This is a genomic window from Bradyrhizobium sp. SZCCHNS3052 (assembly GCF_032484495.1).
Taxonomy (GTDB): Bacteria; Pseudomonadota; Alphaproteobacteria; order Rhizobiales; family Xanthobacteraceae; genus Bradyrhizobium.
Window position 1 is genome coordinate 1 of the sequence record NZ_JAUETB010000008.1, and the last position, 56,391, is coordinate 56,391.

Annotated in this window: 54 protein-coding genes and 1 pseudogene (1 of these 55 only partly in view); 27 read left to right on the top strand and 28 right to left on the bottom strand. The window is 66.4% G+C overall.

Features of this window, described 5'->3' with window-relative positions:
- Positions 1-239: 239 nt before the first annotated feature.
- Both QX073_RS22740 and QX073_RS22745 read right to left on the bottom strand, forming a co-directional pair.
- Positions 240-1,166, bottom strand: a complete 927-nt coding sequence (locus tag QX073_RS22740; protein ID WP_316226396.1) for an N-carbamoyl-D-amino-acid hydrolase — start codon at positions 1,164-1,166, stop codon at positions 240-242.
- Between the two features lie 143 nt (positions 1,167-1,309).
- A complete protein-coding gene (locus QX073_RS22745) occupies positions 1,310-2,539 on the bottom strand; it encodes an amidohydrolase family protein (protein WP_316226397.1) in 1,230 nt (409 codons plus the stop codon).
- Between the two features lie 256 nt (positions 2,540-2,795).
- Between QX073_RS22745 and QX073_RS22750 the strand changes: the two genes are divergently transcribed.
- The 3 genes from QX073_RS22750 to upp all read left to right on the top strand — a co-directional run bounded on the left by QX073_RS22750 (position 2,796) and on the right by upp (position 6,191).
- Positions 2,796-4,052: a GTP cyclohydrolase II gene (locus QX073_RS22750; protein WP_315827063.1), complete on the top strand. Its 1,257-nt coding sequence runs from the start codon at positions 2,796-2,798 to the stop codon at positions 4,050-4,052.
- Positions 4,053-4,066: 14 nt separating this feature from the next.
- A complete protein-coding gene (locus QX073_RS22755) occupies positions 4,067-5,290 on the top strand; it encodes a URC4/urg3 family protein (RefSeq protein ID WP_316226398.1) in 1,224 nt (407 codons plus the stop codon).
- Positions 5,291-5,561: 271 nt separating this feature from the next.
- Entirely contained in the window at positions 5,562-6,191 is a 630-nt protein-coding gene (gene upp, locus QX073_RS22760) for a uracil phosphoribosyltransferase (protein WP_231327004.1), read from the top strand.
- A 6-nt stretch (positions 6,192-6,197) separates the two neighbouring features.
- Here the strand turns inward: upp and QX073_RS22765 are convergent, their stop codons facing one another.
- The 7 genes from QX073_RS22765 to QX073_RS22795 are packed head-to-tail and all read right to left on the bottom strand — an operon-like array spanning position 6,198 to position 12,681.
- Positions 6,198-7,571 carry an amidohydrolase family protein gene (locus QX073_RS22765; RefSeq protein ID WP_315750306.1) on the bottom strand — a complete coding sequence of 458 codons (1,374 nt, stop codon included), beginning with the start codon at positions 7,569-7,571 and terminating at the stop codon, positions 6,198-6,200.
- On the bottom strand, positions 7,568-8,461 hold the full coding sequence (locus QX073_RS22770; protein WP_315750305.1) for a polysaccharide deacetylase: 894 nt from the start codon (positions 8,459-8,461) through the stop codon (positions 7,568-7,570). Before QX073_RS22770 ends, QX073_RS22765 begins: the two co-directional genes overlap by 4 nt.
- A complete protein-coding gene (locus tag QX073_RS22775) occupies positions 8,448-9,266 on the bottom strand; it encodes an ABC transporter substrate-binding protein (protein WP_315717750.1) in 819 nt (272 codons plus the stop codon). Before QX073_RS22775 ends, QX073_RS22770 begins: the two co-directional genes overlap by 14 nt.
- Positions 9,267-9,270: 4 nt before the next feature.
- Positions 9,271-10,035, bottom strand: a complete 765-nt coding sequence (locus QX073_RS22780; protein ID WP_410051902.1) for an amino acid ABC transporter ATP-binding protein — start codon at positions 10,033-10,035, stop codon at positions 9,271-9,273.
- Positions 10,035-10,889, bottom strand: coding sequence for an amino acid ABC transporter permease (locus tag QX073_RS22785; protein ID WP_315717751.1), 855 nt, complete (start codon positions 10,887-10,889; stop codon positions 10,035-10,037). Before QX073_RS22785 ends, QX073_RS22780 begins: the two co-directional genes overlap by 1 nt.
- Positions 10,886-11,707, bottom strand: a complete 822-nt coding sequence (locus QX073_RS22790; protein WP_315717752.1) for an ABC transporter substrate-binding protein — start codon at positions 11,705-11,707, stop codon at positions 10,886-10,888. Before QX073_RS22790 ends, QX073_RS22785 begins: the two co-directional genes overlap by 4 nt.
- A 23-nt stretch (positions 11,708-11,730) precedes the next feature.
- Positions 11,731-12,681, bottom strand: a complete 951-nt coding sequence (locus QX073_RS22795; protein ID WP_315717753.1) for an N-carbamoyl-D-amino-acid hydrolase — start codon at positions 12,679-12,681, stop codon at positions 11,731-11,733.
- A gap of 179 nt (positions 12,682-12,860) precedes the next feature.
- Here QX073_RS22795 and QX073_RS22800 point away from each other — a divergent pair, with 179 nt between their 5' ends.
- Entirely contained in the window at positions 12,861-13,799 is a 939-nt protein-coding gene (locus tag QX073_RS22800; protein WP_315717754.1) for a LysR family transcriptional regulator, read from the top strand.
- Between the two features lie 103 nt (positions 13,800-13,902).
- Here the strand turns inward: QX073_RS22800 and QX073_RS22805 are convergent, their stop codons facing one another.
- The gene (locus QX073_RS22805) at positions 13,903-14,697 is read right to left on the bottom strand and encodes a creatininase family protein (RefSeq protein WP_316201164.1); all 795 of its coding nucleotides are present in this window, start codon (positions 14,695-14,697) and stop codon (positions 13,903-13,905) included.
- Between the two features lie 303 nt (positions 14,698-15,000).
- Positions 15,001-15,243, bottom strand: a complete 243-nt coding sequence (locus tag QX073_RS22810) for a hypothetical protein (RefSeq protein WP_315717756.1) — start codon at positions 15,241-15,243, stop codon at positions 15,001-15,003.
- Between the two features lie 1,278 nt (positions 15,244-16,521).
- Here QX073_RS22810 and QX073_RS22815 point away from each other — a divergent pair.
- Positions 16,522-16,956, top strand: coding sequence for a DUF2267 domain-containing protein (locus QX073_RS22815; protein WP_315750299.1), 435 nt, complete (start codon positions 16,522-16,524; stop codon positions 16,954-16,956).
- Positions 16,957-17,023: 67 nt separating this feature from the next.
- On the opposite strand, the gene QX073_RS22820 is transcribed toward QX073_RS22815, so the two are convergent.
- From QX073_RS22820 to QX073_RS22845, 6 genes are all read right to left on the bottom strand, one after another.
- The gene (locus tag QX073_RS22820) at positions 17,024-18,937 is read right to left on the bottom strand and encodes a nitric oxide reductase activation protein NorD (protein ID WP_316226399.1); all 1,914 of its coding nucleotides are present in this window, start codon (positions 18,935-18,937) and stop codon (positions 17,024-17,026) included.
- A 3-nt stretch (positions 18,938-18,940) separates the two neighbouring features.
- The gene (locus QX073_RS22825) at positions 18,941-19,750 is read right to left on the bottom strand and encodes a CbbQ/NirQ/NorQ/GpvN family protein (RefSeq protein WP_315717759.1); all 810 of its coding nucleotides are present in this window, start codon (positions 19,748-19,750) and stop codon (positions 18,941-18,943) included.
- Positions 19,751-19,809: 59 nt separating this feature from the next.
- The gene (locus QX073_RS22830) at positions 19,810-21,156 is read right to left on the bottom strand and encodes a cbb3-type cytochrome c oxidase subunit I (protein ID WP_315717760.1); all 1,347 of its coding nucleotides are present in this window, start codon (positions 21,154-21,156) and stop codon (positions 19,810-19,812) included.
- Positions 21,157-21,192: 36 nt separating this feature from the next.
- Positions 21,193-21,645 carry a cytochrome c gene (locus tag QX073_RS22835; protein ID WP_315717761.1) on the bottom strand — a complete coding sequence of 151 codons (453 nt, stop codon included), beginning with the start codon at positions 21,643-21,645 and terminating at the stop codon, positions 21,193-21,195.
- 101 nt (positions 21,646-21,746) lie between these two features.
- Positions 21,747-22,010 carry a cytochrome C oxidase subunit IV family protein gene (locus tag QX073_RS22840; protein WP_315750297.1) on the bottom strand — a complete coding sequence of 88 codons (264 nt, stop codon included), beginning with the start codon at positions 22,008-22,010 and terminating at the stop codon, positions 21,747-21,749.
- Positions 22,011-22,013: 3 nt separating this feature from the next.
- The gene (locus QX073_RS22845; protein ID WP_316226400.1) at positions 22,014-22,592 is read right to left on the bottom strand and encodes a cytochrome c oxidase subunit 3 family protein; all 579 of its coding nucleotides are present in this window, start codon (positions 22,590-22,592) and stop codon (positions 22,014-22,016) included.
- A gap of 116 nt (positions 22,593-22,708) precedes the next feature.
- Here QX073_RS22845 and QX073_RS22850 point away from each other — a divergent pair, with 116 nt between their 5' ends.
- On the top strand, positions 22,709-22,864 hold the full coding sequence (locus QX073_RS22850) for a hypothetical protein (protein WP_315717764.1): 156 nt from the start codon (positions 22,709-22,711) through the stop codon (positions 22,862-22,864).
- A 53-nt stretch (positions 22,865-22,917) separates the two neighbouring features.
- The gene (locus QX073_RS22855; protein ID WP_172112235.1) at positions 22,918-23,106 is read left to right on the top strand and encodes a hypothetical protein; all 189 of its coding nucleotides are present in this window, start codon (positions 22,918-22,920) and stop codon (positions 23,104-23,106) included.
- A 6-nt stretch (positions 23,107-23,112) separates the two neighbouring features.
- On the opposite strand, the gene QX073_RS22860 is transcribed toward QX073_RS22855, so the two are convergent.
- The gene (locus tag QX073_RS22860; RefSeq protein WP_315717765.1) at positions 23,113-23,358 is read right to left on the bottom strand and encodes a hypothetical protein; all 246 of its coding nucleotides are present in this window, start codon (positions 23,356-23,358) and stop codon (positions 23,113-23,115) included.
- A 299-nt stretch (positions 23,359-23,657) separates the two neighbouring features.
- Between QX073_RS22860 and QX073_RS22865 the strand changes: the two genes are divergently transcribed.
- From QX073_RS22865 to QX073_RS22900, 8 genes are all read left to right on the top strand, one after another.
- On the top strand, positions 23,658-25,076 hold the full coding sequence (locus QX073_RS22865) for a M20 family metallopeptidase (protein WP_315827071.1): 1,419 nt from the start codon (positions 23,658-23,660) through the stop codon (positions 25,074-25,076).
- Between the two features lie 23 nt (positions 25,077-25,099).
- Positions 25,100-26,665, top strand: a complete 1,566-nt coding sequence (locus QX073_RS22870) for an amidase family protein (RefSeq protein WP_315750294.1) — start codon at positions 25,100-25,102, stop codon at positions 26,663-26,665.
- Positions 26,666-26,924: 259 nt separating this feature from the next.
- Positions 26,925-27,692 carry a molybdate ABC transporter substrate-binding protein gene (gene modA, locus QX073_RS22875; protein WP_315750293.1) on the top strand — a complete coding sequence of 256 codons (768 nt, stop codon included), beginning with the start codon at positions 26,925-26,927 and terminating at the stop codon, positions 27,690-27,692.
- 26 nt (positions 27,693-27,718) lie between these two features.
- Entirely contained in the window at positions 27,719-28,408 is a 690-nt protein-coding gene (modB, locus tag QX073_RS22880; protein WP_315750292.1) for a molybdate ABC transporter permease subunit, read from the top strand.
- On the top strand, positions 28,405-29,499 hold the full coding sequence (gene modC, locus QX073_RS22885) for a molybdenum ABC transporter ATP-binding protein (protein ID WP_315750291.1): 1,095 nt from the start codon (positions 28,405-28,407) through the stop codon (positions 29,497-29,499). The genes modB and modC overlap by 4 nt, the downstream gene beginning before the upstream one ends.
- 205 nt (positions 29,500-29,704) lie before the next feature.
- Positions 29,705-30,568: a xanthine dehydrogenase gene (locus tag QX073_RS22890; protein WP_316226401.1), complete on the top strand. Its 864-nt coding sequence runs from the start codon at positions 29,705-29,707 to the stop codon at positions 30,566-30,568.
- Between the two features lie 11 nt (positions 30,569-30,579).
- Positions 30,580-31,170 (top strand): DUF2478 domain-containing protein, encoded by a 591-nt coding sequence (locus tag QX073_RS22895; RefSeq protein ID WP_315827077.1) that lies wholly within the window; start codon positions 30,580-30,582, stop codon positions 31,168-31,170.
- On the top strand, positions 31,167-31,589 hold the full coding sequence (locus tag QX073_RS22900; protein ID WP_316171716.1) for a LysR family transcriptional regulator: 423 nt from the start codon (positions 31,167-31,169) through the stop codon (positions 31,587-31,589). The genes QX073_RS22895 and QX073_RS22900 overlap by 4 nt, the downstream gene beginning before the upstream one ends.
- Here QX073_RS22900 and QX073_RS22905 read toward each other — a convergent pair.
- Complete coding sequence (locus tag QX073_RS22905) at positions 31,498-31,977, bottom strand: TOBE domain-containing protein (RefSeq protein ID WP_315750288.1); 480 nt, start codon at positions 31,975-31,977, stop codon at positions 31,498-31,500. The genes QX073_RS22900 and QX073_RS22905 overlap by 92 nt on opposite strands.
- 21 nt (positions 31,978-31,998) lie before the next feature.
- Entirely contained in the window at positions 31,999-33,246 is a 1,248-nt protein-coding gene (gene serA, locus QX073_RS22910; RefSeq protein WP_315750287.1) for a phosphoglycerate dehydrogenase, read from the bottom strand.
- 289 nt (positions 33,247-33,535) lie between these two features.
- Between serA and QX073_RS22915 the strand changes: the two are divergent.
- A pseudogene (locus QX073_RS22915) lies at positions 33,536-36,191 on the top strand (flavin-containing monooxygenase).
- Here the strand turns inward: QX073_RS22915 and QX073_RS22920 are convergent.
- The 4 genes from QX073_RS22920 to QX073_RS22935 all read right to left on the bottom strand — a co-directional run bounded on the left by QX073_RS22920 (position 36,172) and on the right by QX073_RS22935 (position 38,777).
- Positions 36,172-36,672: a DUF3147 family protein gene (locus tag QX073_RS22920; protein WP_316167619.1), complete on the bottom strand. Its 501-nt coding sequence runs from the start codon at positions 36,670-36,672 to the stop codon at positions 36,172-36,174. The pseudogene QX073_RS22915 and the gene QX073_RS22920 overlap by 20 nt on opposite strands.
- Positions 36,672-37,019 carry a DUF3147 family protein gene (locus QX073_RS22925; RefSeq protein ID WP_315717779.1) on the bottom strand — a complete coding sequence of 116 codons (348 nt, stop codon included), beginning with the start codon at positions 37,017-37,019 and terminating at the stop codon, positions 36,672-36,674. The genes QX073_RS22920 and QX073_RS22925 overlap by 1 nt, the downstream gene beginning before the upstream one ends.
- 181 nt (positions 37,020-37,200) lie before the next feature.
- A complete protein-coding gene (locus QX073_RS22930) occupies positions 37,201-37,842 on the bottom strand; it encodes a 2-dehydro-3-deoxy-6-phosphogalactonate aldolase (protein ID WP_316167618.1) in 642 nt (213 codons plus the stop codon).
- Positions 37,839-38,777 carry a 2-dehydro-3-deoxygalactonokinase gene (locus QX073_RS22935; protein WP_315827080.1) on the bottom strand — a complete coding sequence of 313 codons (939 nt, stop codon included), beginning with the start codon at positions 38,775-38,777 and terminating at the stop codon, positions 37,839-37,841. Before QX073_RS22935 ends, QX073_RS22930 begins: the two co-directional genes overlap by 4 nt.
- A gap of 123 nt (positions 38,778-38,900) precedes the next feature.
- On the opposite strand from QX073_RS22935, the gene QX073_RS22940 reads away from it, so the two are divergent.
- Positions 38,901-39,674, top strand: coding sequence for a DeoR/GlpR family DNA-binding transcription regulator (locus QX073_RS22940; protein WP_316226402.1), 774 nt, complete (start codon positions 38,901-38,903; stop codon positions 39,672-39,674).
- 32 nt (positions 39,675-39,706) lie between these two features.
- A complete protein-coding gene (locus QX073_RS22945; protein ID WP_316226403.1) occupies positions 39,707-40,843 on the top strand; it encodes an MFS transporter in 1,137 nt (378 codons plus the stop codon).
- A gap of 89 nt (positions 40,844-40,932) precedes the next feature.
- On the opposite strand, the gene QX073_RS22950 is transcribed toward QX073_RS22945, so the two are convergent.
- Positions 40,933-41,895, bottom strand: a complete 963-nt coding sequence (locus tag QX073_RS22950) for a cation diffusion facilitator family transporter (RefSeq protein ID WP_315750277.1) — start codon at positions 41,893-41,895, stop codon at positions 40,933-40,935.
- A 128-nt stretch (positions 41,896-42,023) separates the two neighbouring features.
- Between QX073_RS22950 and QX073_RS22955 the strand changes: the two genes are divergently transcribed.
- A complete protein-coding gene (locus QX073_RS22955; RefSeq protein ID WP_316226404.1) occupies positions 42,024-42,545 on the top strand; it encodes a nucleoside deaminase in 522 nt (173 codons plus the stop codon).
- Positions 42,546-42,597: 52 nt separating this feature from the next.
- Here the strand turns inward: QX073_RS22955 and QX073_RS22960 are convergent, their stop codons facing one another.
- Positions 42,598-43,719, bottom strand: a complete 1,122-nt coding sequence (locus QX073_RS22960) for a hypothetical protein (RefSeq protein ID WP_315827085.1) — start codon at positions 43,717-43,719, stop codon at positions 42,598-42,600.
- A gap of 578 nt (positions 43,720-44,297) precedes the next feature.
- Here QX073_RS22960 and QX073_RS22965 point away from each other — a divergent pair.
- From QX073_RS22965 to QX073_RS22980, 4 genes are all read left to right on the top strand, one after another.
- A complete protein-coding gene (locus tag QX073_RS22965) occupies positions 44,298-45,863 on the top strand; it encodes an ABC transporter ATP-binding protein (RefSeq protein WP_316226405.1) in 1,566 nt (521 codons plus the stop codon).
- Positions 45,847-46,938 (top strand): ABC transporter permease, encoded by a 1,092-nt coding sequence (locus QX073_RS22970; RefSeq protein ID WP_316226406.1) that lies wholly within the window; start codon positions 45,847-45,849, stop codon positions 46,936-46,938. The genes QX073_RS22965 and QX073_RS22970 overlap by 17 nt, the downstream gene beginning before the upstream one ends.
- A complete protein-coding gene (locus QX073_RS22975; RefSeq protein WP_316226407.1) occupies positions 46,925-47,842 on the top strand; it encodes an ABC transporter permease in 918 nt (305 codons plus the stop codon). The genes QX073_RS22970 and QX073_RS22975 overlap by 14 nt, the downstream gene beginning before the upstream one ends.
- Positions 47,843-47,923: 81 nt before the next feature.
- The gene (locus QX073_RS22980) at positions 47,924-49,003 is read left to right on the top strand and encodes a BMP family ABC transporter substrate-binding protein (RefSeq protein ID WP_315717790.1); all 1,080 of its coding nucleotides are present in this window, start codon (positions 47,924-47,926) and stop codon (positions 49,001-49,003) included.
- A 75-nt stretch (positions 49,004-49,078) separates the two neighbouring features.
- Here QX073_RS22980 and QX073_RS22985 read toward each other — a convergent pair whose 3' ends face one another.
- The gene (locus QX073_RS22985; protein ID WP_316226408.1) at positions 49,079-50,425 is read right to left on the bottom strand and encodes an 8-oxoguanine deaminase; all 1,347 of its coding nucleotides are present in this window, start codon (positions 50,423-50,425) and stop codon (positions 49,079-49,081) included.
- 140 nt (positions 50,426-50,565) lie between these two features.
- Here QX073_RS22985 and QX073_RS22990 point away from each other — a divergent pair, with 140 nt between their 5' ends.
- Entirely contained in the window at positions 50,566-51,390 is an 825-nt protein-coding gene (locus QX073_RS22990; RefSeq protein WP_316226409.1) for an FAD binding domain-containing protein, read from the top strand.
- Positions 51,387-54,101, top strand: coding sequence for a molybdopterin-dependent oxidoreductase (locus QX073_RS22995; protein WP_316226410.1), 2,715 nt, complete (start codon positions 51,387-51,389; stop codon positions 54,099-54,101). Before QX073_RS22990 ends, QX073_RS22995 begins: the two co-directional genes overlap by 4 nt.
- Before the next feature lie 23 nt (positions 54,102-54,124).
- On the opposite strand, the gene QX073_RS23000 is transcribed toward QX073_RS22995, so the two are convergent.
- The gene (locus tag QX073_RS23000) at positions 54,125-54,427 is read right to left on the bottom strand and encodes a hypothetical protein (RefSeq protein ID WP_316173040.1); all 303 of its coding nucleotides are present in this window, start codon (positions 54,425-54,427) and stop codon (positions 54,125-54,127) included.
- Between the two features lie 199 nt (positions 54,428-54,626).
- Between QX073_RS23000 and QX073_RS23005 the strand changes: the two genes are divergently transcribed.
- Both QX073_RS23005 and QX073_RS23010 read left to right on the top strand, forming a co-directional pair.
- Positions 54,627-55,811 (top strand): urate hydroxylase PuuD, encoded by a 1,185-nt coding sequence (locus QX073_RS23005; RefSeq protein ID WP_316167599.1) that lies wholly within the window; start codon positions 54,627-54,629, stop codon positions 55,809-55,811.
- 434 nt (positions 55,812-56,245) lie between these two features.
- Positions 56,246-56,391, top strand: partial view of a hypothetical protein gene (locus tag QX073_RS23010; protein WP_316226411.1) — the 5' end (the start) only. 154 nt of this gene lie beyond the right edge of the window; 146 of the gene's 300 nt are visible here — the first part of the coding sequence; its start codon is at positions 56,246-56,248; the stop codon falls past the right edge of the window.

Below are 56,391 nucleotides of genomic sequence, written 5' to 3' on the forward strand. Positions count from 1 at the left end.
CGGCGTCTAGCGCCAAGGACCCAACGGCTTCCCGCCCACCATCATCATGGCAGACTTTCCAGACACAGGGACCCATAGCCGCCGGCCGACGTGAGGCAGGCAACTGTCAGCTCCGTTCCTCGATAGCTTCCGCGGTATGGGTCCCGGCGTTCGCCGGGACGACACTGTTTGTGTAGCGGCGCTCGTGCCTGACAATGCAACTGCTGATCAGCGTGGTCAGGCCCACTCTCTCTCCTGCCTCACTCCGGCGGCACCGCGCCGGTGCGGCTGGTGATCAGCCCGTAATGCTCCACGCGGCGATGCCTGGCGAAATCGAAGATCGTCTGCTTGCCGAAGCGCGTCGCATCCATGTCGCACGGCACCACGAGCACCTCGTCGCCTTCGGTCACCGCTTCGGCGACGATCTTGCCGTCGGGATTGACGATCAGGCTGCCACCGATCAGGTGATGACCGTCCTCGACGCCGGCCTTCGCGACCGCGACGACCCAACACGAGTTGTGATAGGCGCCGGCCTGCGCGGAGAGCCGGTTGTGGAACAGGCGCTGCTGCAGTCCCTCGGCCGATTTCAATGAGTTCACCGACGGCGTGTTATAGCCGATCAGCACCAGCTCGACGTCCTGCAGCCCCATGACGCGATAGGTCTCCGGCCAACGGCGATCGTTGCAGATCGCCATGCCGATAATGCCATCGAGACTGCGCCAGACAGGAAAGCCGAGATCGCCCGGCTCAAAATAGCGCTTCTCCAGATGCTGGTGGCTGCGCTCCGGCTCGAACTCCTCGTGGCCGGGCAGATGCACCTTGCGATACTTGCCGACGATGTTGCCGGCGCGGTCGGTGAGAACTGCCGTGTTGTAGTGGTGCCCGTCCGGTGTCAGCTCGGCATAGCCGAGATACATGGCCATCTGATGCAGCGCGGCGCGATCGAACAGCGGCTGCACGGCCGCATTGGGCATCTCGCGCTCGAACCAGCTGTCGACTTCGGCCTGATCCTCCATGTACCAGCGTGGAAAAAACGTGGTCAGCGCCAGCTCCGGATAGACGATCAGGTCGGCGTCCTTGCGCTTGGCCTCGTCCATCAGTGCGATCATGCGCGCGACGACCGCCTCGTGGCTGTCAGCGCGCTGAATCGGTCCCATCTGGGCGGCGGCGACGTTGATCACGCGCATTGCAGAACTCCTATCCGGACTCCGACGTCATTGCGAGCGAAGCGAAGCAATCCAGGGCTACACGAGGACTCTGGATTGCTTCGTCGCTTCGCTCCTAGCAATGACGAATGTGGCGACAGCGTCATGCAACACCCCTCATCGTTTCACCCCGGCCGGTACAGCACCGGCCGCATCCGCGAGAACGACGGCCGGCCGCGCTTGAGGCCCCAGAGCGGCTGCGCCAGGGTCGCCACGGCCTCGGTCGGCGTCGCCGCATCGATGCAGACGAGATCGGCCGGCGCGCCGACCTCGATGCCGTAGTCATCGAGCCGCATCAGCCGCGCCGCGTCGTGCGTGACCATGTCGAGACACCCCGCAAGATGATCCGGCCGCGAGACGTGGCAGACGTTGGCGTAGAGGTTCGCCATCCGGATCAGCGAGCCGTCGCCATAGGGCGTGAACGGGTTCAGCACGTTGTTGGTCGAGAGCGAGCAGGTCACCCCTTGCGCGCGCAGCGGCTCCAGCGGGACCACGCCGCGCGGGATCGCATGATCGTGCCGGCGCCCCATCAGATGCAGGTCGGTCGAGGGCAGCACGGTGACTGCGACGCCGGCATTGGCGAGCTGCGTTGCGATCGCGTCGAAACGCTCCGGCGGCAGCAGCGACAGCTGCGTGACGTGGCCGACCGCGACGCGTCCGCCCCAGCCGTATTCCTCCGTCTTGCGGCAGACATATTCGATCTGCATGTGATCGAGCGTCTCGGCAAGATCGAGATGCATGTCGATGTCGACGTCGTGATCACGCGCGATCGCGAAGATGCGGTCGATCTGCGCCGGCGGGTCGGTGTCGAAATACGGGGCGGCGCCGATGGTGCGTGCGCCGCGGCGCAGGCCCTCGATCAAGAGCTCCTCGGTGCCCGGATAGTTGGTGAGCCCTTCCTGCGGAAACACGCAGATCTCGAGGTCGAGCGCCCAGGCATAGTCGCGCGCGAGCTGCTGGATCGCCTCGAAGCCGATGAAACCGATGCCGGGATCGAGCTCGACATGGGTGCGCATCCGCATCGTGCCGTGGCTGACGCAGCGTTCAACGGTCCGCTTCGCCCTGTCATAGACATCGTCGGCCGTGAAGTTGCGCTTGGCGGCCGCAGTCTCGCGCACCGCCTCTGCCACGGTCCCTTCCCTGATCGTGCAGCGGTCGAGGATGCAGGTCTTGTCGAGATGGATGTGCGTCTCGATGAAGCCGGGCACGACGAGGCAGTTCTCGGCATCGCGCTGTTCGCCGTCGGCCTGCAATGACGGCGCGATCGCCACGATGGTGCCGTCGGAAATTCCGATATCGGCCCGGCGCAGCTCACTGTGCTGCGCCAGCACCGCATTGCGAATGATCAGGTCCATGCCGCCGTTGCCGTCGAGAATTCCAGATGCGCGCCAAGCTGGCGGCGTCGCCTGCAAAAGGCAAGCGCCATGCCAGGGCCTGACGCCGCGGGACCGCCGACCGGGATCCGAAACCATTCGTTTACAAATAACCGGCCACCCGGGACCACTTGTTTGGCGGGGAAAAACTGCTATATTGGTGTATGGAAAACGTGAACGCGTTCTGCTCAGGCCCGTCGTCAAGGCGGGCCGTTGCCGTTTTGGGGGTGGCTGTCCGATGACTCGCTCCAACCGTACGGATCACATCCGCCTGACCTCGCACCCGGTGCCAGGCGCCAAGCATAATTTCCCGCTCCACTGGGGCGCCGAAAGCGCACGCGAGCGCGGACCCGTGATCGGCACGGTATCACGTCCGCAGGACCGCAACGTGATCGGCAGCCATGGCGGTTCCTACACGGTCTACCGCGCGCTCGCGGTATCATCCGGTGCGCTCGATCCGATCCGCCGCCCCGATCTCACCAACACCCATCCCGCCGCCACGATCGGCCCGTTCGCGCAGTGGCGAGATCCGGCGAAGATCGTCGCGCTCGATCCCTGGGGTCATCTGGTGGCCGAGAATTTCGGCGGCGAGATCGCGGAAGGAATCGATATCCGGCCGACGATCGCCGTGACCAAGGCGCGGATCGAGCTTCCTGAGTTGCATGCGGCGCTCGCGGCCAAGCGCCTCGTTCATGACGGCGACGTCGTGCATGCCAATGGCAGCGTCTCCGTGGTGAAGATCGCGATCGACCCGGTGTGGTACCTGCCCGGCGTGGCCGCGCGCTTCGGCACCAGCGAGACCAGTCTACGCCGCGGCCTGTTCGAGCAGACCGGCGGCATGTATCCGGAGCTGGTGACCCGGCCCGACCTGCAGGTATTCCTGCCGCCGATCGGCGGCACCACGGTCTATCTGTTCGGCGACGTCGACAAGCTCAATGACAGCCGGACGAAGATCACATGTCGCGTGCATGACGAGTGCAACGGCTCCGACGTGTTCGGCTCCGACATCTGCACCTGTCGCCCGTATCTGATCCACGGTATCGAAGAATGCGTCGCGGCCGGGCAGAACGGCGGCCTCGGCATCATCGTCTACAACCGCAAGGAAGGCCGCGCGCTCGGCGAAGTGACGAAGTTCCTGGTCTACAATGCGCGCAAGCGCCAGGAGGACGGCGACGCCGCGGCGGCCTATTTCGAGCGCACCGAATGCGTCGCCGGCGTGCAGGATGCGCGCTTCCAGCAGTTGATGCCCGACGTCATCCACTGGCTCGGCGTCAAACGCATCGACCGCTTCATCTCGATGAGCGACATGAAGCATGACGCGCTGGTGGGCCAGGGTGTCGACATCGTCGAGCGCGTGCCGATCCCCGACGAGCTGATCCCGGCGGATGCCCATGTCGAGATCGCGGCCAAGAAGGCCGCCGGCTATTTCTCGCTGGAGCCGCAGAAGCCCGAGGCGCTCGGCGACACCGTCGGCCGACCGCTCGAAAAGTACTAGCGCAGCGGCTGATCATGACCGACGTTTCATATCTCCTGTCCGCCCGCGCAGTGCGCGAGCGGGCGCATCAGCTGCTTGCGCTCGGTCTCGCCGACAAGCTGCCGCACTTCCGCATCGACCTCGCAAAGCTCGATGCGATTGCCGACCTCGTGCTCGACGTGACCCGCAGGGCCTATCCCGGTGGCGAGGTGCCGTTCCACTCGCGCTGGCGGCATTTCGTGGTCGGCGGTGTCGATCGCTGGGCCGCGATCGCCGACAATGTGAATTGGCCGGATGCGGCTTCACGGGCGCGCGCCGAGTTCGATCTCGCCATCACCAGCGTGCTGCTCGACGCCGGCGCCGGCGCGGCGTGGCGCTATCGGGATGCCGTGACCGGCGCGCGCATCGGCCGCTCCGAAGGGTTGGCACTGGCGAGCCTCGACATGTTCGCACGCGGTGCGTTCTCGGCCGATGCAAGCCATCCGCTGCGGGCCGACGCCGCGAAGCTGCAGCACACCATCGTCGCCGATCTCGAACGCGGCTTCCAGGTGAGCGCCGACAATCCGCTGGTCGGACTCGAAGGCCGCGTTGCGCTGCTGCGCCGGCTAGGCGAGGTCACGGCTGCAAAGCCGGATATCTTCGGTCGGAAGGATACCCCACGTCCCGGCGGTCTGTTCGATCAGCTCGCCGCCGGTGCGACCGGCGGCCACCTCCAGGCCGCCGACATTCTGCAGCAGGTGCTGCTGCAGCTCGGCCCGATCTGGCCGTCGCGGCTGACGCTGCAAGGCATCGCGCTCGGCGACTGCTGGCGCCATGCTTCCCTGGTCACCGATGACGCGACCAGCGGTCTCGTCCCATTGCACAAGCTGTCGCAATGGCTGAGCTATTCGCTGATCGAACCGCTGAAGCGCGCCGGCCTCGTGGTCGAGAACATCGACGGCCTTACGGGACTCGCCGAATACCGCAATGGCGGCCTGTTCGTCGACGGCGGCGTGCTGGTGCTGCGCGATCCCGCCGATGCCGCGCGGGCGCATGCCGTTGATTCCCTGCTGGTGGTGGAATGGCGCGCGCTGACCGTCGCCCTGCTCGATCGCCTGGCCGCGCTGATCCGCCAGCGCACCGGCCAGACGGCGGAACAGCTGCCCTTGGCGCGCATCCTCGAAGGCGGCAGCTGGGCCGCCGGCCGCAAGCTCGCCTTCGCCCGCCGCCCGGACGGCTCGCCGCCGCTGACCATCCTCAGCGACGGCACGGTGTTTTAAGAGGTGTTTGGCAGCCTTGCTTCATAACAGCCGACGTCATTGCGAGCGAAGCGACTTGTCCGCCATAGCCCGAAGGGCGACGGCGGAAGCAATCCAGAGCCCGGAAGAAAGTCTGGATTGCTTCGTCGCTTCGCTCCTCGCAATGACGCAATTCATAAGTTGCGCGTAGGGTGGGCAAAGCGCAGCGTGCCCACCATTCCAAGCTGAGCTAGTATCAGGTGGGCACGGCGCTTCGCGCCTTTGCCCACCCTACGCTTCGGAGATGAAAGCCATGGAAGGCGTCACGGTCGTCGATCATCCGCTGGTGCAGCACAAGCTGACCTTGATCCGCGACAAGTCGATCTCGACCAAGTCGTTCCGCGAGCTCTTGAAGGAGATCGGCATGCTCCTGTGCTACGAGGTCACGCGCGACCTGCCGCTCACGGAGGTCGAGATCGAGACGCCGCTGGCGCGAATGCAGTCGGCCAAGATCGCCGGCAAGAAGCTGGTGTTCGTGCCGGTGCTGCGCGCCGGCGTCACCTTCGTCGACGGCATGCTCGATCTGGTGCCGACCGCCCGCGTCGCCCATATCGGCCTGTATCGCGAGCCGCAGACCTTCACCGCCGTCGAGTATTTCTTCAAGGCGCCGTCCGACCTGCACGAGCGCCTCGCCGTCGTGGTCACGCCGGTGCTCGCGACCGGCAACAGCGCAGTCGCCGCGGTCGACCGGCTCAAGGAGCGCGGCGCCAAGGATATCCGCATGGTCTGCATGATCGCGGCGCCCGAGGGCGTCGAGCGCGTCCGCGGCCTGCATCCCGATGTCGCACTGTGGACCGCCGCGATCGACGACGGCCTCGACGACGACGCCTTCATCGTCCCCGGCCTCGGCGACGCCGGCGACCGCGCCTACGGCACGCGGTAGCAGCATTCAGCCGGCGAATGCGGCCTCCGCCTCCGGCAGCGCCCAGATCCTCTCGATCGCGGCAGTCCCTGCGGCGGTGATGGCAGCCTCGTCACCGTGGAGATAGCGGCCGTCGTGGATCAGCAGCCGGCCGTCGATCATCACCTGGTCGATGTTGGCGCGGTTCGCGAGCGCGATCAGGCCGCGGCGCGGGTCGTGTAGCGGCTGAAGATGTGGATGCGTCATGTCGACGACGGTGAGGTCGGCGGTCGCGCCGGGCGCGATGACGCCGAGATCGTCGCGCTTGATCATGGCGGCGGCCGTCGTGGTGACGGCGTCGATCAGTTCCGGCGCGCTCGCCGTCTCGGCGCTTCCCAGCGCGATCTTCGAGATCATCGACGCCGCGTTGAGCTCGCCGAGCAGATCCATGTTGTAGCCGTCGGTGCCGACCGCGGTGCGGACGCCATGCGCGGCGAAGCGGCCGAAGGCGGCGGTGACTCCGGCGCGCGCGAACACCCGCGGGCAGTTCAGCACGCCGGCACCACGCGCCGCCATCAGCGCAAGGTCCGCATCGGTCGACGCGTGGCAATGCGCCGCCAGCAGATCGGGTCCGAGCAGGCCGAGCCAGTCGAGATATTCGGCCGGGGTGCGGCCGCCATGGCGCTGCGCGATCGTCGCGACCTCGCCCGCGCTCTGCGCCATGTGCGTGGTGATGGGAACGCCGAGCTCGCGCGCCCGGCTGGCAGCCGCGCGCAACAGATCCGGTCCGCAGGTATCGGTCGCGTGCGGGCTCATCGCAAGACGAATGCGGCCGTCGCCCTGGCCGTGCCAGCGCTGATGGAGCGCATTCCAGACCGCCATGTCGGCCTCGCCGTCATCGCCGGCGTAAGTCACGACGCCGGAGGCATCCGCCTTGGCATCGCCGGTCGAGAACAGATAGGGCGCGCCATAGAAGCGCAGGCCCATCTCGAGAGCCGCATCGAACAGCTCCGGGATCGTGTTGCGGAACGGCTCCATCACCGTGGTGGCGCCGCCCTTCAGGAGCTGCAACACCCCCATGCGGCCGATCGCCAGCCGCTCCTCCACCGAAAGGATCTCGGCCCCGCGCTTGGACAGCGGCAGCAGCACGGTGTAGACGATGCTCTTGTTGTTGCGCCGGCCGTTGCCGTCCTCGGTGAGCGTGCGTGCGATCGCCTCGCTGAAGATGTGGTTGTGCAGGTTCAACAGGCCCGGCAGCACGAAGCGACCCGGACGATCGAACATCTCGTCCGCCGCCGGCCGATCACGCGTCACGGCCGCGATGCGCCTGCCCTCGACCAGCACCCAGTGATCGCGCAGGACGTCCTGCGCGCCGTCCTTGCGCGTCAGCACGTAGCTGCCGAAGATCGCCGTCGTACTCATGCGTCCTTCGCTTCCGCCGCCTCATGGCGCTGGTAGTTCGCCGCGATCTCGGCTCCGGTCGTGATCCACACGTCCCGGCACGATTTGGCGTAGGTCAGGAACTCGCGCAGCAGCCGGAAGCGCATCGGCCGGCCCGAGACCTGCGGATGCAGCACGGTCGTCACCATCGCGCCCCAATCGCGGACTTCGTCCAGCTCATCCTTCCACATCGACAGCACGTGCTCTTTCGGAAAGATCGAGCGCGGCGAGAACCGCGCCGACAGGCCGTGCATCCAGTCGTCATAGCTCGCGGTCACCGGGATTTCGATCGTGCCCGGCGAGCCGGAGGCCAAGCGATGGCGATAGGGCCTGACGTCATCGCGGAACGAGGAGGTGTAGACGATGCCCTGGCGCACCAGCGCTGTCAGCAGCTCCTCGCAGAACTCGCCGAACGGCGCGCGGTAGCCGATCGGCCGGATTCCGAGCCGGCGCTGGATCGCCTCGAAGCCGCGCTCGATCTCCTCGACGATGAAGGGATCGCCGGGATCCGGCAGCAGATGGTGATAGCCGTGATGGCCGATCTCGTGGCCCGCCTTCAGCACCGCTTCCGCCATCGCCGGATGCGCATCGACCGCCCATCCCGTGATGAAGAACGTCGCCTTGAGATCGAGCTCGGCGAGCAGCTCGAGAAGCTTCGGCGTGCCGACGCGCGCCTCGAAGCCGCCGAAGCTCATCGTGACCAGACGCGCCGCATGCGCGGGATCCTTCGAGGTCCAGGCGCTCTCGGCGTCGATGTCGAACGAAAGGAACATCGCCGCTCTGTGCGGCGCAGGCCATGGATAGTCCGGCGCCGGCGGCGCGGTGTTGGCGGGAACGACCGGGATTCCCGCGAGCGCCTTACTGTCCAGCATTGATCAGCACCTTCTCGATTCCATTGTCGCTCAGCTTCCACTTCGCCAGCAGCGCCTTGTAGCTGCCGTCGGCAATCAGGCCCTCCAGCGCGGCGCGCAGCGCCTCGCGCAGTTCGTCCGCCTTCACCGGCGTCGCCAGCCCCGTATATTGGTACGCGATGGGCGTGCCGACCGGCACGTAAGTGTTCGGCTCGAGATCCATGATGTAGGGCAAGGTCTCGTTGCCCTGCACGGCGGCGTCGATGCGGCCCTGCTTGAGCTGCGTGCGGGCGTCGGCCGAGCCCTCGGTGCCGACGAACTCGATTCCGCTCGCGCCGCAGTTCTTCTCGCTCCAGGCGGCGATGTCCTTCGGGAACATCGTGCGCCTGGAGGCGCCGACCCTCTTGCCGCACAGCGCCGTCGGCTCCTTGAACTCGCTGGCGCGCGAAGCCTGCACGAAGAATCGCGGACCGCTGCGCAGGTAGTCGATGAAGGTCGCGGTATCCTGCCGGCTCTTGTAGTCGGTCATGCCGGTCAGGATGATGTCGAAACGCTGCGTGGCGAGGCCCGGCATCAGCTGGTCGAAGCTGGTCTCCTGCCACACCGCGTTGACGCCGAGCTTCTTGGCCAGCGCCTCGCCGAGCTCGACGTCGAAGCCGGTCAGGGTCGCGGTGGCCGGATCCTTGAACTCCATCGGCGGATAGTTCGGCACCACCGCGATGCGCAGGCCGTTCTGCTTGATCTCGGCCGGCAGCTCGGCGGCGAGAGCCGCGCCCGCCACGGCCGCGCTCATGAGCCCAGCCAACACGATCGACTTCAATTCCATCACCTCACCCCACTTCAGCTGCCAGAAATGCCTTGGTCCTCGCCTCGCGCGGCGCACGCAGCACCTCGCCGGCCGGACCACTCTCCACGATCACGCCCTGGTCCATATAGACGACCCGGTCGGCGACCTCGCGCGCGAAGCCGAGCTCATGCGTGACGACCAGCATGGTCATGCCGGACCTCGCCAGCTCCTTCATCACACCGAGCACCTCGCCGACCAGCTCCGGGTCGAGCGCCGAGGTCGGCTCGTCGAACAGCACCAGCCGCGGCTTCATTGCGAGCGCGCGTGCGATCGCCACGCGCTGCTGCTGACCGCCGGACAGTTGCGCCGGATAGGACTGCGCCTTGTCGGCAAGGCCGACCCGGCGCAGCAGCGACAAGGCCTCGTCCTTCGCCTCGGCAAGCCTGCGCCTCTGCACCTGCACCGGCCCCTCGATCACGTTCTCCAGCGCCGTCATGTGCGGGAACAGGTTGAAGCGCTGGAACACCATGCCGCAGGCGAGGCGTTGCCGCGCGATCTCGCGCTCCGACAGCCGATGCAGCCGGCCGGCCGTCTCGTGGAAGCCGAGCAGCGTGCCGTCGAGCCAGATGCCGCCGCTGTCCGCCGTGGCCAGCTGGTTGACGCAACGGAGCAAGGTGGTCTTGCCGGAGCCGGATTGCCCGATCAGGCACACCACCTCGCCCTCGAAGACATCGAGCGAGACTTGCTTGAGCGCCTGGAATTCCCCGAAGCGCTTGCTGACCTGACGGATGGCGACGAGCGGCGTCATCAGCGCCCCCGCGCGATGCCACGGGCAAAACGGTGTTCGAGCAGCATCTGCAGCGGCGTCAGGACCGAGACCACGAGCAGATACCAGAGGCCGGCGACGATCAGGAGCTCGATGACGCGCGAATTGGCGTAGTAGATGTTCTCGGCCGAGTGCAACACCTCCGGATACTGGATCACGCTGGCGAGCGAGGTCGCCTTGACCAGGCCAATGAACTCGTTGCCGAGCGGCGGGATCACCACGCGCATCGCCTGCGGCAGGATGATCCGGCGCAGCGCCTGCAGCCGTCCCATGCCGATCGCCTGCGCCGCCTCGTATTGCCCGATGTCGACCGAGAGCAGCCCTGCCCGCATCACCTCCGAGGTGTAGGCGCCCTGGTTGATGCCGAGCCCGAGCAGCGCGGCCAGGAACGGCGTCATCACGTCGACGGCGCGCGCGCTCCACAGGCCGGGGATGCCGATGGTCGGAAACACCAGCGCGAGGTTGAACCACAACAACAACTGGAGGATCAGCGGCGTACCGCGAAACAGCCAGGTGTAGCCGGCGGCGACCGACCGCAGCACCGGATTGGGCGACAGCCGCATGATCGCGACGACCACGCCGAGCGCGATGCCCAGCGCCATCGCCGCGACGGCCATGACCATGGTGTTGACGATGCCGCGCAGGATCACCGGCGCGGTCACGAAGCGTTCGACGTAAGACCATTCGATCTGGCCTCTGGCGAAGGCGCGGCCGATCGCCAGCAGGATCACGACAATGACGGCAGCCGTAAGCCAGCGGCCCCAATGCGCCTTGCGCGCGATCCTGTGCGCCGACAGGTCGGGAAAGCCATCGGCCAGTACGTCGGCGCGGCTCATTGCGGCGCCGCGTTGAGCATCGGCTCGCGCACCGCATTGGCGCCGAGACCCCATTTGTCGAGAATGTCCTTGTAGCTGCCGTCGGCGATCATCGACTTGAGCTGTTCGGTCACGACCTCGCGAAAGCCTGCATCGTCCTTGCGGAACATGATGCCCTGGTAGCCGAAGGCGATGGGCTCACCGACGATGCGATACTTGCCGGCCTCCTGCGACTGCGCATAGGGCAAGGTCTCGCTGCCCTGCACGGCGGCATCGATGCGGCTCTGCTTGAGCTGATTGCGGACATCGATCGAGTTCTCCCCCGGCACATATTGCGCGGCAGGCTTGCCTGCGGCCTCGCAATTGGCCTTGCTCCATTTCTCGATCTCCTGCGGGAAGCTCGTCGAGCGCGTGGTGCCGATCTTCCGGCCGCACAGATCGGTCGCGACCTTGGCATCGCTCTCCGCCAGCACGAAGAACTGCGGGCCGGTGACGAGATAGTCGACGAAGTCGGCGGTCTCGCGCCGCGAGGCACGGTCGGAGATGCCCGAGATGATGAAGTCGGCGCGCCGGGTCTGCAGCGAGGGAATGAGTTCGGCGAACGCCGTCTCGCTCCACACGATCTTGACGCCGAACCGCTTCGCCAGTTCGTTGGCGAGATCGATGTCGAGCCCCTTCAGCTCGTTGGTGGCGGGGTCGTGATATTCCATCGGCGCGTAGGTCGAGTTGACCGTGAGCTTGAGCACGCCAGCCTGCTTGATCTCAGCGGGCAGCTCCGCGGCCCCCGCCGGAGCAAGCGAGGCGAGGATGACGAAACCTGCGAACAACGAACGGCGCATCCTGCAACTCCCCACGTGAACGGCTAATCGACCACGACCGGCTCGACGGCGCCGGCGCGCTCGGTGATGAGCCTGTACTGATCCGGCCGGCGATGCGCCGCGAAGTTGAACATCTTGTCCTTGCCCTGGCGGCACAGATCGAGGTCGATGTCGGCGACGACGACCTCGTCGGCGAGCGTCTTCGCCCGCGCCACGATGCAGCCATTGGGATCGACGATGCAGGAGCCGCCGATCAGCCCGCTGCCGTCCTCGTCGCCCGCCTTTGCGACCGCGATCGCCCACGTCGCATTCATGTAGGCGTTGGCCTGCGCCACCAGGGTCGAATGGAAGGTACGCAGCGAGGCATCCTCGGTGTTGCCGCCATTCGGATCGTAGGCTGCGGAATTGTAGCCGACGCAGACCAGCTCGACGCCCTGCAGCCCGAGCACCCGCCACGATTCCGGCCAGCGCCGGTCGTTGCAGATCATCATGCCCATGATGGCGCCGCCCCACTCGCGGCCGGCGCGCACGGCCGGAAAGCCGAGATCGCCATAGCCGAAATAGCGCTTCTCCAGCTGCTGATACTTGGCACTCGGGCGCGGCTCGACGGAGCCGGGCAGATGCACCTTGCGATATTTGCTGATGATCTCGCCGTCGGGATCGACAAGGATGGAGCTGTTGAAGCGGCGTCCGTCCGGTGTCAGCTCGGCATAGCCGACATAGAAGCCGACGCGAAGCGCCCGCGCCCGGTCGAACAGCGCGGCAACGGACGGGTTCGGCATCGCGCGCTCGAAATAGCTGTCGAGCTCATCGCCTTCGAGGATCCAACGCGGGAAGAAGGTCGTGAATGCGAGTTCCGGAAACACCACCAGCTTGGCGCCCTGGGCGGCCGCCTGTTCCAGGAGCCCGATCATGCGCGACAGCGTGTGCCCGCGGCTGTCGGCGCGCTGGGTCGGCCCCATCTGGGCGGCGGCCGCGCGGAAGATACGGCTCAAAACTCTGCCTCCGATCTGTGCGTCATGCCTTTCCAGCAGGCGGCATCACCGCCCTCTGCGACGCGCAAGAGAAGCATCAATGAAGCGAAACCGGCGCAGGAATTGCAACCAGTCGGGACGACCTCGGTCTATGATATTTTGGCCGAGACCATCACCCGGGCTAATAGGGCGACCATGCCATGAACCTGCGCCAGTTGGAGATCCTGCGGGCGGTCATCCGCCACCACACCACGGTCGCTGCCGCCGAGGAGCTCGCGCTGTCGCAGCCTGCGATCAGCAATGCGCTGAAGGCGATGGAGGCGCAGGCCGGCTTCACGCTGTTCGAGCGCGTCAACAACCGGCTGTTCCCGACACCCGAGGCCATGACGCTCTATGAGGAGAGCGAGGCGATCTTCACCCTGCACGCCCGGCTGGAAAACCGCGTGCGTGACCTGCGCGAGCAGAAGACGGGTCATCTGTCGATCGTCGCCACGCCGCCGCTCGCCTACAGCATCATCCCGCCGACCTTGTCAGGCTTCCTGCGGCGCCGGCCGCAGACGCGGATGTTCTTCGACGTGCGCCGCTACGAAGGCATCATCGAGGGCGTGCTCGGCAACGTCGCCGAGCTCGGCTTCGCGCTCGGACTGTCCGATCATCCCGGGATCGCCCATGAGGTCGTGCATACCGGGGAGATGGTGTGCGTGATGCCGGCCCTGCATCCGCTTGCCGAATGCGACGTGATTTCAGCGCGGGATCTCGCCGGCTTCCCGCTGATCGGCCTCGAACGCGGCACGCGCCTCGGCGAAGCGGTGCGCGAGAGCTTCCGGCAAGCCGATGCCGACTTCCAGCCGACCGTCGAAGTGCGTTACTGCAACACGGCCTGCGTGCTGGCTTCGACCGGCGTCGGCGTCGCCGTGGTCGATCCATTCTCGCCGCGCCAGGGCGGGCATGATCTCGTGGTACGGCCGTTCACGCCGAGCACCAAAGTCTCGGCCTATGTGCTGTGGTCGGAGGCGCGGCCGCTGTCGAACCTGGCGAAGACGTTTCGCAGCGAGGTGCGAAACGCGAGCCGCAGTCTTGCGGACGGCCTCGACGCGATCGGAGCTCCGAGCCTCGCCGCTTCCGCGCAGCGCGGCTGAGCTTGCCGATCGGCATGCGTCCATCAAACCCGTGGACGTATCGTTTGCGGCCCATCATCCGAAACGCCCGCCTGCGACGGGCTTCTCGGGATGATGCTCCGCGTCACTGTCGTCTTGCGGCTGGCGGCGGAATTGGTGCAGTGGACCATGGCTCGCCCGCCCGCAATCGCGCCGCCAGCGCCGCCGCGCAGCCGGCGAGCAGCTTCTCGCCCTTTGCAGCAGATGCCTTGCGCGCATCGCCTGCGACGCCGGAGGTGGTGATGTCGGCGAACGATCTGAACATCTTCAGCGACGGGACCAGCGAGCCCATGATGTCGAAGCTCGGCCCAAAGGCAGCATCGAGCCTCGCCGCGTCGACGAGGCCTGGATGAGCCGCCATCATCATCGAGGTCTCGGCTTCGCAGGCATGCATCACGCCCTCCTGATCCTCGAGGACCTTGGCCATGGTCTCCCGCCCTTCCATGAAATAGGTCGTCGTCGCGATCGGCGCATTGAGCTCGCGCGTCAGTTCGCCGGTGAGGGTGGCCAGCGCCTGGATGTTGCCGCCATGGCCGTTGACGATCACGATGCGGCGGAAGCCGGCATTCAGAATCGAGCGGCACAGGTCTCTGAGCACGGCGTGGTAGGTGGAGAGACTGAGGGTGAAGGTGCCACCGAACGGAACGTGATGGTCGGCGAGCCCGCACCAAACGGTCGGCGCGACCACGATGGGATGGTCTGGAGTCAGCTCCAGCGCGGTGCGACGGCAGACCTCGCTGCACAGGAAGTCGTCAACTCCCGTCGGCAGATGCGGGCCGTGCTGCTCGGTCGAGGCCACCGGCAACAGCACGATCGCGTCTCGGGCCGCGAGCGCGCGAAGCGCTGCGGCGGAAAGTCTGTTCCAGGCGGTTTCGGTCATGATGGCTGCTCGCATGGTCGGAGATGAGGCAGATTGGCTCATATCACGCAGCCACCGCAACAGCCCATCTCGGCGTATCTGGCGCGCAGGCCGACAGTCGCCTGCGTGCACCCCAGCCCGCACGCCACTGCGCGATACTGCGCCCTCTCCCACAGGGGCGAGGACGCGGCGACCGACACCGCACCCTCGGCTACATCAGGAGCATGCTCTCCATGCACTCAAACATCGACAGCGATTGCGGGCTCGACAAGGTGCAACGGCCTTGCGTCCTCACAACACCACGGCCCGCGCGGCAGGCCGGTCTCACGCCCGCGTCAGTTCGATGTCGTGGGTCTGCTTCGTCTCCGCGTCGTACACCCTGATCTGCAACATCGGAAACCGGCGCTTGAGGTCATGCGCGCCGTTGTGTGCGCCATCCTTGGTCTTGAATTCGGTCTTGATCTGACCATCGACCACGACGGCATAGCCGGTCAGCGGAAGGTCGTTGCCGGATTTGTCTTGAGCAGGCTTGTTGTGAACAGACTTCTCTTGGGCAGACTTGAGCATTGCGAGCCGACGTCGATTCGTGAGTTGAAAGGGGTGTCGAGCGCGCGATCTCTCCGCCTCGGACGACTCCGATGTAAGGTGAGTCTGTCGCGACGAGCAAGCGAAGACGTGTTCTTCACAAGCAGGGCGATTACGGGTTCAACCTGACGGCGCAGCGCCGGCCCGCGATGATCTCGGGATGTTCGGCGCGAACGAGTCGCGCAAGTTCCGGACTTGCAACGCGAACGTTCCGGTCGCTCGCCATCATGCGCGCCACCGCGAACGAGGAGCGCCGTGGTCGCGCGTCTCTCAGCGCCCGCAGCGCCCACCTCGCGCCGCCCCCAAGGCAGCAGCCCGATCCCAACTTGGATGCGCTCTCCGACTGAGCACGGGTAGACGCAAAATCCCGGGGCCATCGGACGAACGAATCAGCATGACCGCCATGCGCGAATTGCCCGTCGTGCCAGTCTGCCGCAGATAAACAGCTTGCACCGTCGGGCAAATCAGGACGACATTTCCGCGCATCCCGCCTCATGAAGAGGGGCGTGTCGCGAACGTCACGAGACGTGGAGTGCGGGATGCGATGGACGCGACGTGTCGCAGCGGGTGTCATGCCTGCGGACGAACGGCACGGCGCGGACGGCGAAGTCGCATGGTCCTGGCGCCGCGACGCTGGCGTCAAGCTCGTGACGAGGTTTCAGCCTCGCGCGGGTGACGGTGGCAAGACAGCCCGTTCACCGGGGAGAATGCGTATAAGCCGTAACACTATCGCGCAGGGAAGGCCGGGATGTCTCAGCCGAACCTGTGGTTCCTGCCCCGTGCATTCTTTCCGCACGGGGGCCATGGGGGCGGCGAGCTCCCGGCCTTCCCTGCGCCCTCTCACTTGAAGAGGGCTCCGTCAAGCAAGACTCGGGCGCGATAGGCGCCGCGAGATCGCGACGTGCTGATTTGTAGACGTTCTGTTTGTCGATGGCTGTTTGTCGATGGCTGTTTGTCAGAGTGAACTGCTGACCATTGTCACGTGCCGTGCACGGGACCACGACGATCCCCGTAAGATGACGGATGGGCTTGCCGACCGCCGGTGCCGCTGCGGTAGCAAGGGATCGTAAACGACTGCGCCGGACGTTGACCCGCCATTTACCTCACGGTCCAACCACGACATCGTGATTTGATGCAGGTCAACATAACCGGCCCGAACGCACCACCTACTGACAAGGCGTTCAAGCGAATCAGGCCTTGCCGTTATCTCGTTCGGCGTCCCTCGAACGGTCCTGTGCACTTGTCATCATGGAGAACCACATGAGCGAGACCGGCGTGACCGCCCTGGATCACACCGTCCAGGAAACCAACATCTGGCTGAAGGCCATCGAGCAACGCCTCGCGCTGGCGAGCCGGCAGCAGGCCTACAATGCACTGCGTGCCGTGCTGCATGTGCTGCGCGACCGTATGCCGATGGCCGTCGCCGTGAATTTCGGCGCCCAGTTGCCGATGCTCATTCGCGGGATCTACTACGAGGGCTGGCACCACGCGGCAACCCCGACCAAGGACCGCCATCTCGAATATTTCGTCGATGACATCTTCCGCCAACTGCCGCCGCAATTCCCGGTCGATCCGCTCACGGCTGCGCGCGGCATCTTCGAAATTCTCTGGGAGAAGCTCGATCCCGGCGAGTTCGACAAGCTGATGGGCCACCTGCCGGTGCCGCTGCGCAATCTGCGCGAGCCGGCGACCTGAGGGACGGACCCCTTCGATCAGCTGGCCGGTATCGGTCGTCGGTACGGCGGCAGTGCGCCTCTCGCCTTCAATGCGCGAGCTGCCGGTACAGCGCCGGCAGCGCGGCGGGCAGTCGCCTGATGTTGCCGACGATGGCGTAGCCGCCGCGGCCGAACAGGGTGGGAAAATACGACTGCGCCGACGCATCGATGGTCACGCCGAACACCGCGACGCCGCCGCGCCGCGCTTCCTGCACCGCCTTGCGCGTGTCCTCGATCGCGAACCGTCCCTCATAGTGATCGACGTCGTTCGGCTTGCCGTCGGTCAGCACCAGCAGCAGGCGCTTGCGCTCGGATCGCTCGGCGAGCTGGCTGGCGGCATGACGCACCGCCGTGCCGATACGCGTATAGTAGCCGGGCCTGAGCGCGCCGATGCGGCGCTCGACCCGCCCGCTCATCGGCTCATCGAATGCCTTCACGGTCTCCAGGCGGACCCATGAGTTGCGCCGCGAGGTGAAGGTGAGAATGCTGTGGCTGTCGCCGCAGGCCGACAGCCCATGCGCCAGCACCAGCAGCGCCTCCTTCTCGACGTCGAGAACGCGCACGCCGTCGATCCACGCATCGGTCGATAGGGACACGTCGACCAGGAGAGTCACCGCGAGATCATGCGCGAGCGGGCGCATCGCCAGATGCACGCGATCAAGTCCGCCATGGCCGGCATTGAGATCGCTGCGCGCGCGCACCAGCGCGTCGATGTCGAGGTCGTGGCCGTCGGCCTGCGCGCGCATCACCTCATGACGCGGCCGCAAGGTCTCGAACCTGCGCCGCACGCTGCGGATGCGCCGGCGCATCGCATCGTCCGGAGACCACGCCTCGCCCGCCTCGGCGGCATCGCCGGTCACGACGCGACAATGGTCCGGCAGATAGGCGCCGCTGCGATAATTCCACTCGGGATACAGCCGGCCGCTGTCGAGCCGGGCCGTGTCCACCGCCTCGGGCGGCAGGTCGAGATCGAACTTCAGCTTGCTCGCCGGACGCCCCTTGCGCCTGGCGATCGCGAGCTCATCGAGATCGTCGGCAGCCTTGCGGGCGTCGTCATCGTCGGTATCGTCGGACGGACGATCGACATTGACCATCTCCGCCATCGCCAGGATCTTCTCGAAGCGGTTGAGGATGAATGGATCGCGCTTGGCCGTGTCGTCGCGCTCGCGCCGCGCGAAGCGTTTGCGGGTGTCGGGTGCACCCTCCTGCTCTGCGGGCGTCTGCGTCTCGTCGTCCTCGCGCGCCGCGGCAACGGCATCGCGGCTCCAGCAATCGCCCCACAGCGGACACGGCAGCATCGGCCGATAGCCGGGCGGGGCGGCCTCCGGCAACGCGCCGCCAGCGATGACCGCATTCCACAGCGCGCCCTTGGGCGGCGCGCCGGCGCCGAGCAGGGCCATGACGATGTGCTCGACCTGCTGCTCGAGCCGAGGCAGCGGCCGCCGCGGACGCGCCACAGCCAGCGCTTCGGCGAGTTGCGCATGCGGACGCGCCAGTCCAGGGAAGCGCGCCAGCACCAGCGAGGTCGTCTCACAGGCCCGGCGCAGCGCCAGCAGATCATGCCGCAGCGGATCGCGCTCCGCGATCGGCTCGACTGCCATGGTCGCGAACCACGCCGCGAGCCAGTGATAGAGCTGCGCATTGAGCGCGCGCCCCGGCAGCAGCGCGATGGTCTCCGGCAGGAACACGGTGGCGCCATCGCGCCCGGCCTGATCGAGGCATTCGTCGCCGAGGCCAATGCGCTGGCGCCAGCCGAGCCGATGGCCCGATTTGCGCGCCTTGGCTCCGGCGACCTGCACGCCGCTCTCGCCGCCCAGCGCGCGGAACATCACGGCGATGCGGCCGCTGATCTCGTTCAGGGCGACGGCCTGATCCGGATGGACCGGATAGCTCGAGGTCGTGCCGACCAGGCGATGCCAGGCGCGGCCGACGGTCTCCTCCAGTTCGAGGAAGTCGAGCATGGCTCACCCGATCACGGCATGCGCGACCTCGCGCAACGCGGCCTTGACGTCGGCGTCGTCGGTGAGCGGCTCGATCATCGCGGCGAGCACGGCGTCCGCGATGGATGCTCCGGCAGCGACGAGCGTCGCGCAATAGACCAGGAGCCGCGTCGAGACGCCCTCCTCCAAGTCATGGCCTTGCAGCGCGCGCAGCCGATGCGCGAGCGCCACCAGCGGCCGAACGCGCTCCGGCGCCAGCCCGCTCTCGGCGGCAACCACCGCGATCTCCTGCTCGGCGGGCAGGAAGCCGAATTCGATGGCGATGAAGCGCTGCCGTGTCGATGGCTTCAGCGCCTTGTGCAGCGACTGATAACCCGGATTGTAGGACACCACCAGCATGAAGCCGTCGGGCGCGAGCAGCTCCTCGCCGGTGCGCTCCAGCGGAAGAATGCGGCGGTCGTCGGTGAGAGGATGCAGCACGACGGTCACATCCTTCCGCGCCTCGACGACCTCGTCGAGATAGCAGATGCCGCCCTCGCGCACCGCGCGGGTCAGCGGGCCGTCGGTCCACACGGTGTCACCGCCCTTGAGCAGATATCGCCCGGTGAGGTCGGCGGCGGTGAGGTCGTCGTGACAGGCGACCGTGTGCAGCGGCAGGCCCAGTCGCGCCGCCATGTGCGCGACGAAGCGGGTCTTGCCGCAGCCGGTCGGCCCCTTCAGCAGCACCGGTAGGCGATGTCGGAACGCATGCTCGAACAGCGCGCATTCATTGCCGGTCGGCGTGTACGAGGGGAACGACAGGACGGTATCGATCGCGTGCAGCGCGGGCTTCATGATCACTCTCCGAATCGGGGGATGCAGGCGGCGGCATCGAAGCCGCCGCCTGCGGGGTTTTACTCCGCCGGCTGCAGGGCGCCGGGGATGATCGCCTGCTTGGCGCGGCCGGGCACCAGCACGGCCCAGACGAACATCAGCGCCGCGATCGCCACGAACACACCGGAGCCGAGCCGAACCCAGTAGAACATCGCGAGCTGGTCCTGCACGTCCATGTAGCTCTGGCCGAGCACGCGCTGCAGATGCACCTGGATGATGCCGGCGAAGGTCAGCGCAAAGGTCATCGTCATCATCGCCGTGCACATGATCCAGAAGCTCGCCATCGAGAGCCACTGGTTATACGGCGCACGCTGGCGCAGCTGCGGCACCGCATAGGCCATGACCGCGAGGTTGAGCATCACATAGGCGCCGAAGAAGGCGAGATGGCCGTGCGCGGCGGTCACCTGGGTGCCGTGGGTGTAGTAGTTCACGCTGGACAGCGTGTGCAGGAAGCCCCACACGCCGGCGCCGAGGAACGCCATGACGGAGCAGCCGACCGACCACAGCAGCGCGGCGCGATTCGGATGCTTGCGTCCCGCCTTGAGCGTCATCTGCACCGTGAAGATCACCATGGTGAAGAACGGCGCGACCTCGAGCGTTGAGAACAGCGAGCCGATCCACTGCCAATAGCCGGGCGCGCCGATCCAGTAGAAATGATGGCCGGTGCCGAGGATGCCGGAGAACAGCGCCAGGCCAATGATGACGTAGAGCCACTTCTCCACCACCTCGCGGTCGATGCCGTTGAGCTTGATCATCAGGAAGGCCAGGATCGAGGCCATGATCAGCTCCCAGACGCCCTCCACCCAGAGATGGACGATGTACCACCAGTACATCTTGTCGACGGCGAGATTGGCTGGGTTGTAGAAGGCGAACAAAAAGAAGATCGCGACGCCCCACAGACCGAACAGCAGGATGTTGGTCACCGTCGTCTTGCGACCCTTCAGGGCGGTCATCGTGACGTTGAACAGGAACATCAGGCAGACGACGACGATGCCGACCTTGATGATGAAGGGCTGCTCGAGGAACTCACGGCCCTCATGGTAGTGGAAGAGATAGCCGACGACGGCCGCGCCGGCCGCGCCGAAGAACATCCAGAACTGGATCTTAGCGAGCAGCGGGCTGTAGAGCTCGGTCTCGGTCTCCTCGGGCAGCAGGAAGTAGGTGGCGCCCATGAAGCCGATCAGCGACCACACGATCAGCGCGTTGGTGTGGATCATGCGGACGATGTTGAAGGGAAGCAGGACCGACAGCGTGTTCGGCAGCACGTAGATGGTGCCGGCGAGCAGGCCGAAGATGACCTGGGCGAGGAAGAGCGTCAGCGCGCCGTAGAAATACAGCATCGCGACCTTCTGGGTCTCATATCTCATCGCGGATCTCTCTCATGACGGGGACGGGATGCCGGCTCAGCCGGCCTTGTTCGGCGGCCAGTCCTGGCGCTTGATCGTGTCGGTCCATTGCAGGAAGTCGGCGAGGTCGTTGAGCTCCTGGTCGGACAGATTGAACTGCGGCATCTGCCTGCGGCCGGGCGCACCGGAGGGTTGCGACTGCATCCAAGATTTCAGCATCTCGCGCGCGGCGGCCGGGTCCTGCCGGCCGCCCCAGCGGTCCCAGACATTGCCGACCTCTGGCGCGAAATAGGCGCCCTCGCCGAGCAGGGTATGGCAGTTGATGCAGGAGTTTCTCTCCCAGACGTGCTTGCCGCGAGCGACTCCGTCGGACAGCGTCGACGCATTGGTCGAGGTCGTGACCATGTAGTAGTGGCTGTGCGCTGTGAGCCCGAGGAAGATCGCAAAGAAGAAGGCCGAACCGCCGTAGAAGACGTTCCGTGCGGCCGACTTGGTCAGGCGTTCCGCCATGACACGTCCTTTCCGTTTTGGTGAAGGTCGATGGTGAAGGCAATCTACCGGCACTGCCGGGAGTCTCTTTGTCGCGGCGCAAGCAGCACGGCGATGGCCCGTCAGACCAGCGCGCGGAGCGCCACCGCCAGCCCGGCGAGCGCAACCAGGCCTAGGAGCCACGATGCGAGCAGGCCGCGCCACAGCGCGGGCGCATGGCGCAGGCCGAGAAAATCCAGCACGATCACCCTGCCCTTTGCCGATGCGAGCGCGAGCACGAGGGCATCGGCGAGCCAGCGATTCGGCAGCAGCAACGAGGCCGCGAGCGTGGCGACGGCGAAGCTCAGCAATTGAAGCCAGGCGAGCGTGAGGCGATCGCGGACCATGACTCATCCCACCAGATAGAGGATCGGGAATATCACGATCCAGACCAGGTCGACCATGTGCCAGAACGCCGTCCCGGTCTCGACGCTGGTGGGCGCGGCATGACGACCGACGATTCCGAGGATGACCATCCCGAGTACGACGTGAAGCAGATGGAAGCCCGTGAGCAGAAAATAGAGCGTGAAGAACGGCGACGTCTCCAGGCCTGCGCCGGCGGCAATCTCCCTGCCATACTCGGTCAGCTTGACGGCAATGAAGGCCGTGCCGAGCAGGATCGCCAGCATGATCCAACGCCGTGCTGTGGCCGGCGATCCGCCTCTCGCCGCCGCCGCCCCGCGCGCCGCAGCCCACCCGCTCGTCACAAGCACGATCGTGTTCAATGCGGCGAGAGGTCCGTCCAGCATGGCCTGCCCGGCTGCGAACACGACTGGATTGACTGCGCGCGCCACGACGAAGGCGCCGAGCAGCAGGCCGAAAGCGACAAGCTCGCTGAGGATCAGGACCCACATCATGGGGTCGCCCGGCAACCCGTCGAGCACGCCCCAGCGCTCCGTTGGTTCCGGTTCGTATGTGAGTGCCGACACCGCCACCTCCGATCAGATGTCGGCAAAGCTAATCGGGGCGGCAGACATGCTCTTTGTCGGCGCACAAACAGCACGGCGCCCGGATGCGCTACCGGATCGACATCAGGAGCATGTCCATGACCGAAGCGCAGCTCGGCCTCGTCACCGCCACCCCGATCATCATCGTGTTTGCAGCGGCGCTGCGGCGCATGGGCGTGCTGTCGACCACGGGGACCGTGTCCGCGATCGCGCTCTCCGTTGCGATTGCGGTTGTCCTGTTCACCACGCAATAACCTGGCCTGGAACCTTTGCCGTCCTCGGGCGTCAGATCGTCCGGAGGTGCCGCATGGACGACAACCGGTTCGCAGAGCTGCTCGGCAACGCCGCCATCGGCGTCTGGGGCGACATGCCGCGCGACATCCAGGAAGCGCTGTTCGAGACGGCGATGCGCGGTCACGACGATCTGAGGCACGAACTCGCCAAGCTGCTTCACGACCGGCATCCGCGGACACAGCATCCGCCGCATCCGGCTTGAGCGGTCTCAGTCGCGATGATCATCAGCCCCGAACTGTGATGGCTCGTCGTAGCCCTTGCGGCTGCTGTAGAACAACAGCACCATCAGCCCGATCCCCACGATGAGCGAAAACACCACGCCGAGCGTGAGCGCGATCCAGCCCTCGGTCGGCATCGGATCGCCGGGCAAGGTCATGCCCTGATAGGCGAAGACGACGGCGGCCGCGAGAATCAGCAGCAATGCGACGATGATAGTGATGGGTCCTGCACGCATGGCGGTCGCACTCCTGACACGAGAACAGGACGCGACCACGATCGTTCCTGGACGGGTGCGGTAACGGCGCACGGCGGCAGTTCCGAAATTTGAGGACGGCGTCCCCACCCTTCTCGCTGCGCCGCCGAAAGCATCGCGCTGCATCCAATCGCAGCATCATCTGCTCAAAGGATGACGCGCGCTCCACCGCGCCTTGCCGCGCGCCGCATGGCTGCTCTCGCGGCGGATCGCTAGGCGTCAGGGAACTTAGCTGATAACCATACCGGCTCCCTATCGGCAGCAGAGGACAAGGACCGGAGATGGACAACCGCAGCGAGATCTGGCGCGGCGTCGACGCGATCAAGACCCGTTTCATCGAGCTCAGCGACCGGGTGTGGAGCATGCCCGAGGTCTGCTACACCGAGGCCCGCTCGTCCGCCGAACACCTCGCCGAGTTGAAGCACCAGGGTTTTCGGATCATCGAAAAGGTCGCGGGCATCCCGACCGCGCTGATGGGCGAATGGGGCGAAGGTGGTCCGGTCATCGCGTTCATGGGCGAATACGACGCCCTGCCCGGCCTCAGCCAGGAGGCCGGCGTCGCCGAACATCGTCCGATCGAGACCGGCGGCCATGGCCATGGCTGCGGCCACAATCTCCTGGGCTCGGCGGCGCTGCTCGCGGCAACCGCCGTGAAGGACTGGCTCGCCGCCAACAAGGTTCCGGGACGCGTGCGCTACTACGGCTGCCCTGCCGAGGAAGGCGGCGCCGCAAAGGCCTTCATGGTGCGCTCAGGCGCGTTCGAGGATGCCGACATCGCAATCACCTGGCATCCGTCGAGCTTCTGGGAAGTGGTGATGACGCCCTCTCTCGCCAACACGCGCGCGGACTTCATCTTCACCGGACGCACCTCGCATGCGGCCGCCTCGCCGCATCTCGGCCGCAGCGCGCTCGACGCGGTGGAGCTGATGAATGTCGGCGTCAACTACATGCGCGAGCACATGCCGAGCGACGCCCGCGTGCATTACGCGCTGCTCGACACCGGCGGCATTGCGCCCAACGTCGTGCAGGCGCATGCGCGCGTCCGCTACTCGATCCGCGCGCGCGACCTGCCCGGCATGAACGAGCTGGTCGGGCGCGTACACAAGATCGCGCAAGGTGCCGCGATGATGACCGAGACCAAGGTCGAGATGAAGATCATCTCGGCGGTCTCCAACATCCTGCCCAACACGCCGCTCGAAGAGGCGCTGCACGGGATCATGGAGGAGCTGGGGCCGCCGCATTTCGACGCGAGCGACAAGGATTTTGCCGGTCAGATCCAGGCGACCCTGACCGACAAGGACATCGAATCCGTCTACTACAGCATCGGCATGGATCCGACCGACAAGCCGCTGGCCGACTTCCTGGTGCCGCTGAACGCCAAGCGCAATCCGCAGATCGGCTCGACCGATGTCGGCGACGTCAGCTGGGTGGTGCCAACGGTGCAGGTGCACGCGCCGACGGTGGCGATCGGCACGCCGTTCCACACCTGGCAGGTCGTTGCGCAAGGCAAGACGCCGGCCGCGCACAAGGCGATGGTGCAGGCCGCCAAGGCGATGGCCGGTCTCGGCATCAAGGCGCTCAATGAGCCGGCGCTGATCGCAGCCGCCAAGGCCGACCTGAAGAAGCGGACGCTGCGCACGCCCTATGTCAGCCCGCTGCCCGCCGAGGTCGAGCCGCCGCTGACCATGTCGGTCGTTTGAGAGATACACTGGGGGGAAACACAATGGCGAAAACAGCGACAAGGAAGAAGCCGGCGGCAAAGACCGCCAAGCCGGCTCCGAAGCGCGTGGCCACGCGCGCCACGGCCAACAGGAAGCCCGCAAAGGCGAAGCCGCAGGCCAGACCACAGGCGAGGGCCGCCGCGCCGAAGCCGCGGCTGCCGAGAGGACCGGTCTGGCAGTGGTCGGCGCTCGACACCTCCGCTGCGATCCGCTCGGGCGCGGTCTCCTCGGTCGAGGTGACCGAGGCGCACATCGCGCGCATGCATGAGGTCAATCCGAAGCTGAATGCGGTCGTCGTCGATCTGTCCGAAGAAGCATTGAAAGCTGCGCGCGCCGCGGACAAGGCGCGCAACAAGGACGGCCTGCTGCATGGCGTGCCCGTCACCATCAAGGAGAACGTCGACTACCAGGGACGGCCAAACCCCAACGGCGTTCAGGCGCAGATGGGAATCATCGCGCCGTCGGACGCGCCCGTCGTGCGCAACCTCAAGAACGCGGGCGCGATCGTGCTCGGCCTCACCAACACGCCGGAATTCTCATTCCGCGGCTTCACCGACAACCCGCTGCACGGACTGACCTTGAACCCGTGGGATCCCGAGATCACCTGCGGCGGCTCGTCGGGCGGCGCTGGAGCTGCGGTCGCCGCCGGTATCGGCACCATCGCGCATGGCAACGACATCGGCGGCTCGCTGCGCTGGCCGGCGCATTGCAACGGCGTTGTCACGATCAAGCCGACGCAGGGGCGCATCCCGGCCTACAACGAAAGCGCCGCGGCCGAGCGGCCGATGCTGGCGCATCTGATGTCGTCGCAGGGCCCGCTGGCGCGTAGCGTCGCCGACGTCAGGCTGGCGCTGGAGGTGATGAGCCGGCGCGATCCGCGCGATCCCTGGTGGGTGCCGGCCCCGCTCGAGGGCGAGAAGCCCAAGCGGCCGATCAAGGTCGCGCTCGCCAAGATCCCCGATGACATGGACGTCGATCCTTCGGTGCAGGCCGCGCTGCGGCAGGCCGCCGATCATCTGGAACGCTCCGGCTACCGGGTCAGCGAGGTCGAGGTCCCCGACATCTCCGGCGTCTGGCAGACCTGGTGCGACGTCATCACCACCGAGGTGGTCGTGATGCAGGAGGCCAAGATGCTGGCCGTCACCTCGGAAGACTTCCACAAGGCGTGGGGCGGGATGCGGGCCAAGGCCGAGATCCTCGACCTCGCGGGCTGGATGAACGCGACGGCGCAGCGCTCCACCCATATCCGCGCCTGGCAGCTGTTCTTCGAGGATTATCCGGTGGTGCTGGCGCCGACGACGGTCAAGCCGACGCCGGGCCCGCGCGAGGACACGGTAAGCCCGGAGCGCGTGCGCGAAATCTTCTTCAACGAGATCCGCTTCATCTCGGCCATCAACGTGCTCGGGCTGCCCGGCGCAGTGGTGCCGGTGGCGGTTCACAATGGCCAGCCGATCGGCGTGCAGCTGATCGCCGGCCGCTATCGCGAGGATCTCGCGCTCGATGCCGCCGCGGCGATCGAGAAGCGTGCGGGCATGCTGGTGCGGCAGCTCTGGGAGCGGATGGCTTAGTCTCGCGCCGGCCCGAGAACCCCGGCTCTCGGGCCGTCATGTTTCCAACATCGCTTCAGCCTCGATTGTCGAAAGTCGTACACTGACGCCCATCGCGTTTGCCCGAGGGGCCCCTCGGGTTGACGGGACGTCGCCGACCTGTCTATTTTGATGTATACGAATGAATATAGCACGGCATCGGTACGGGCGCTGCGCCGGAACGGGACTTGCAATTCACCGAAGCGAACCCGTCTCTGCGATATGAACGAGGACAATTGTGATGAGATCGATGCGCTTCGTCGCCGCTGCCCTGTGCGCGGCTGCCGCTCTCCTGACTGGCGCAAATGCGTTCGCCGGGAGCGCCAACATCGCCGTGGCCGCCAACTTCACCGAGCCGGCCAAGGAGATCGCCGGTCTGTTCAAGGCCAAGACGGGACACGAATTGGTGCTGAGCTTCGGCGCGTCCGGACAGTTCTACACCCAGATCAAGGAGAACGCGCCGTTCGCGATCCTGCTCTCCGCCGACGACGAACGGCCGAAGAAGCTGGTCGACGAGGGCCTCGGCGTCGCCGGGAGCCGTTTCACCTACGCGATCGGCAAGCTCGTGCTGTGGAGCAAGGACCCGAACGCGGTGAAAGGCGAGGAAACGCTGAAGGCGAACGCGTTCAACAAGCTGTCGATCGCCAATCCCGCCGCCGCGCCCTATGGCGCGGCTGCAGTGGAGACGCTGAAGGCGCTCAATCTCTATGAGACGATCAAGCCCAAGATCGTGCAGGGCAACACGATCTCGCAGGCGTTCCAGTTCGTCGATACCGGCAATGCCGAGGTCGGCTTCGTCGCACTGTCGCAGCTGATGCCGAATGCGGGCGGCTCGCGCTGGCTGGTGCCGCAGAACCTCTACAGCGAGATCCGTCAGGATGCCGTGCTGCTGAAGGCATCCGCCGGCAACGAGGCGGCGACCGCGTTCCTGACCTTCCTCAAGACTCCGGAAGCCCGTGCGGTCATCGAGAAGTTCGGCTATGCTCTGGACCCGAAGTCCGGCAGCTGAGCGCTCACGTCGATGAACTTCCAAGGATGAACTTGCACGTCTCGGCCGATATCTGGCAACCGGTCAGTCTGACCCTCGAATTGGCAGCGATCACGACCGTCATTCTGATGATCGTGGGAACACCGATCGCATGGTGGCTGGCGCGGTCGCAGGCGTGGTGGAAGGAGGCGGTCGCAGCCCTGGTGGCGATTCCGCTGGTGCTGCCGCCGACCGTGCTCGGCTTCTATCTACTGGTCGCGCTCGGCCCGAGCGGTCCGGGCGGAGCGCTGGCTTCCTTGTGGGGCGCACGCACCCTCGCCTTCACTTTCCCAGGCCTGGTTATCGGCTCGGTGCTGTTCTCGATGCCGTTCGTGGTGCAGCCGATCCGCAACGCCTTCGAGGCCATGGGCGAGAAGCCCCTGGAAGCAGCCGCCACGCTGCGGGCCACGCCCTGGCGCGCGTTCTGGACGATCGCCGTGCCGCTGGCGAGCCCCGGCTTCCTCACCGGCGCGATCCTCGGCTTTGCCCACACCGTCGGCGAGTTCGGCGTCGTGCTGATGATCGGCGGCAACATTCCCGGCAGGACGAAGGTGCTGTCGGTCGCGATCTACGACTACGTCGAGACCTCGCAATGGACCGAAGCCTCGGTGCTGGCGCTCGGCATGGTCGTGTTCTCGTTCGGCGTCATTCTGACGATGATGCTGATCGAGAAGAACATGACGCGACGCGCGTCATGAGCACCGTCAAGGTCGATTTCCGCGGTACGCTCGGGCGCTTCGAGCTGAACGCGCGGTTCGAGGTGCCGGCGCGCGGCGTCACCGCGATCTTCGGCCCGTCCGGCTGCGGCAAGACCGCCGTCATGCGCAGCATCGCCGGCCTCAACCGCCTGGACGGACGATGCTCCGTCACCGGCGACGTCTGGCAGGACGAGAAGACCTTCCGCCCGGTGCACCAGCGCCCGATCGGCTACGTGTTCCAGGAAGCCAATCTGTTTCCGCATCTCTCCGTCCGCCGCAACCTGATGTACGGGCATCCCGGCCCGTCCGGCCCCACCGCCATCGGCTTCGATGAGGTGGTGTCGCTGCTCGGCATTGCCAAGCTGCTGGAGCGCTCGCCGCGCCATCTGTCCGGCGGCGAGCGGCAGCGCGTGGCGATCGGCCGCGCGCTGCTCAGCCAGCCGAAGCTGCTGCTGATGGACGAGCCGCTGTCGGCGCTCGACCAGATGACCAAGGACGAGATCCTGCCCTATCTGGAGCGGCTGCATGCCGCGCTCGACCTGCCGATCCTCTACATCAGCCACGATATCGCGGAGGTCGAGCGGCTCGCCGATCAGCTGGTGCTGATGCGCAATGGCAGCGTCCTGGCTTCAGGCCCGCTGTCCGTGCTCCAAGCCGACCTGACACTGCCGCTCGCGCTCTCCCGCGATGCAGCGGTCAGTCTCGACGCCACCGTTCTGAAGCACGACGCCATCGACGGCATGGTGACGCTTGCGGTGCCGGGCGGGCATTTCGTGCTGCCGGCCGAGCCGCTTGCGTCGGGAACACGCCGCCGCCTGCGCGTGCTGGCCGATGACGTCAGCCTCGCCTTGGAAACGCCGAGCCGCAGCACCATCGTCAACGTGCTACGCGCGAAGATCCTGGAAATCCGCAGCCAATCGGACCACCGTGTCACCGCCCTGCTTGGCCTCGGCGAGGACGGCCAGGGTGCACGATTGCTGTCGCGGGTCACCCAACGCTCGTGGAACGAGCTCGGCCTGCAGGCAGGGCTTGCCGTCTACGCCCAGGTCAAGGGCGTCGCGCTGGTGCGCCGCGAAGAGCCCATCGCCTGATCGGCACGCGCCGACCTGCCCCACCATCACGACATGTTGTATAAGCGACAATATAGCATCCGATGTTATATCCCAAACAATACAGCTTTGCATCAGACGAACCGAGGCCTGCCTGCTTTTCCTCAATGCAATGAACATGTTGATCGGCGCGCAACGATCTGGCCCGCGGCTTGCTCATTCGATCTCGCAACACGAGGTCATCAGCATGAAATCCGCCGCCGTCACTTGGCATCCGAACGCGCCCAAGCCGCTCGCGCTGGTGCTGGGCACCAACGAGATCGCCTCCGCGATCGCGGCCAAGCTCAACCATGAGCGCTTCGCGCTCGTCCTCTGTCACGACGCCTTTCCGCCGGTGATCCGACGCGGCATGGCCTTCCACGACGTCCTGTATGGCGAGGCCTGCGACGTCGACGGCGTGGTCGGCTGCCGGGCCGAGGGCATCGCGGACGTCGTGCGCATTCATCGCGAGCCCAGCCAGATCGCCGTCACCGGGATGCATCTCACCGACATCATCGCGTTCCGCTATCCCGCGGTCATCGTCGACGCACGGATGCAGAAGCATCTGGCCACGCCGGATCTGCGCGGCGTTGCCGGCATCGCCGTCGGCATCGGACCGCGCTTTGCGGTCGGGCACAATTGCGACATCGCGATCGAGACGCATCCTTGCGACACCGGCGCGATCGTGGCGCACGGCACCACGCGCGACGCGGACGGCAAGGCGCGTGCGCTCGGCGGCGCCGGCCGCGAGCGCTTCGTCTATTCCAATCAGGACGCCGTCTGGCATACGCCGCTCGACATCGGCACCCGCGTCTACAAGGGACTGCAGCTCGGCTCGCTCGGCGGCACACCTGTGCTGGCGCCGCTCGATGGCGCACTGCGCGGCATCGCCCGCGACGGATTGCGCGTGCCGGCCAACGTCAAGCTGCTCGAGATCGATCCGCGCGGCCGCCACGCGGCATGGACCGGCATGGACGACCGCGGGCGATCGATCGCCGCGAGCGTCGTCTCGGCGGTCCACGCGATCGTGCAAACCGGTCGGAAGGCGGGCCGCGTCTCCGCCAACGTGTGAGGAGGACTGCCATGGGTGTCGCTGAGGTCGGGACGTGTCAGATCGTGGCGCTGCAGGGCGCTGCGTCCACCGTCATCCAGGAGCTGCTCGATGAGCTCGCCACGCGGCTCGCAGGCATCGGGCTGCGCGTCTCCGGCGTGATCGAGAGCAGCGCCGACAAGACCAGGCCGTGCAAGGCCATGATGCTGCGCAGCCTCGACGACGACCGCGTGTTCTCGATCTCGCAGGATCTCGGCCCGGGATCGCAGGGCTGCAATCTCGATCCCGAAGGATTGGTGCTGGCCTGCGCCGCCGTGCAGCAGTCGATCGCGCGCGGCACGGATGTCGTAATCCTCAGCAAGTTCGGCAAGCAGGAGGCGACGGGAGGAGGCCTCGCCGACGCCTTCGGCTCGGCGATGTCAGCCGGGCTTCCGATCATCACGGCGGTATCGCCCGCGATGATGGAGGCGTGGAAGCGCTTCGCCGGCGTGTTCGCCGAATGCGTCCCGGTCGATGTCGCGCGCCGTCCCGGCTGGATCGAGGCGTGGTCCGGCCGCATGGTGACAGCGCGAAGCCCGCGTGACATGATCGGCTCACAACGCGAGCGGATCGGAATAGGATGAAGCGCGAAGCTCAGATCGCATTGACCATCACTTTCGGCAACGGCGGAAGTCTGTCGCCCGAAGATCTGCTGCTGATCGACTTCATCCGCCGGGAGCGCTCGATCCTCGGCGCCGCGCGCGCGAGCGGCATCTCCTACCGCAAATGCTGGCTGATGGTCGATGCGCTCAACCGCACCTTCGAGACGCCGGTGTTCGAGACTCATCCGGGGCGACGGGGCGGCGGCGCCGAGATCACGCCGTTCGGCGAGCGGCTGATCGCGCTGTATCGCTCGATGGAGCGGCGCACCCGCACGGCCACCGCCGCGGCGCTCGCTGAGCTGCAGAAGGCTACCGATCCCCGCTATCAGAAGCGGGCCAGCGGCGCGGCCGAGGCAGCTCCGAAGGCCGAACCGCGCCGGGTCCGATCGCGACGCTCTTGATCATCGCCCAGGCCGACAGATCCGGCTCCAACGCCAGCCGCTCGACGGACTCCAGCGTGACCAAGGCGTGCAGCTTCGTCGCACCGAGATCGAACGTCACGCGCACATAGGGCGGATCGAGCGGCAGGATCTCCTCGATCCGGCCGGGTAGCCGGTTGGTGATCGAAACATCCATCGGCCGCGACAGCGCGATCGACACGTCGCGGGCCTCGATGGTCACGGAGACGCCGGCGTCGATCGCGGCGTCGACCATCGGCACGCGCAACTCGCCGTCGGCGAAGAACAACGTCGACATGCCATATTGCGGATCATGGCGCAGCACGCGCGCCGGCACCGTCGTGCTGAGAACGACGGTCGAGGCTGAGGACGATGCAGACGAGCCGGTCATCGCGCGGCAGCCTCCACAGCCTCAGGGCCGGTCGTGATCGTACAGGACGCGAACGCGGATCGTGCCCTCCACCGCGCGCAGCTCCGACAGCAGCGCCTCGCCCTCACCGCCGACCACGTCGGTCTCGAGCACGACATAGCCGACCTCGGGATCGGTCTGCAGATATTGCGCGAGGATGTTGATGTTGTGCCGCGAGACCGCCTCGTTGACCTGGCGCAGCACGCCGGGCACGTTGCGATGAACGTGGATGAAGCGCGTGCCCGTCGGGCGCGCCGGCAGTTGCACCTGCGGGAAGTTCACGGCGCCGAAGGTCGAGCCGACATCGGAATAGTCGATCAGCTTGCGCGCAACCTCGCCACCGATGCGATCCTGCGCCTCCTCGGTGGAGCCGCCGACATGCGGGGTCAGGATCACGTTGGGCAGGCCCTGCAGCGGCGAGACGAACGGATCGGCGTTCGATGCCGGTTCGACCGGAAACACGTCGACGGCAGCACCTGAGAGCTTGCCCTCGCGCAATGCGCTGGCCAGCGCCTCGATGTCGACCACCGTGCCGCGCGAATTGTTGATCAGATAGGCCCCGTCCTTCATGTGACGGATCTGGCGCTCGCCGATCATGTTGGCGGTCGCCGGCGTCTCCGGCACGTGCAGCGACACGACGTCGCTCATCGCCAGGAGCTCGTCGAGGCTCTCGACCGGCTCGGTGTTGCCGTGACGGAGCTTGTCGGTGAGATCGAAGAAGATCACCCGCATGCCCATGGCCTCGGCGAGGTTCGACAGCTGCGAGCCGATGTTGCCATAGCCGATGATGCCGAGCGTCTTGCCGCGCACCTCTCGGCTGCCATTGGCCGACTTGTCCCAGCCGCCGGCATGCGCCGACACCGAGCGCGGGAAGATGCGGCGCATCAGCATCACGACCTCGGCGATCGTCAGCTCGGCGACACTGCGGGTGTTCGAATAGGGCGCATTGAACACGGGGATGCCGAGCCGCTTCGCGGCATCGAGATCGACCTGGTTGGTGCCGACGGAGAAGCAGCCGACCACCATCAGCCGGTCGGCGGCCTGCAGCACATCGGCGGTGAGATGCGTCCGCGAGCGAATGCCAAGCATGTGCACGCCCGACAGCATACGCTTCAACTCCGCCGAACCGAGCGCCTTCGGCAGCCGCTCGATTTCCGTATAGCCGTTGGCCTCGAACATGCGGACGGCCGAGTCGTTCACGCCCTCGAGGAGCAGAACGCGGATCTTTTGCTTGGGAAGCGATAACGGCATGGGCCTGGCCTGGTTCAGTCGTGGATGTGGCGTAGTGTAGCGGTTGTTACAGTCGCGATGCGTTGAAACTTGGTGAATGCGACGCGGCAGGGTCGCTTTCTGTCGCTTTCTCAGGGTCTTGTCCACTCCGTCGCGGCCTTTTGACCGGCGATGCAAAATCAGCGCCTGGCATACCGGCCGCACCGCACGGCCCGCACTGCAACAACCGCAGATCGCTGTTTTGGCTGCTGACAAACCATGCGAGCAGAGCTAGCCTTTCTTCCAATCACAAAATCATCGGGAGGTCAGCATGTCAGACGGGGTTGTCGAGACACGCGCGTCGGAGGTGTCGGGCGGTGAAACGCAGACGGTCGATGTCGCCGTCGTGGGTGCCGGATTTGCGGGACTTTACCTGCTGCACCGCCTGCGCAAGGCGGGCTTCTCGACCGTGGCTCTGGATACGGCCAACGATGTCGGCGGCACCTGGTACTGGAACCGCTATCCCGGCGCGCGCTGCGACATCCAGACCGTCGACTACAGCTACACCTTCGATCCCGAGCTCGAGAAGGCGTGGCAATGGTCGGAGAAATACGCCACCCAGCCGGAGATCCTGCGCTATCTCGGCTTTGTCGCCGATCGCTACGATCTGCGCCGCGACATCCGCTTCGGCACCCGCCGTGCTCGGCGCCTCCTGGGATGACGCCAAGGAGCGCTGGCTGCTGACGACCGACAAGGGCCCCGCCGTCTCCTGCCGCCACTACATCATGGCGACCGGCTGCCTGTCGCAGCCGAAGCCGCCGGAGATCGACGGCGTGCACGACTTCAAGGGCGAGATCTACTTCACCAGCCGCTGGCCGCATGACGGTGTCGACCTCCGCGGCAAGCGCGTCGCGGTGATCGGCACCGGCTCGTCCGGCATCCAGTCGATCCCGATCATCGCCGAGCAGGCAGCACAGCTCACGGTTTTCCAGCGCACGCCGAACTTCGCACTGCCGGCGCATAACGGCCCGCTCCCGGCCGATCGCGCCGCGCAGCTCGCAGAAGATCGCAACGGGCTGCGCGAGCAGGCGCGCCGGTCGATGGCTGGCGTGCCGATCCCGCCGGCCACCGACTTCAGCTGGGCGTTGAGCGAGGCCGAGCGCCGCGAACGCTTCGAGAAGCTGTGGGCGTCGGGCGACCTCGTCGGCATGCTGACGCAGCTCTGGGCCGACCAGGGTGTCGACCCCGACGGCAATGCGCTGCTCGCCGACCTCATCCGCGAGAAGATTCACGAGATCGTCAAGGATCCCGAGACCGCCGCCGCGCTCACGCCTCACGACCATCCGTTCGGCGCCAAGCGCCCGTGCTTGGACACCAACTACTATCAGACGTTCAACCGCCCCAATGTCACGCTGGTCAATCTGCGCCAGGAGCCGATCACATCCATCACCGCTGATGGCATCAAGACCGACAGGCGCAGCTTCGACATCGACGTCATCGTGTTCGCGACCGGCTTCGATGCCATGACCGGTGCGATCCGCGCCGTGCATCCGATCACCGGGCGCGGCGGCAAATCGCTGGAGGATGTCTGGGCCAACGGACCGCAAACCTATCTCGGGCTCACGGTCGCAGACTTTCCCAATCTGTTCCTGATCACGGGTCCCGGCAGCCCATCGGTGCTGTCGAACATGGCGGTCTCGATCGAGCAGCATGTCGACTGGGTCGTCGATCGTCTCGTCGCCCTGCGCGAAGCCGGGTTCACGACCATCGAGGCCACGGAGACTGCGCAGGCCGGCTGGGCACGCCACATGGCGGACTGCGCGACCGTGACGCTGCATCGGCTCGCCAACACCTGGTACACGGGTGCCAACGTGCCGGGCAAGCCGCAGACCCTGATGCCCTATACTGGCGGCGTCGGCCCCTATCGCGGCATCTGCAACGAAATCGTCAGCCGCGGCATGCTCGGCTTCAAGCTGTCAGGTCCGAACGGCGCGTCCCAATGCAATGACGGCGAGATCGTGCGGCTGCAGCCGGATGTCAGGCTGGTGCTGAACATGCTGGCCGAGATGAACTTGCCGCCGATCGAATCGATGGGCGCCGCTGGCGCCCGCGAATTCGTTGCGCAGTTCAACGCGACGAGGCCGCCTGGACGTCCCGTTGGCGAAGTCAAGGATGGCACATTGCAGGGCGCCGACGGTCCCCTGCCCTATCGGCTTTATCGGCCGGCGACGCCCGGGCCGCATCCGATCGTCGTCTACTTCCATGGCGGCGGCTGGGTGCTCGGCGACGAGCAGTCGGACGATCCATTCTGCCGCGACATGTGCCGCCGCTCCAACATGATCTTCGTCAGCGTCGGCTATCGCCATGCGCCCGAGCACCGCTTCCCGGCGGCGGCCGAGGACGGCTATGCGGCGACGCGCTGGGTGGCCGAGCACGCCGCCGAGCTCGGCGGACGCGACGGACCGGTGCTGGTGGCCGGCTGGAGCGCCGGCGGAAACATCGCTGCGGTCACTTGCCAGCTCGCGCGGGATCGCGGCGGGCCTCTCGTCGGCGGACAGTTGCTGGTCTGCCCGGTGACCGATTGCAGCTTCGATCGGCCGTCCTACACCGACAACGCGGCCGGCTACTTCCTGACGCGCGGCCTGATGTACTGGTTCTGGGACATCTACTGCTCGCCGGCGGATCGCACCGATCCGCGCGCGTCGCCGTTGCGGGGCAAGCTGCAGGGCCTGCCGCCGGCCTACATCGTCACCTGCGAGTTCGATCCGCTGCGCGACGAGGGCGTCGCCTATGCGGAGGCGCTCGCCGCCAACGGCGTGCCGGTCGGGCAGCTCAAGGCCCACGGCCACTTCCACTCGTCGTTCACGATGGTCGACGTCGTCATCACCGGCGTCGGCGGCCGCATGCAGATGGCGGAGGCGCTGCAGGCATTCACGCAGTCTGCGGAAGAAGGCGAATCGCCGGAGATCAACGCCGCCGCCAGCTGACCAGCGGAGGCTGCGGCCGAGACGTATCGCGACGGCCCGCAACTTTGCGGGTCGTTGCCGCAACACGCAGCTTGCGCCGGATCGCCCACGCTGTCACCGAGACGACGAGCCACGCCGTCGTTGCGGCGACGAAGGCGGCCGCGACGCTTGACTGAACCAGCGTGGAGAATACGGCCGCGAACGCCAGCATGCCGAGACTGCCGAGCACTGCACCTGCGGTGTCGAGTGCAGCCGCTTCGCGTCCGCGCCGCTCGCCGGAGAGTCCCTGACGGCGCTTGCGCCTGATCTCGTGCGCCTCGATCAGGGTGACGCTGGCACAGAAGATCGCCGGCAATGCCAGGAAGAGGCCGCCGATCGCAGGACCGAAGGCTTTGGCAATGAGCCCGGTCGCGACTGTGGCGGCGCCGCCCAGCGCAAAGCGGATGACGTATTCGTGCCACTTGCCGTCCTTCAGCGCCGAGGGCGAGATGCAGATCAGCATCACGCCCCTCCGGAGAAGACCGCCTGCAGTCCCAGCGCTGCGACCAGCCACACGGCCGTTGCGAGCAGGCTCGCGCTCAATGCGCGCATATGCTGCCGCATCAGCAGCCGGCACACGGTCATGCTATAGAGACAGAGCGCGGCTGCGCCGAACATCATCGAATGGCTCTGGACCGCCGCATAAGCGGCATCATGCGTGACAACCGCAACGCCCAACGTCGCCAGCGCGACCGAGGGCGCGGCTCCGAACAGGCCGGCAAAGCTCTTCGGACGCAACACATCGCCAATGATCGCGAATGTCGAAACGATGACGCCGCCGATCAGGAAGCGGATGACGGATTCGGTCATGTCCGGCTTGCTCCCGGTTGTTCGTAGCCGGTCCATGCGCGCAAGCTGCGTTCAAGGGCCGCCCGTTCCGGAGGCGCGGACCAAGACTCTTGCGAGCACGAACAATTGGTTCCCTTCCAACGCCGAGCTCTGACGACAGTTTCAAGACAGCGTCACGAAGCCGTCATGGAGCGTGATCTGCTCAGCCCGTGGCTGCGATGGCATCGTCATAGGCACGCACGGAAGCGACCGCGGTGTCTCGCACATCGCTCGCGCTCATCCCCGGCTTGTACAGGCTGGAGCCGAGTCCGAAGGCTCGCACACCGGCTACGGCATAGGAGGCGAGATTCTTGTCCGACACACCGCCGACGGCACCGACCACGACGCCTTTCGGCAGGACGGCAAGTTGCGCTGCAATCCCCGACGGACCGAGCACCGACGCCGGAAAGTATTTCAGGGCCGAGGCGCCGCAACGCAAAGCAAGAAAGGCCTCCGTCGGCGTGAAGACCCCGGGCATGGTGACCATGTCGTAGGCCTGCGCCGTCGCCAGCACTTCGACATCGACGTTGGGGCTGACCATCAGACGCCCGCCGGCCTCCGCGACACGCACGCAATCTGCGGCATTGACGACCGTCCCTGCACCGATCAGGCAGTCCTTGCCGAACCGGGCGGCGAGACGCTCGATCGAGACGAACGGTTCCGGCGAGTTGAGAGGAACCTCGATCAGCTCGAAACCGGCTTCGATCAGGACATCGACGATGGCCTCGGACTCGTCGGGTTTGATACCGCGCAGGATCGCAACCAGCGACCGCTTGACATGCGGCCAGGCAACGGACTTTGTCATGGTCGGAAACGCGCTCCCCAGATCTGCCGCGCGGCCTTGACCAGGCCGCGCCGGGACGCCTGTTCGGCATCACATTCGTTCACGTCGAAACCAGCAGCGGCCAGCGCCGCGCGATAGAGCCGGCCGAGCCGGCCCGCTCCGATCAACCGGAGTGGAAGCTCGGCGCCAAACCGCGCCCGAGCGTCGGCGATCTCACTGCCGATCAGAAGCCCGGAGAGCCTCGCAGCCCCATCGGACCGCTGCTCAAAACCGAGGAGCTGGGCTGCGCGCAGCCGGAACAGCGCATTGGTCAGTGCCGTCGGCGCGGCAAGCGACGCTGCGAAGCTCTCGCGGAACGCCGCGTCGTGCTCGACGGCCGAGGCCTCCGGTTCGACGGCGTGCATCAAAATGCTATGTTGAGAGACGACCGCGAACAGCTCGCCGGTCATGTAGGTGGCAAAGTCGATCACAGCGCCGGCATCGATCCGGATCCATTTGCTGTGGGTGCCCGGAATGCAGACGATCCCGGTGAAGTCCGGCTCGGTGACGCCGAGCAGCTGGGTTTCCTCGCCGCGCATCACGTCCGGCTGATCCGCCCGCGCCTGCGCCAGTCCCGGCAGAATCCTGACGTCGCCATCCGTGTCGACGCCAATCGCGCCGGCATGCAGCGCCTCCAGCCGGGTGGGCGTGTGCAGATAAGGCGCCTCGACCCAGCCTTGCCGCGCGCCGGCCATGCCGCAGATCAGCACCGGAACATCGGCCGGCGCGCCGAGCTTCGCCAGATGGTCGCGCAGCACCGGCGCGAAGCCAGATGTCGCGCAATGCAGCATGCCCTCGCTACCGCGGCTCCCGGCCAGCTCCGTCCCGTCTCCGGCCATCAGCCAGGCGCGGAAGCTGGATGTCCCCCAGTCGACGGCGACAAGGGCCGGCGTTGCTGACGAATAGACGGCGGTCACACCTTGCTCCCGATCACTTCGACATCTGGCAATGCCATGCCGCGCGGGCCGCGCAAACAACAAATTGCGCAATGCACGATTATGCACGTTGTTATTCTTGTTTATGCCTGATATGAAGAGGGCATGTCAGACCTTCCACTGGCGCGCCGCGACCAGATCGCCGGCCGCCTCTCGGCGGGGCACGCGGTCGTCGCGGCCGCCCTGGCCCACGAATTCGGCGTCTCCGAGGATGCCATCCGGCGCGATCTTCGTGCGCTTGCCGCCGAAGGACGCTGCCGCCGGGTGTATGGCGGCGCATTGCCGATCGCCGGCGGCATGACACCGATGGCGGCGCGGATCGGGCAAGATCGCGACCGCAAGCTGGCGCTCGCCCGGACGGCCGCCCGCGGCATCGCGCGTGGCGAATTTCTCTTCCTCGATAGTGGCAGCACCAATCTCGCCCTCGCTGAAGTCCTGCCCGATGATTTCGATCTCACCGTCGCAACCAACGCCATCGACATTGCCGCAACCGTGCTGCACCGGCAGGACCTGCAGCTGATCATGATCGGCGGCTCCGTTCACCCCGCAGTCGGCGGCTGTGTCGACGCCGATGCGCTCATGCAGGTGCAGCGCTTGAACATCGACCGCTGCTTCATCGGCGCCTGCGCTGTATCGGCGCAAGGCGGCATCAGCGCGGTTGATCCGACTGACGCAGCATTCAAGCGGACGCTGCTGTCGCTGAGCCGCGTAAGCGTCGCAATGGTCACCAACGAGAAGCTCGAGACCCGAGCCCCCCACCGTATCGCCGGCGCCAAGACCATCAGCCAGCTCACCGTCGAGCATGATGCGCCGGCGGCCCGGCTCGCCCTGCTCAAACGGGCGGGAGCCGCCATCATGACGGCCGCCCCGCCGGTGTGACAGCGCCCTTCAGAAAGTCAGGAATCTTCCAAATGAGTTCTGATCACAGCGGGGCGCGGCTCGCGACCCGCCAGGCCTTCTTCGTCGCCGGCTTCGGCATCGCCTGCTGGGCACCGCTGGTGCCGTTTGCCAAACAGCGGCTCGGCGTCGATGATGCGACGCTCGGGCTGCTACTGCTCTCGCTCGGCGTGGGCTCAGTCGCATCGATGCTGGCCGCCGGGCTGCTGAGCGCCCATTATGGCAGCAAGCCGGTCGTCATCGTCAGCGGCATCGCTCTCGCGCTGTTCCTGCCACTGCTGGCGATCGCAGCAACGCCAGCGACTCTCGCACTCGCATTGTTCGCCTTCGGTGCGGCGCTGGGCTCGCTCGACGTCGCGGTGAACATCCAGGCGATCGACGTCGAGCGGCTGAGCGAGCGTCCGCTGATGTCAGGTTTCCATGCCCAGTTCAGCATCGGCGGCTTCGCGGGCTCCGGCGTCATGACGGCGCTGCTCGCGTTCGACGTCGCGCCGCTGCTCGGCACGCTCGCCTGCTGTGCCTTCGCCCTGGCCGCGATGATCGTGGCTGCCCCGCGACTGATGGCGAGCAAACCCGCGCAATCGGGGCCTCTGCTCGTGCTTCCGCACGGCGCGGTGCTGCTGCTGGCGGCACTCGCCGCAATCATGTTCCTGGTCGAGGGCGCGATGCTCGACTGGAGCGCGCTGCTGCTCGCCGGTTCCGGCCGCCTGCCGGCCGCGCAGGCCGGATTGGGCTACATCATGTTCTCGATCGCAATGACCGCAGGGCGCCTCGTCGGTGACGCCGTGGTTGCACGGATCGGTGATCGCGCAACGTTGCTCGGGGGCAGCGCCATCGCCATCGCGGGCTTCGTCCTGCTGCTCACGGCTCCGTGGGTTGCTGCTGCCATGGCGGGCTTTGCGCTGATCGGCCTCGGCGCGTCGAACCTGGTCCCGGTGCTGTTCCGCCGAGCCGGGGCGCAGACCGCCATGCCGGTCGGGCTGGCCGTCGCGGCCGTCACCACCGCAGGCTACTCAGGCGTGCTGCTGGGCCCCGCAGGCATCGGCTTCATCGCCGCAGCCACCAGCCTGCCGGCCGCATTCTGGATGTTGGCTGCGCTGCTGGTGATCGTGCTGCTAAGCGCGCCGTTGGCCGCGCGGACGCCGCGCTAGGAACGCCGTGCGCGGCTCCGGTTCCGGCATCTCATGCCTCGGCCATTCGTCTGCACGAAGCGACGTCGTCTATCGCTGAGCTGCCGGTCTCACGCCGGCGCCGAACCATCTTGGAGCACGCTCTCGCGCATTTCCTGATAGCGCGCACCGGTCTGCGGCTTGACGAACAGCGCCGCGACGATCGGATGCCGCGCCCTCAGCTCGCTCTCGATCGCAACCACGGCGCGCTCAATGTCGTCGGCGCGCTGATCGTCCGCAAACTCGATGCTCAGCGCGACAACGACATGCTGCGGTGACAGCTGCACCGTGAGCAGGCCATTGGCTGACTTGACGCCCTTCCTCTTGCGCGCGATGTCGAGGATCGAACGCGCCAGCTCCGGGTCCGCCGGCTCGCCGATCAGGAGACTCTTGCTCTCCCGCGCGAGCACCATCGAGGTCGCCGCAAGCAGCACACCGATCAGGATCGATCCGATGCCGTCCCATGCCGGCTCATCGAAGGCGACGGCCGCAGCCATCGCGGCAGCAGCAATCACGATGCCGATCAGTGCCGCGCTGTCCTCGAACACGACCATGAAGGCCGGCGGGTCCTTGCTGCGCCTGAACGCCTCGAGATAGGAGAGACCCGGCGCAGCCGCGCGAAACCGCCGCACCGCCACCCACCAGGAGCCTGCCTCGAACACGAAGGAGAGCCCGAGCACGACGTAGTTCACCGTCGGGTCTTCGATCGGCCGCGGATGCATCAGGTGCGTCACGCCTTCATACAGCGAGACGCCGGCGCCCAGCGCGAACAAGAGCAGCGCGACGATGAAGCTCCAGAAATAGAGCTCACGGCCATGGCCGAGCGGATGCCGCTGGTCGGGCGGACGGCTTGCGCGATGAAAGCCGTAGAGCAGCAGCAGTTCGTTCGAGGTGTCGACGGCGGAGTGGATCGCCTCGCTCATCATGGCCGAGCTGCCGGTCCACACCGCCGCGGCGGTCTTGGTGCAGGCCACGAGCAGATTGCCGGCAAGCGCGGCATAGACGGCAACCTTGGAATCCGCGTTTGCCGCCATGTCGCCTGCCTGTTCCCTGCGCTCGTGCGCCGGGCAACGCGAGCTGCGGAGCATCGGTTCCCTGGCGCGCTTGCGGACGTCGCCGCGCCGGAGCAGGATCGCCCGATCCGCAACGGAGCAGAGTGACGATGGCGCCGAGAGATCAGGCGAGAGACGGACAGAGGCAAGCCGGCGCCCAAGACCGGGACGCAGATTTCCTGCGCCACAGCTTCGCCATCGCCCGCCGCGCGACATCCAACGGCAATCATCCATTCGGAGCGGTGCTGATCGCTGCCGACGGCCGCGTTCTGATCGAGGCCGAGAACGGCTACATGCCAGCTCATGACGCCACGGCCCATGCCGAGCGGCTGGTCGCGACCCAGGCCTGCGTTTCGCTAGCGCCCGAGATCAGGGCGGCGGCCACGCTGTATTCGTCGGCAGAGCCGTGCGCGATGTGCGCGGGCGCCATCTACTGGGCCGGCATCGGACGCGTGGTCTATGGCCTCAGTGAGCGGCGGCTGCGCGGCATTACCGGCAATCATCCGGAGAACCCGACCCTCGACCTGCCGTGCCGCGACGTGTTCGCGAGCGGCCAGCGTGCGACCGAAGTCGTCGGCCCCCTGTTGGAGGACGAAGCCGCGACGCTGCATGAGGGAGCCTGGGACAAATGAAGCAGGCGCCGCGACCGGAGGCGCGGCGCCTGCTTGCGTGGCTCGATCGATATCAGAACTTCACGGTCACGCCCGAATACAGCGACGACTCGGTGCAGGCGCCCGTGGCGACACGGGTGCCGCCGACACCGGCGACGGAACAGCCGACCGCGTTGTTGTGGTCGAGGCCGAACTTGTTCTGCCAGTAGCGATAGGCCACCCAGACGTCGATCAGGTGGCTCTGCTTCTCACCCCACATCGCCTTCGACGCATCGAAGGTCAGGCGGATCGGCTCGGAATTGAACTCGATCTTGGTCGGATAGACGCCGTTCGCGACGCTGGCCGGGAGCGGCTCGGTGTCGGTGCCCTTCTTGCCGTACCAGCCGGCGCGGCCCGAGATCGAGAAGAACTGCATGCTCTCCGGCAGGAAGCCGAGATCCATGTAGTAGTTGGTCTCGACGGCCCAGGTCGGCTTGAACGAGGTATTGCCGTCATTGATGCAGGGGTTCGACCAGCCGGCCCCGCACTGCGAGAACGAATTGTGGTTGGCGAACTCCCAATACATCAGGGGAGCGACGTTGAAATAGCCCTTGTAGGGCAGGTTGAACGCGAACTGCAGGCCGGCAACCACGTCGCGTTTGGCGGCGCCGAAATAGCGGTTCTCGGTATTGGCATCCATGCCCACTTCGAACGAAATGTTCTGCAGCGGGCCCATCGTGAAGGCCTTGGTGTTGAAGATCTGGTTCCAGCCGAAGGTCGAGCGGAACAGTCCGTAGATTTCGGTCGCACCGGCACAGCTCGCCGGCGTGAAGGCGAAACCTGCGTTGGGCGACACGATCCCGCCGGTCTGCGTGCACGGCCCAGCGGGGTCGTTGTGGTCCGACTTGAACAGCGAGATCGTGAAGAAGTTGGTGCCGTAACCCCAGACGTCGAAATGGGTGAACGAGTAGACCTGCTTGGCGGTCTTGGCGTTGAATGTGCCGTTGCCGTTGACACTCCATGCACCAGGCTGGCTGGCATCGAAGATATAGGAGTAGCTGACGCGATTGTCGACGACGAGGAAGAACGGCACCTCGGCCGGCGCCTTCTTCGCGATCGCCTTGGCGGACAGGTCAGCGGCCCCCGCTGCACCGACCGACGTCAGCGCTGCCGCGCCCATTGCGACGACCGCCGCGATTGTTTGACGTAACGACATTCAGAACACCCCCAGTTGACAAGCGCCGATTCCCGACTTGCATGCACAGTTGCGCCGTTCCACGGGTGGGAGAAGCCTCAACTTTCTCCAGGACTTGCCCGCAGTTTGATCAAGGTTCCGCCGTATTGCAGCGGCGACGACATCGGTCGCGAGCTTGGGCATGGGACGATTGGCCGCGGCCACGATGCTCCCAGACCCCGATCTTGCGGCTTCACATTGCTGAAGTTTTTCCGAAAAGCCCCGCCTGGCCTTCCGCGCGCGTTCGCGGCAACGCGCGAGCGCAAGCGCGCCCCTGGACGCGCATGGGATGACGCTGCTCATCCAACGGGCAACGTGCTGCGGGCGGATCGATTTCCGGCCGGTGTCTCAAAACTGCCACAGAACTTTATCGTTCGCTCCGCTCGACCGATTGCGGGACGTGATGCCTGCAACCGCTGGCGCACTGCATTCGCAGAACGCGGCGCGATGGACGCTTGGACAAGAGTTGGGCAGACGATGGCGCTTTTCGCCTCTTACGCGCCGCGGCAAATTAGATCACAATTGAGGCAGCTTCATTCCCCTGCCCCATGACGCAGCAAATGCCTGACCCCGCGCCGGCCGATCCGAACCCTACGCCTCCGCTCCTGCAGACGATCGGATTGACCAAGCGCTATGGCGACTTCGTTGCCAACGACAAGATCGACATCGAGATCCGGCCACGCGAGATTCACGCCTTGCTCGGCGAGAACGGCGCCGGGAAGTCGACGCTGGTGAAGACGATCTACGGACTGGTGCAGCCGAGCGCCGGTGAGCTGCGCTGGCAGGGTGTGCCCATCAGGCTGTCCGGTCCCGCGGAAGCGCGATCCCTCGGCATCGGCATGGTATTTCAGCATTTCTCCCTGTTCGACAACCTCACGGTGGCTGAGAACGTGGCGCTCGGGCTCGATGGCAAGGAGCCATTCAAGGCCATGTCGGCGCGGCTCGCGGACGTCGCGCGCGACTACGGACTGCCGCTCGATTCGAAGCGCGACGTCTGGCAATTGTCGGTGGGCGAGCGGCAGCGCATCGAGATCGTGCGCGCGCTCATGCAGAATCCGAAATTCCTCATCCTGGACGAGCCCACCGCCGTGTTGACGCCGCAGGAGGCCGACCAGTTGTTCGTCGTGCTCGAGCGACTGAAAGCAGAAGGCCGCGCCATCCTCTACATCAGCCACAAGCTCGAAGAGGTGAAGCGGCTGTGCGACACTGCCACCATCCTGCGCGGCGGCAGGAAGGTCGCGACCTGCAATCCGAAGCTGGAGACGGCTGCCTCGCTGGCGCGCATGATGGTGGGGACCGAGATCAAGGACGTGAAGCCGCCGGCCGAGCGGCGCACCACCGTGCCGCGTCTGGTCGTCAATGATCTCACCCTCGCCCCCAGCGAGCTGCATGGCGTGGGCCTCAAGAACGTTTCCTTCGAGCTGAAGGGCGGCGAGATCCTCGGCATCGCCGGTGTCGCCGGCAACGGCCAGGACGAGCTGTTTGCTGCGTTGTCCGGCGAACGCCTCGTCAAAGAGCCCAGCGCGATCATCATCGACGGCCTCGCCTGCGGCAATCTCTCGATCACCGAGCGCCGCAAGATGGGCGCGGCGTTCGTGCCGGAGGAGCGGCTGGGGCATGGCACCGCGCCGCGGATGAGGTTGTCCGAGAATGCGCTACTGACCGGACACGCCGCGGGCGACATGGTCCGGCACGGCTTCATCAACGCCGCAGCGACATTGCGGACGGTCGATCTGACGACCGAGACGTTCGATGTCCGCAAGGCCAAGCGCGATCCGGAAGCGGCGAGCCTGTCCGGCGGCAATCTGCAGAAGTTCGTCGTCGGCCGCGAGATCCTGCGCACGCCGGCGGTGCTGGTCGTCAACCAGCCGACCTGGGGCGTCGACGCAGGTGCCGCCGCGATCATCCGCCAGGCGCTGATCGATCTCGCCAGCGCGGGTGCTGCCGTCCTCGTCACCAGCCAGGACCTCGACGAACTGATCGAGATCGCCGACCGCATCGCGGTGATGTTTCACGGACACTTGTCGGAGGCGCTGCCACGCGCGGAGGCGACGCGGGAAAGGCTCGGCCTGTTGATGGGTGGCGCCAGCCTCGAGAAGGAGGCGGCGCATGCAGCTCGTGCTTGAGAAGCGCGCCGAGCGTTCGCGCACCATCGCGCTGGTCTCGCCGTTGATCGCGATCGGACTGACGCTGGTGACCATGAGCGTGCTGTTCGCCGTGCTCGGCAAGAACCCGATCACCGCGCTCGACGTCTACTTCATCGCGCCGCTCACCGACGGCTATTCGCTGCAGGAGATCGCGGTGAAGGCCACGCCGCTGGTCATGATCGCGATCGGCTTGTCGCTGTGCTACCTCGCCAACGCCTGGAACATCGGTGCCGAGGGCCAGTTCCTGATCGGGGCTGTGGCCGGCAGCTGGATCGCGGTAAAGACGCAAGGCACCGAAGCGGGACACTGGGTGCTGCCGGCGATGCTGGTCGCGGGCGCCGCAGCCGGCGCGCTCTATGCGCTGATCCCCGCGCTGTGCCGCGTCAAGTTCGGCGCCAGCGAGATCCTCATCAGCCTGATGCTGGTCTATGTCGCCGATCTCCTGCTCGACTATCTCGTTCGCGGCCCCTGGCGCGATCCCGCCGGCTTCAACTTCCCCACCACGGCGGAGTTCGATCCGGTCGCCACCGTGCCGGTGCTGATCGAGGGCGGACGCCTGCATCTCGGCAGCATCATCGCGCTGATTGTCGTTGCCGGCGCCTTCGTGCTGCTCGAGCGCACCATCAAGGGGTTCGAGATCCGAGTCGTGGGCGTGGCGCCGCGTGCGGCGCGGTTCGGCGGCTTCAATGCGAACCAGCTCATCCTTCTGACCTTCGCCGTGTCGGGCGCATTGGCCGGTCTCGCAGGGATCATCGAGGTGGCGGGACCGATCGGACATCTGCAGCCTGGCATCTCGCCGGGCTATGGCTTCACCGCGATCATCGTGGCCTTCCTGGGACGGCTCAATCCGGTTGGAATATTCATTGCAGGGCTTTTTCTCGCATTGACGTTCATTGGCGGCGAGCAGGCCCAGATCACGATGAAGATTCCGCTCGATGTGACCAAGGTGTTCCAGGGCATCCTGCTGTTCTACGTGCTCGCCTGCGATTCGCTCATCCTCTACCGTTTCAAGCTCGTCTTCGCCGCGCGGCAGGTGCAAAGTGGTGCTGGTTGAAGCAATCATCCTGTCGGTGCTCGCCGCATCGACGCCGCTGCTGCTGGCGGCCACCGGCGAGCTGGTCACCGAGCGCTCGGGCGTCCTCAACCTCGGCGTCGAGGGCATGATGATCGTCGGCGCGGCCTGCGGCTTCGGCGGGGCTTGGCTGTCCGGCTCGATCATCGTCGGCGCGCTGTGCGGCATCGTCGCCGGCATGCTGATGTCGCTGATCTTCGCGTTCATGGCCCTCGGCCTCGCCGTGAACCAGGTGGCGACGGGCCTCGCGCTGACCATCCTCGGCACCGGTCTGTCCGGCCTGATCGGCGCGCGCTTTGTCGGCGAACGCATCAGCACCGCGCCGCACCTTTACATTCCCGGCCTCAGCGACATCCCGCTGGTCGGCCGTATCGCGTTCGGCGAGGATGCGTTCGTCTATCTGTCGCTCGTCTTGATCATCGCCGTCTGGTGGTTCCTGTACCGCACCCGTGCCGGCCTGGTGCTGCGCGCCTGCGGCGACAACCATGTCTCCGCCCACGCGCTCGGCTATCCCGTGCTGCGCATCCGTTTGCTCGCGGTGCTGTTCGGTGGCGGCTGCGCCGGGCTCGCCGGCGCCTATCTGCCGCTGGCTTATACGCCGTTCTTCATTCCCGGCATGACCGCGGGGCGCGGCTGGATCGCGCTGGCGCTGGTCGTGTTCGCATCCTGGCGACCGGGCCGCCTCGTCGTCGGCGCCTACCTGTTCGGTGCGGTGACGATCCTGCAGCTGCATGCGCAGGGCGCCGGCGTCGGCATCCCCTCGCAGTTCATGTCGGCGCTGCCGTACCTCGCCACCGTGATCGTCCTGGTGCTGCTGTCGCGCGCCCGCACCGGCGGCTCCACCGCGCCGGCAGCGCTGGGGACGGTGTTCGTGCCGGATCGCTGAACCAATCATCCGGAGCGCCAGCGATGGGGCGCGGTGCTCTGGCTCACGAGGTTTTCCCCGGATTGTTTGGAGGCATGGACGATGATGAAAAGGCTTCTGGGGGCTGCCGCCGCGCTAGTGCTGGCGGGAAGCATCGCCGGCGTGGCGCACGCCGCCGACAAGCTGAAGGTCGGCTTCATCTACCTCGGGCCGATCGGCGACCTCGGCTGGACCTATCAGCATGAGCTCGCGCGCCAGGCGCTGGTGAAGGAGCTCGGTGACAAGATCGAGACGACCTATCTGGAGAACGTACCGGAAGGCCCGGACGCCGAGCGCGCCATCGAGCAGTTGGTCCGCGCCGGCAACAAGCTGATCTTCACGACCTCGTTCGGCTACATGGATCCGACCCTGAAGGTCGCCAAGAAGTATCCCAACGTGCATTTCGAGCACGCCACCGGATACAAGCGCGACAAGAACATGTCGACCTATTCGGCGCGCTGGTATCAGGGCCGCTACATCCAGGGCATCATCGCCGGCAAGATGTCGAAGGCCGGCGTGCTCGGCTATATCGGCTCGTTCCCGATCCCGGAGGTCATTTCGGGCATCAACGCCACCATCATCGGCGCGCAGACGGTCAACCCGAACATCAAGGTCAAGATCATCTGGGCCAACACCTGGTTCGACCCCGGCAAGGAAGCCGACGCCGCCAAGGCGCTGATCGACCAGGGCGCCGACATCATCATGCAGCACACCGACAGCCCGGCTGCCATGCAGATCGCAGCCGAGCGCGGCAAGCTCGCCTTCGGCCAGGACTCCGAGATGATCAAGTTCGGCCCCAAGGCGCAGCTCACCTCGATCCTCGACACCTGGGGGCCCTACTACATCGCGCGCGTCAAGGCCGAGCTCGACGGCACCTGGAAGTCGGAGGACACCTGGGGCGGCCTCGATTCCAAGATGTTCGAGATGGCGCCCTATACCAACATGCCCGATGACGTGAAGAAGCTGGCCGAGGAGACCCAGGCCGCGATCACCGCCGGCAAGCTGCACCCGTTCAAGTGCCCTGTGCTCGGCCAGGACGGCAAGGAGATCGAGTGCAAGGGCGGCGACCATCTCGCCGACGGCCAGATTCTCGGCATGAACTTCTATGTCAAGGGCGTCGACGACAAGGTGCCGGGCAAGTAGACGCAGCACCCGGCAGGAACTCTCCCCACACGTCGGGGGGAGTTCTCGAGCGGATATTTTCCAACGCTGCGCGCTTCACCCTCCCCGCATGGACTTGGCGGCCGCGCTGTGCCGATCGATCAGCCCGCCGACGTCCAGTCCCGGAATTGCGCCGTCGATCACGGTCCAGCGGCCGCCGACCATCACGCGGTCGGCGCGGTGGGCGCCGCAGAGCACCAGCGCAGCGATCGGATCCCCTGAACCCGAGAAGCGCAGCTCGTCGAGTTTGAACAGTGCGAGGTCGGCGGCCTTGCCCACCGCGATCTCGCCGAGCTCCGGCCGGCCGACGCAGGCGGCCGAGCCCTTGGTTGCCCAGCGCAGCGCATCCTTGTGGCTGATCCGGCCAACGCCGTAGCGCGCCCGCTGCAGCAGGAACGCGGCACGCACCTCCTGCATCAGGTTTGAGCCGTCGTTCGACGCCGAGCCGTCGACGCCGAGGCCGATCCCGACGCCCGCCTCCTCCATCTCGCACACCGGGCAGCAGCCGGACGCGAGCAACTGGTTCGAGCAGGCGCAGTGAGTGATCGTGGTCTTGGCCATGCCGAGCCGTTTCATCTCCTCGGCATTGAAGAAGATGCCGTGCGCCAGCCAGGTTCGCGGCCCGAGCCAGCCATGCGTCTCCAGATAGTCGAGCGGACGGCAGCCGAACATCGCCTCGCAGAAGCGGTTCTCGTCCTCGGTCTCCGCGAGATGGGTATGCAGCCGCACGTCGAGCTTGTCGGCGAGATCGGCCGTCTTCTGCATCAGCGATCCCGTGACCGAAAACGGCGAGCACGGCGCCAGCGCGATCTGCACCATCGCATCCGGCCCGCGCTCGTGATAGGTCGCGACCACGCGCTCGCTGTCGGCGAGGATCGTATCCTCGTCCTGCACCACACTGTCCGGCGGCAGTCCGCCGTCGCGCTCGGACAGGTTCATCGAGCCGCGGGTCAATAGCACTCGAATGCCCAGCCGCTTCGCAGCCGCCACCTCGATGCCGACCGCGTCCTCGAGGCCGGCCGGAAACACGTAGTGATGATCGGTCGTCGTCGTGCAGCCGGACAGCATCAGCTCGGCCATCGCAACCGTGACCGCCGCATCCAGTGCCTCCGGCGTCAGCTTCGCCCAGATCGGATAGAGCGCCTTCAGCCAGGGGAACAGCTCGCGGTCCATCGCAGCCGGCAGCGCGCGCGTCAGCGTCTGGTAGAAGTGATGATGGGTGTTGATCAGCCCGGGGATCACGACATGCCCGCTGGCATCATAGATCGCCGCATCAGCGGTGGCCGGCTCGGCCTCGGCAGGCACCAGCTCGGCGATGCGGCCGTCCTTGACGACGACACCGCGCGCAGCACCCTCGGCGAGAATGGCGAGCGGGTCCTTGATCCAGATCGGCGTCGTGCTCATGGCTGCCTCGTCTCGGTGATTGGGCGTTTGCATGTGCCGGTAACTTGCAAGCGGAAGGCCAGCGTCATCCTATTGCCAGTTGGCGCTGGTCTTGCAAGGATTCCACCCGCGATAGGCTGCGCCCACGAGCTGGCTTCACCATGGATCTGAACACCATCACGGAGGTCGTGCGCCCGAGGACGCGGGCCGAGCTGCCCAGCTGGCAGGCAGGCGATGCCTGGCTGGCCGGCGGCACGTGGCTGTTCTCGGAACCGCAGCCGCGCCTGTCGCGGCTGATCGATCTCAGCGATCTCGCCTGGCCGTCTCTCAGCATCAGCGATCAGGGCCTGTGCATCGCCGCGACCTGCAGCGTCGCCGATCTGGACGCGCTGCCCTGCCCGGCCGAGTGGATCGCGGCGCCGCTGATCGATCGATGCTGCCGCGCGTTCCTCGCTTCGTTCAAGATCTGGAAGACGGCGACCGTGGGCGGCAATCTCTGCATGTCGCTGCCGGCCGGGCCGATGATCTCGCTGCTCGCCGCGCTCGAGGGCGTCTGCACGATCTGGAAGAACGACGGCAGCGAGCAGCGCATCCGGGTCGCCGACTTCATCACCGGCAACAACAGCAACGTGCTCGCGCCTGGAGATCTGCTGCGCCAGATCGACATTCCGCTGGCCGCGCTCAAGCGCCGCACTGCCTTCCGCCAGATCGCACTCACCCCGGTCGGACGCTCCGGCGCGCTGCTGATCGGCACCTCGGGCCGCAGCGGCGACCTGCTGCTCACGGTAACCGGATCGACTATCAAGCCGCAGCAGCTGCGCTTCGCCACGATGCCCGACCCAACCGAATTGCGCGCCGGCATTCTCGGCAGCATCCCAGACGCGTCGTATCATGATGATGTTCATGGCAAGCCCGCCTGGCGCAAGGCGATGACTCTGCGCCTCGCCGAGGAGATCCGCGCCGAGCTCGCGGGCTTCAGGCCATGACCGTGATCGTCGATGGCAAGGAGGTCGATGCTGCCCCGCGCCCCGGGCAATGCCTGCGGACCTTTCTGCGCGACACCGGCCATTTCGGCGTCAAGAAGGGCTGCGACGCCGGCGATTGCGGTGCCTGCACTGTGCTGCTCGACGGCGAACCGGTGCATAGCTGCCTGATCCCTGCCTTTCGTGCCGATGGCAAGGCGGTCACGACTGTCGAAGGCCTCGCGACCGATGACGGCCTGCATCCGATGCAGCAGGCCTTCCTCGATGCGCAGGCGTTCCAATGCGGCTTCTGCACCGCCGGCATGATCGTCACCTGCGCCTCGTTGAACCAGGCGCAGAAGAAGGATCTCGGCGCGGCGCTGAAGGGCAATCTGTGCCGCTGCACCGGCTATCGCGCCATCGAGGACGCGCTGCTCGGCCACGTTCATGTCGAGCAGGTCACAGCCGGCGAAGCCTTCGGACGCAGCCTGCCCGCCCCCGCCGGTCCCGACGTCGTACGCGGCCGGGCGCGCTACACCTTCGACATGACGGTCGAAGGCCTGCTGCACGTCAAGCTCGCGCGCTCGCCGCACGCGCATGCGCGCATCGCCGGCATCGACAAGAGGGCTGCGCTGGCGGTGCCGGGCGTGCACGCGGTGCTGACGCATGAGGATGCGCCGGCGACGCTGTTCTCCACCGCGCGCCATGAGCAGGCCTGGATGGATCCGGCGGACACCCGCGTGCTCGACGACGTCGTGCGCTTCATCGGCCAGAAGGTCGCGGCCGTCGTCGCCGAGACCGAGGCAGCGGCCGAAGAGGCCTGTCGGTGTCTCGTCGTCGACTACGAGATCCTGCCTGCCGTGGTCGATCCCGCTGACGCGATCGAGCCCGGCGCGCCGGTCATTCACGCCGGCCGTGGCAGCGCGCATCGCATCGCGGACGTCGGCCGCAACATCGTCGCCGAGACCCATGGCGAGTTCGGCCACGTCGCCGCCGCGCTCGCGTCCGCCGCCGCGACCTATGAAGGCACCTTCACCACCCAGCGGGTGCAGCATGCGGCGCTTGAAACGCACGGCGGTCTCGCCTGGCTCGACGAGAACGGCGCGCTTACCGTCCGTTCCAGCACGCAGGTGCCGTTCCTGACGAAACGGGCGCTGTGCGAGATCTTCGACCTCGCGCCCGATAATGTCCGCGTGTTCTGCGAGCGCGTCGGCGGCGGCTTCGGCGGCAAGCAGGAGATGTTCGTCGAGGATATCCTCGCGCTCGCCGCGCTGAAGACAATGCGCCCCGTGAAGCTCGAATTCACCAGAGAGGAGCAGTTCATCGCGACCTCGACGCGGCATCCGATGCGCGTCACGGTCAAGGCCGGCGCCGACAAGGATGGCAAGCTGACCGCGCTGCAGCTCGATGTTCTTTCCAACACCGGTGCCTACGGCAATCACGCCGGGCCCGTGCTGTTCCATGCCTGCGCCGAGTCGATCTCGGTCTACAATTGTCCCAACAAGAAGGTCGACGGCCTCGCCGTCTACACCAACACGGTGCCGGCCGGCGCCTATCGGGGCTACGGCCTGCCGCAAACCACCTTCGCGGTCGAAGCCGCGATCGACGAGCTCGCGCGGCAGCTCGGCATCGACGCTTTCGAGATGCGACGCCGCAACATCGTCAGGCCGGGCGATGCCATGCTGGCGCCGCCGGCATCCGGGCACAGCGACGTGCTGTACGGCTCCTACGGGCTCGACCAGTGCCTCGATCTGGTCGAGCGCGCGATGGCCGAGGCCACGCCGACGCCGGAGCTGGCGGCCGAGTGGCTGAAGGGCGATGGCATCGCGCTGACGATGATCGACACCGTGCCGCCCAATGGCCATATCGCCGATGCCACCGTCAGCCTGCGCGACGACGGCGGCTTCGTGCTCACCGTCGGCACCGCCGAGTTCGGCAACGGCACCAGCACCGTCCATCGCCAGATCGCCGCGACCGTGCTCGGCACCACGGTCGGTCGCATCAGCCTCAGACAGTCCGACACGGCGCATGGCGGCCACGACACCGGCGCCTATGGCTCGACAGGCACCTTCGTCGCGGGACGCGCGACCCAGGCTGCGGCCGAGGCGCTGGCCGAGACGATCAAGCGGTTCGCGGCCGACAGGTGGAACGTCGCTCCCGGCGCCTGCGTGATCGCCGATGATGCAATCACCTGCGGCGCACACCGTCTCGCTTTCGCCGAGCTCGCGAACGCCAGCGGATCGCCGCTCACCGCGAGCGGCAGTTCGCATGGCACGCCGCGCTCGGTCGCGTTCAACGTCCAGGGTTTTCGCGTCGCTGTGAACAAGGGGACCGGCGAGGTCAGGATCCTCAAGAGCGTGCAGGCCGCGGATGCCGGCCGGGTCGCCAATCCGGTGCAGTGCCGCGGCCAGGTCGAGGGCGGCGTGGCCCAAGCGCTCGGTGCCGCGCTGTACGAGGAGATCGTGATCGACGACACGGGCCGCGTGATCAATCCGCGCTTCCGCGACTATCACCTGCCGTCCTATGCTGACGTGCCGCGCACCGAGGTGCTGTTTGCCGACACCCACGACACGATCGGCCCATTGGGGGCGAAGTCGATGAGCGAGAGCCCCTATAATCCGGTCGCCGCCGCGCTCGGCAACGCGCTGCGCGCCGCGACCGGCATCCGCTTCACGGCCGTGCCGTTCAAGCCGGACCGGCTGCTTCCGCAGTTGCAGGAGAAATTCGGTGAATGAGGCGGTCTGGGGAAACGGCTGCGCTATGGCTTGGGTCGGCGATCGTACGACCAACCGAACAGGCCGCTCCGCTGGGTCTCGGGCTCCGGTTCCGCAGCCGGCTCCGACGGCTGGGCGGCCGCCTGTGGCGGGGCGACGGGAGCGACCGGCTTGGGGATGCTCTCGCATTTCATCGCATAGACCAGCTTGCCGTCCTCGGTTCGTCCGATCGGCGCGCAGGCATCGGCGCGCTTGGCCGCGCTCTGCTTGGGTGCGGTCTGCGCCGCCGCCAGAGGCACACCAGCGAACTGTCCCAACACCAGCATCATCAGAACCAGTCTCGTCATTCCGCCCGTCCCGCTTGTCAGACCGCCACATTGAACGCAATCGCGCCGCCGGAGTCCACCGCATCACGCGCGCATGACAGCTAATCTGTTGTGCACTGACTGCCACAGCGACGCGCTGGAAATCAGATGCGATCGATGCCACAGATGAGACGCAGGCACTCGGCTCTGGACTTGCCCTGTCGAAGGAGATGAGCGCGCGATGTGGGCTTCGATCATATCGGAATGGCTGAGCCTGATCTTCCGCTGGCTGCACGTGATCGCCGCGGTCGCCTGGATCGGCAGCTCGTTCTACTTCATCGCGCTCGACCTCAGCCTGAGGCCGCGCGAGGGCCTGCCGACCGGCGTGATGGGCGAGGCCTGGCAGGTGCATGGCGGCGGCTTCTACCACATCGTCAAATATCTGGTGGCCCCGGCGCAGATGCCGAGCGAGCTGACCTGGTTCAAATGGGAGGCCTACACCACCTGGCTGTCCGGCTTCGTGCTGATGATCGTGGTGTACTATCTCAACGCCGACCTGTTCCTGGTGGACAAGTCGATCCTCGATCTCACGCCCCTTCAGGCCGGCCTGTTCAGCTTCGGCTCGCTGGCGCTGGCGTGGCTGCTCTACGAGGCCGCCTGCCGCAGCGGCCTTGCCCGGCACGAACTGCCATTCGCGATCGGCGGCTACATCTTCCTCGTCGCGCTCACCTACGCCTTCACCCACGTGCTGAGCGGCCGCGGCGCCTTCAACCAGATCGGCGCCATCATCGGCACCATCATGGTCGCCAACGTGTTCGCGGTGATCATCCCCAACCAGAAGAAGATCGTCGCCGCGCTGCTCGCCGGCGAGGCGCCGGATCCCAAGCTTGGCAAGGCCGGCAAGGAGCGCTCGGTCCACAACAACTATCTGACCCTGCCGGTGGTGGTGCTGATGATCAGCAATCACTATCCGCTCTTGTTCGGCACCCGCTACAATTGGGTGATCGTCGCCATCGTGCTCGCGCTCGGGCCGGTCATCCGCCACTTCTTCAACGAGCGTCACAAGGGCAATCCATCGCCATGGTGGGTGTGGGGCGTCGCAGCCGCGGGCATGATCGGCATCCTGCTGCTGTCCGCAGCGGGTCCTCGCGACGCCAAGACGGCCCTGAGCGCCCCGCCGAGCTTCGCGCAGGTCGAGGAGATCGTGACCTCCCGCTGCAGCATGTGCCATGCCGCCGAACCCGTATGGGACGGCATCGTCGCGGCGCCCAGGGGCGTGCGGCTCGACACTGCCGACAACATCCAGCGCAACGCGCGGCTGATCGCACGCAACGCCGCGTGGTCGAGCGCCATGCCGCCCGGCAACATTACCGAGATCACCGGCGAGGAGCGCGCCGTGCTCGCGGCGTGGGCCAGCGCGCAGTAGCAGCCACGTCTGCCGATCGTCGTGCTGGACATCTCAAACAGCCGGTCTCGTCGCGTACCTGATGCGCAGAAACGCATTTGATCCGTTACTCGGAGAGATGACGCGGCTTCGCGTTGCCGCGACGCGATGCGCCCGGATCGTGCGATATCTCGGCCCTCATCGTAACGAGAGGGCGCAGGGAAGGCCGGACCTCGGCGACGATGGATGCTCGCTTCGGTTCCCCACGACGAATGCGCGAAGCCGGCACAAGGACAACCGGATCTTCGCAACGCGGAGTTGAACTGCGACGCGTGCGACGACGATTGAGCTGGAGCACATCCGATTGTCGTCATGACCTTGCGGCAAAATTTACCACCCATTGGGACGCGGCTTGGCGGCAGAAAACATGGCGCTAGAGTGGCGCCCACAATCAGCTACCAGCGAAACGCCCCATCATGTCGATCTCCGTCAAAGGCCGGCTGGCCATTGTCGCGCTCATCGCGCTTGCCTGCTTCGCAAGCTCGGTGCTGAAGCTCTATCTGGGGCTGCTGTGCATCTCGCTGCTCGTGAGCTTTGCCGTGGTCGGCGTCGTGGCCCGGCT

Bases quoted from the DNA above. Each gene is read 5' to 3' on its own strand.
- QX073_RS22740 (WP_316226396.1), bottom strand. From the start codon at position 1,166: ATGCGCGTGATCAACGTCGCCGCCGCCCAGATGGGACCGATTCAGCGC.
- QX073_RS22745 (WP_316226397.1), bottom strand. From the start codon at position 2,539: ATGGACCTGATCATTCGCAATGCGGTGCTGGCGCAGCACAGTGAGCTG.
- QX073_RS22750 (WP_315827063.1), top strand. From the start codon at position 2,796: ATGACTCGCTCCAACCGTACGGATCACATCCGCCTGACCTCGCACCCG.
- QX073_RS22755 (WP_316226398.1), top strand. From the start codon at position 4,067: ATGACCGACGTTTCATATCTCCTGTCCGCCCGCGCAGTGCGCGAGCGG.
- upp (WP_231327004.1), top strand. From the start codon at position 5,562: ATGGAAGGCGTCACGGTCGTCGATCATCCGCTGGTGCAGCACAAGCTG.
- QX073_RS22765 (WP_315750306.1), bottom strand. From the start codon at position 7,571: ATGAGTACGACGGCGATCTTCGGCAGCTACGTGCTGACGCGCAAGGAC.
- QX073_RS22770 (WP_315750305.1), bottom strand. From the start codon at position 8,461: ATGCTGGACAGTAAGGCGCTCGCGGGAATCCCGGTCGTTCCCGCCAAC.
- QX073_RS22775 (WP_315717750.1), bottom strand. From the start codon at position 9,266: ATGGAATTGAAGTCGATCGTGTTGGCTGGGCTCATGAGCGCGGCCGTG.
- QX073_RS22780 (WP_410051902.1), bottom strand. From the start codon at position 10,035: ATGACGCCGCTCGTCGCCATCCGTCAGGTCAGCAAGCGCTTCGGGGAA.
- QX073_RS22785 (WP_315717751.1), bottom strand. From the start codon at position 10,889: ATGAGCCGCGCCGACGTACTGGCCGATGGCTTTCCCGACCTGTCGGCG.
- QX073_RS22790 (WP_315717752.1), bottom strand. From the start codon at position 11,707: ATGCGCCGTTCGTTGTTCGCAGGTTTCGTCATCCTCGCCTCGCTTGCT.
- QX073_RS22800 (WP_315717754.1), top strand. From the start codon at position 12,861: ATGAACCTGCGCCAGTTGGAGATCCTGCGGGCGGTCATCCGCCACCAC.
- QX073_RS22805 (WP_316201164.1), bottom strand. From the start codon at position 14,697: ATGACCGAAACCGCCTGGAACAGACTTTCCGCCGCAGCGCTTCGCGCG.
- QX073_RS22810 (WP_315717756.1), bottom strand. From the start codon at position 15,243: ATGCTCAAGTCTGCCCAAGAGAAGTCTGTTCACAACAAGCCTGCTCAA.
- QX073_RS22815 (WP_315750299.1), top strand. From the start codon at position 16,522: ATGAGCGAGACCGGCGTGACCGCCCTGGATCACACCGTCCAGGAAACC.
- QX073_RS22820 (WP_316226399.1), bottom strand. From the start codon at position 18,937: ATGCTCGACTTCCTCGAACTGGAGGAGACCGTCGGCCGCGCCTGGCAT.
- QX073_RS22825 (WP_315717759.1), bottom strand. From the start codon at position 19,750: ATGAAGCCCGCGCTGCACGCGATCGATACCGTCCTGTCGTTCCCCTCG.
- QX073_RS22830 (WP_315717760.1), bottom strand. From the start codon at position 21,156: ATGAGATATGAGACCCAGAAGGTCGCGATGCTGTATTTCTACGGCGCG.
- QX073_RS22835 (WP_315717761.1), bottom strand. From the start codon at position 21,645: ATGGCGGAACGCCTGACCAAGTCGGCCGCACGGAACGTCTTCTACGGC.
- QX073_RS22840 (WP_315750297.1), bottom strand. From the start codon at position 22,010: ATGGTCCGCGATCGCCTCACGCTCGCCTGGCTTCAATTGCTGAGCTTC.
- QX073_RS22850 (WP_315717764.1), top strand. From the start codon at position 22,709: ATGACCGAAGCGCAGCTCGGCCTCGTCACCGCCACCCCGATCATCATC.
- QX073_RS22855 (WP_172112235.1), top strand. From the start codon at position 22,918: ATGGACGACAACCGGTTCGCAGAGCTGCTCGGCAACGCCGCCATCGGC.
- QX073_RS22860 (WP_315717765.1), bottom strand. From the start codon at position 23,358: ATGCGTGCAGGACCCATCACTATCATCGTCGCATTGCTGCTGATTCTC.
- QX073_RS22865 (WP_315827071.1), top strand. From the start codon at position 23,658: ATGGACAACCGCAGCGAGATCTGGCGCGGCGTCGACGCGATCAAGACC.
- QX073_RS22870 (WP_315750294.1), top strand. From the start codon at position 25,100: ATGGCGAAAACAGCGACAAGGAAGAAGCCGGCGGCAAAGACCGCCAAG.
- modA (WP_315750293.1), top strand. From the start codon at position 26,925: ATGAGATCGATGCGCTTCGTCGCCGCTGCCCTGTGCGCGGCTGCCGCT.
- modB (WP_315750292.1), top strand. From the start codon at position 27,719: ATGAACTTGCACGTCTCGGCCGATATCTGGCAACCGGTCAGTCTGACC.
- modC (WP_315750291.1), top strand. From the start codon at position 28,405: ATGAGCACCGTCAAGGTCGATTTCCGCGGTACGCTCGGGCGCTTCGAG.
- QX073_RS22890 (WP_316226401.1), top strand. From the start codon at position 29,705: ATGAAATCCGCCGCCGTCACTTGGCATCCGAACGCGCCCAAGCCGCTC.
- QX073_RS22895 (WP_315827077.1), top strand. From the start codon at position 30,580: ATGGGTGTCGCTGAGGTCGGGACGTGTCAGATCGTGGCGCTGCAGGGC.
- QX073_RS22900 (WP_316171716.1), top strand. From the start codon at position 31,167: ATGAAGCGCGAAGCTCAGATCGCATTGACCATCACTTTCGGCAACGGC.
- QX073_RS22905 (WP_315750288.1), bottom strand. From the start codon at position 31,977: ATGACCGGCTCGTCTGCATCGTCCTCAGCCTCGACCGTCGTTCTCAGC.
- serA (WP_315750287.1), bottom strand. From the start codon at position 33,246: ATGCCGTTATCGCTTCCCAAGCAAAAGATCCGCGTTCTGCTCCTCGAG.
- QX073_RS22920 (WP_316167619.1), bottom strand. From the start codon at position 36,672: ATGCTGATCTGCATCTCGCCCTCGGCGCTGAAGGACGGCAAGTGGCAC.
- QX073_RS22925 (WP_315717779.1), bottom strand. From the start codon at position 37,019: ATGACCGAATCCGTCATCCGCTTCCTGATCGGCGGCGTCATCGTTTCG.
- QX073_RS22930 (WP_316167618.1), bottom strand. From the start codon at position 37,842: ATGACAAAGTCCGTTGCCTGGCCGCATGTCAAGCGGTCGCTGGTTGCG.
- QX073_RS22940 (WP_316226402.1), top strand. From the start codon at position 38,901: ATGTCAGACCTTCCACTGGCGCGCCGCGACCAGATCGCCGGCCGCCTC.
- QX073_RS22945 (WP_316226403.1), top strand. From the start codon at position 39,707: ATGAGTTCTGATCACAGCGGGGCGCGGCTCGCGACCCGCCAGGCCTTC.
- QX073_RS22950 (WP_315750277.1), bottom strand. From the start codon at position 41,895: ATGGCGGCAAACGCGGATTCCAAGGTTGCCGTCTATGCCGCGCTTGCC.
- QX073_RS22955 (WP_316226404.1), top strand. From the start codon at position 42,024: ATGGCGCCGAGAGATCAGGCGAGAGACGGACAGAGGCAAGCCGGCGCC.
- QX073_RS22960 (WP_315827085.1), bottom strand. From the start codon at position 43,719: ATGTCGTTACGTCAAACAATCGCGGCGGTCGTCGCAATGGGCGCGGCA.
- QX073_RS22965 (WP_316226405.1), top strand. From the start codon at position 44,298: ATGCCTGACCCCGCGCCGGCCGATCCGAACCCTACGCCTCCGCTCCTG.
- QX073_RS22970 (WP_316226406.1), top strand. From the start codon at position 45,847: ATGCAGCTCGTGCTTGAGAAGCGCGCCGAGCGTTCGCGCACCATCGCG.
- QX073_RS22980 (WP_315717790.1), top strand. From the start codon at position 47,924: ATGATGAAAAGGCTTCTGGGGGCTGCCGCCGCGCTAGTGCTGGCGGGA.
- QX073_RS22985 (WP_316226408.1), bottom strand. From the start codon at position 50,425: ATGAGCACGACGCCGATCTGGATCAAGGACCCGCTCGCCATTCTCGCC.
- QX073_RS22990 (WP_316226409.1), top strand. From the start codon at position 50,566: ATGGATCTGAACACCATCACGGAGGTCGTGCGCCCGAGGACGCGGGCC.
- QX073_RS22995 (WP_316226410.1), top strand. From the start codon at position 51,387: ATGACCGTGATCGTCGATGGCAAGGAGGTCGATGCTGCCCCGCGCCCC.
- QX073_RS23000 (WP_316173040.1), bottom strand. From the start codon at position 54,427: ATGACGAGACTGGTTCTGATGATGCTGGTGTTGGGACAGTTCGCTGGT.
- QX073_RS23005 (WP_316167599.1), top strand. From the start codon at position 54,627: ATGTGGGCTTCGATCATATCGGAATGGCTGAGCCTGATCTTCCGCTGG.